The sequence below is a fragment of the Pseudomonas fluorescens genome, from assembly GCF_900636825.1.
Lineage (GTDB): Bacteria > Pseudomonadota > Gammaproteobacteria > Pseudomonadales > Pseudomonadaceae > Aquipseudomonas > Aquipseudomonas fluorescens_BG.
Map to the genome: position 1 here is coordinate 5,065,172 of NZ_LR134318.1, position 57,671 is coordinate 5,122,842.

Genomic DNA, 57,671 nt, shown 5'->3' on the forward strand with positions numbered 1-57,671 from the left:
AGCCATCCCCTGAGCGCCAACGATTACCTGCAGGCCGGCACCCTCGGCGCGTTGTGCTTTGCCGCGTCGCTGCTGGTGCAAGGGCTGATCAGGCGCCTTGAGGCCAGCGAGACGCTGGCCGAGCAACGCGCCAGTGAAGTCGTCGGGCTTGAAGCGCTCAATGCCTTGATCCTGCAACGCATGCGCACCGGTATTCTGGTGCTTGATGCGGAGCGTCGGGTGCAATTGGCCAACCACAGTGCCGAGTCCCTGCTCGCGCAAACGCATCTGCAGGGGCACGTTATCGACGACTATTTCCCGGCCCTGGTCGACCGCCTGACAATGTGGATGAACAACCCTACCCTGCGCCCGCAAAGCCTGAAAATTCCCGGTAACGGCCTGGAATTGCAGCCGAACTTCATCGCGCTCGAACAGAGCCCGAATCAGCAAACCCTGGTGTTTCTCGAGGATCTCGCGCAAATCGCCCAGCAGGCGCAACAACTCAAGCTCGCCGCGCTTGGTCGGCTGACGGCGGGGATTTCCCACGAGATCCGCAATCCGCTCGGCGCCATCAGTCATGCCGCGCAGCTGCTCGGCGAATCCGAGGAACTCGATAGCGCTGATCGGCGTCTGACGCAGATTATTCAAGACCACTCCAAGCGCATGAACCGAGTCATCGAAAACGTCCTGCAACTGTCCCGCCGCCAGCAAAGCGCTCCACAACGCCTGGACCTCAAGCCGTGGCTGGAAAACTTCGTTGCCGAAGCCCGCGAGCAGGCCAGCGAGCGCCAACGGATTCACCTGCGGATCAATTCGGGAGACTTCACGACGCTGATGGACCCCAACCAGCTCACGCAAATTCTCGACAATCTCTTACGCAACGGCTGGCGTCACAGCGCCCTGCTGCACGATCAAGCCGAAGTCTGGCTGGCCATGTTCGTCGACCCCGACAGCCAGTTGGCGGTGCTCGAAGTGCAGGACAACGGCCCCGGCGTGCCTGTCGATGAACAGCCGCATCTTTTTGAACCGTTCTTCACCACCAGCAGCCAAGGCACAGGTCTTGGGCTTTATCTGTCCCGTGAGCTGTGCGAAAGCAACCAAGCGCGCCTAGACTTCAAACCACGCCAAGGCGGCGGCTGCTTTCGCATCACCTTTGCTCACGGACGGAAACAAAGTTGAACACGAGCCCACGGCAAAAAATCCTCATCGTCGACGACGAGCCCGACATCCGCGAACTCCTGGAAATCACTTTAGGCCGGATGAAACTTGACACTCATAGCGCGCGCAATCTGGCCGAAGCCCAGGCGCTGCTGCACCGCGAACCATTCGACTTGTGCCTGACCGACATGCGTCTGCCCGACGGCACGGGACTTGAGCTGGTGCAACACATTCAGCAGCGTTATCCACAACTGCCGGTGGCGATGATCACCGCGTACGGCAGTCTGGAAACCGCGATCAATGCGCTTAAAGCCGGGGCGTTCGATTTCCTCACCAAACCGGTCGACCTTACACGCCTGCGCGAACTGGTCAGCGCGGCCCTGCGCATGCCGGCAGCCGGCGGCGTGTGCACATTAATTGATCGGCGCTTGCTCGGTGACTCGGCGCCGATGCGCAATCTGCGCAAGCAGATCGACAAACTCGCCCGCAGTCAGGCGCCGGTCTACATCAGCGGTGAATCCGGCAGCGGTAAAGAGCTGGTGGCGCGGCTGATCCACGAGCAAGGCCCGCGCGCTGGCCAGCCATTCGTACCAGTGAACTGCGGGGCGATTCCGTCGGAGCTGATGGAAAGCGAGTTCTTCGGCCACCGCAAAGGCAGTTTCACCGGCGCGGTCGAGGACAAACCGGGACTGTTTCAGGCAGCGCACGGCGGCACGTTGTTCCTCGATGAAGTGGCCGACTTGCCGCTGTCGATGCAGGTGAAATTGCTTCGCGCGATTCAGGAAAAAGCCATTCGCAGCGTTGGTGGGCAACAGGAAATCGTCGTCGATGTGCGGGTTCTTTGTGCGACACACAAGGATCTCGACGCCGAAGTGGCTGCCGAGCGCTTTCGCCAGGATCTGTATTACCGCTTGAACGTGATTGAGCTGCGCGTGCCGTCTCTGCGCGAGCGCCGCGACGACATCGAGGCTTTGGCCACGCACGTACTCAAACGTCTGGCCCGGGACAGCGGCCAACCCGAAGCGCGCCTGCATCCGCAGGCGCTGGAGGCGCTGAAGAACTACCGGTTTCCCGGCAACGTACGCGAACTGGAGAATGTCCTCGAACGTGCACACACTTTGTGTGAACAGCGCACGATCGAAGCGCAGGATCTGCGCTTGAGCGAAGGGAATTGCTCGGCGGATGGCGCATTGGCCGACCTGACGCAGATCGATAATCTCGAGGATTATCTGGAGAGCGTGGAGCGCAAACTGATTTTGCAGGCCTTGGAAGAAACCCGCTGGAACCGCACGGCAGCGGCGCAACGGTTGAGTCTTTCATTCAGGTCGATGCGTTATCGGCTGAAGAAATTGGGATTGGATTAGCTCGTTAAAAGATCGCAGCCTTCGGCAGCTCCTAAAGGAAACGCATTCCAAAGTAGGATTAAATCCTGAAAGATCGCAGCCTTCGGTAGCCCTACAGGAAACGTATTCCAATGTAGGAGCTGCCGAAGGCTGCGATCTTTTGATCTTGCTTTAAATGCGGCCCTCAGGCGCATACGGCGCCGGATCAATAATCGGCGCCCTGCCCAGCATCACATCCGCAAACAACTGACACGACGCCGGCGCCAACACCAGCCCATTGCGGTAATGCCCGCAGTTCAGCCATAAGCCATCAAACCCCGGCACCCGGCCAATGTAAGGAATGCCTTCCGGCGAACCTGGACGCAATCCGGCCCAATGCTTCACCACTTCGGCTTCTGCCAGCGCGGGCAGCAATTCCACCGCCGATGCCTTGAGGCTTTGCAGCGCCACATCGGTCGGCGTCTTGTCGTAGCCTTCATGCTCCAGCGTGCTGCCGATCAGAATATGCCCGTCGCGACGGGGAATCGCATAACGCCCCTTGGCCAACACCATGCTCGGCAGGAAATCCGCTGCGCATTTGTACAGAATCATCTGGCCTTTGACCGGCTCGACCGGCAGCGCCAGGTTCAGCGTCTTGAGCAAATCACCGCTCCAGGCACCAGCCGTCAGCACCACTTGATCACCTTCGATCACCCCCGCCGACGTCTGCACGCCGACCACGCATTCACCTTTGCGAACAAAGCCGCTGACTTCGCACTGCTCATGAATGGTCACGTTGGGCAGCGCCAACAGCGCTGCTTTCAACGACTTCACCAAACGCGGGTTACGCACATTGGCGACGTCGGCCATGTAGATGGCGCGGGTGAAACCACTACCGAGTACAGGCACAGCATCGTGCGCCGCCGAGATATCCACAGCGCGCAATGGGCGATTTTCCCGTTCAGCCCACGCCAGCGCCTCGGCTTCGTCGTCCAGATCCAGCCAGTACAGGCCGGTGGTGTGCACTTCCGGATCGACTCCGGTATCGGCAAACAGACGCGCGCCGAGCTGTGGATAAAAATCCTGCGACCAATGCGCCAGGGCCGTGACGGCCGGGCTATAACGCCACGGATACAGCGGCGAAACGATACCGCCACCCGCCCAGGATGATTCCTGGCCGAGATTCGAACGATCGAGCAGCACCACGCTGCCCACTTCGGATGCGAGATTGTAGGCGGTCAGCAGGCCAATCACCCCGCCGCCGACAATCACCACTTGCTGTTGCCTGCTCATGCTTGATCCAACCGTAATAAAGACAGTGGGCGCAAAAGGCGCCCGAAGAAACACACCTCAGCGGCCCCAGCAATCCTTGGGGGTCAAGCCGGTGGTCGCGTTGGACATGCCTCTGACACCCGTGTTGGTCAGGGTGAAATCGCCGCACTTGTCAGTGGCCATGGACGTGCCCGCTTTGCGAGTCGCGGTCAGCAAAAATGTCTGGTCCGCAAGAGTCGGCGTGATGGTGTAAAACTCATTGCCCGAGCTGAGCCCGGTGACACCGGTGTAGACATTGTTCCGGGTGTAGAAACGCTCAAGTGTTTGCGCCTGTTCGGAGAGCAACGACACCACTTCGGCACGGCGACCTTTTTTCAGGTACTCGGTATAGCTTGGCGCGGCAATGGTAATGACGATCCCGATGATCGCAATTACGATCATGATTTCGATCAGGGTGAAGCCTCGATTGAATCTGCGCATGCCTCAAACTCTCGCTTACTGTATTTGCCGCCACATGATACGACGACTGCCGCCGCCGCCCTTTTCTACTACGGTCGTGATGGTGCCGCTGGTGTCGCCCGCGACTTTTTTCGTGGCATCACCGGAAATGAAGTTAAGGGTCGGAATGCCGCCGGTGAATACCACGCCACTGGATATCGTGTCATTGCTGTCAACCAAGCGGTCAGCGTTGGTATCAATCACGGCGTAGTTGAGCATCTTACCGCTGAACGCATCGAGCTCGATCAGTTTGCCTGTGCCAAAACTCGCGCAAGGGTCGGTGGTATCGACGCTGGCGGTGGTAAAAACAATACGCCCCAGCACGATACTGGCCTGATTGATGACGCGCTCGCCGGTCAGCACATTGTTGTACACCAGCGGCAAATACCAGCCTTTTTCGCCCGGATATGTCGTGTCATTCTGGGTGGTGGTCAGGAACTGCCCGGAACTGCCAGAGAACGAGCCGGTGATCGCCTGCGGCTGCAAATTGCTGACGGTGATTTGCCCGGAACCCCCTTCTGCATCCCACACCGAATAGAACGCCTGCAAATCCTTGTTGGTCTTGTCAGCGGTTTCGTTGAACTTGCCAGTGCCGACGAAAATTTGTTTACCGCCGAGGGCATTGTCCGCCAGCAACGGTTGCGCGGTGATCGGCTGAGTCGCCCCGCCCGCGGTGGTGAACAGCGGCTTGCCGGAAAACGCCACGCCCCAGCTATCGGGCGCTATCGCGCTCAAGTCGAATTTCCATAGACGACCTTTCAAATCACCGCCATAGGCGGCCTGCACCACGTTCGAAGAGTTGACCCTGAGCTTCACCGAAGACAGGCCATTGGTGGTTTCCGTGCTGTCGATCACAATCTTTTTGATCAGCGAACCATCCAGCGCATCCAGCACATAAAGTGCGGCGACGCCCGAGTTACTGCCGTAGCCATTGGCAATGAAGGTCGCCCAGCGGCCATTGGCCAAGCGTGCCACTTCTGGCCGGGCATAGGCGTAACCCAGATCGTTGAATACGTTGGCTGTGCTGGCGGTGGCTGGCGCACTGACTTCCCACAATGCCTTGATTACGTTGCCCGCCGCCGCATCGAATAGCTGCAGCCCATAGAAGATTTTGCCACCGGCACCCGTTCCACCAATGGCGACGGTTTTCCATGCGCTGCCGGCCTGCGCATCGAACACCGCGACCTGACCATCCACCAGAAACTTGTGGCTGACGCCGTTGACGTAGTTGGTGTCGGCAATCAGGCGCAACGACGGCAGGACACTCGAGGGCATATAGGCGTAACGACGAGTGCCGTTCGCGGCATTGATCACGTTGACGAAACCGTCATTGGCATTCACCACAAGGCTGGTGTTCATGTTCGCAGCCTTGGTGGTCAGGTACGCGGTGTAGCCGCTATCGCCGGAAAGATCGGATGCGGTTTTGTCCGCAGGAGATGCAAGTACCAGCGGCGAGTTGATGATATCGCCAAGCAACACGCTGCGTACTTTGAGCCCGGCCTTGTTGGTCCCTTTGCTCCACTCCACCAGATCGTTGCCACTGATTCCGGTGGGCAATCCCTGGTTCAGCGTGGCCTGCTGAGCCGGCGAAAAGCTGCCGAACGCCAGAGGTATCGCTGCATTCCCCAGCGTATTCCACGACTGAAAAACCGCCGGGGTCGCGGACGGCACAATGGTGGTGTCGGTCGTCCATTGCGCCGTTGAAGTATTTACCGTGCCGGCCGAGGTAAACGCGAACGCCTTGATGGTGCCGCGCCAGTCCTTGGGATCATAAGTGGTCTGATAAAAACTGCTGCTACTGGTCAGGGCGGTGCTACTGGCAACCCCGGCGCCGCCGGAACCAGCCTTGGAGGTGATATCGCTCAGCGCCGAGGACAGCGCCGCGTTCAGACCGGTGCTGTTGGCCGCTTGATAGTACTTGCCCTGCCCATAAGCAGCCGCGTCGGAGAGCATGTTGTTGTCGGCAGTGAAACCCACGGTGTAGGTGTTCATGTTCTGCCGGGGAAAATCCACCGCGTTCCAGCTTTTCCCGGCCGCATCCGTGCCAGTCGAGCGCATGTCGATATCGAAGGAAAATTTGGCGATGTCATCCAGATACAAAGTGTCGCCTTCGCCATCACCGTTGAGATTGGTGCCATCGTTGTTGACACCGTCCCAGTTCGGCAAACGGCTGCCGCCCAGCGGGTCGTTGATCGGGAAGGTCCGGTCGTAGGTCGGCAAGCCATCGGTAATCACCACGCCATAGTTTTTCTGGCAGCGATACTGGATCGGGCTGGTATAGGTCACCGGCGTGCCGTTGTAGAAAGGCGCGATCCCGCGCATATAGCGAGTGACTTCGTAATAAGTCTCGGCCAACGGTGTGTTGGCCACGGCGCTCAAGCCGTTGATCGATGAGATCAGCGCGTTGTAGTTAGTGTCAGCCTGAGCCTGGGTGACACTGCCGGTGACCGGCGATAAATCAGCGATCGAGCGGGCAATGAAACCACCGTTGCCCGGGTTGCTGCCGGTGGCTGGGTTGAAGGCCGAAAGCCCCATGCGCAATGTGCGGTTGCTGCTCACCAATGCCGTGGAAACGTTACGCGCAACGTTCATTCGAAAGTCGTTGGGAATCGCGCCTGTGGTGAAATCCCGGGTACCGTTGCCGATGGCCTCGCTGACGATCCAGGCAATGTAATCGGCGGAATAGCGAGTGTTGCCGCTGCCCACCGGATCCGGCAGCTTGAGGCACAATGGCGCGAGACTGTTGTTGTAAAAAGCATACGCCCCACCGGAGCATCCTGAAGTGGGCAGGCTCGACAGAAACACCGTATCGCCGGTGATCTGCGGCGCATTCAAGGCTGAGCACAATCCGAGAAAGGCATTGCATTGCCGAGCGGGCGTACGGTTGATGGCAGGATCGAAATCGCTGTCATAGATGATGCTGTTCATGCTGCCCGAGTTGTCGATCAACAGCATGACGTTCGGCGGCACCGCCGCCGCGCTCAACAACGGCGACTCGGACGGCGTGAACGCCCAGGCTGGCGCTGCCAGATAGAAACTCAGCAACATGCCGATCAACAGCGACGCGCGGGGCTCAATATTTCGCATAGACACTCTCCACCACGCTACGCGAATTACCTGCGATGCCGACCGCAGTGACTCGATACAACGTCGCTGAAGTGTTGCTCGGCACGTTGACCGCCGTCAGGGTCGTGCCGATGTTCTGCACCCCGTAAAAGCCGTTGCCGACGGCGATCCAGGTGACCCCCGAGGTCGAATTGAAGCCTGCCGAACTGACCACCGGTGACTCCGCTGGCGGCAAACATTGCATGGTGCCGCTGCACACGGCCAGCGAATAACTGTCGAGTTGCACGGCACTTTCACCGATGCGCAACGCAGCTTCGGCGGTCTGGAACGATTGATTGCGCAGGCTCACGCTACCAGCCATTTTTTCCTGCAGGTTGGCGCTCTGCATCGAGGACAAACCGATCAAGGTCAGCAACAGCAGAAATACCAGACTGACCAGCAGGGCCATGCCGCGCTGGGCTTGGCGGGGGTGCAAGGACATCCTCATCGTCGCCTCCTCACGGCAAGCGATTGCGCAAAGCGGCAACCACATTGAAGGTTTGACTGCGAACCCGATTGTTCGGATCGGTGAGGGTGAGGCTCAGGCGCACACTGCGGACGCGCGCCGGATCACTGGGGTTGGCGCTGTAGGACGATGCCGCTACGTCGGTCGCGGAACTGGCCAGACCGAACGTCACGTTGAAGGCGCTGACGTTGTTCACCAGCACTTGCTGCGCCGGATTGCCGCTGCCGGTGCCCATGAGTATCTGGTTGTTACTGAAGCTGTACAGCAGACGCCGGATCGGAAATGCAATCTGCCCCGTCGTCGGACTGCGCGAACCGCTGTAAGCGACCGCACTGTTACGACAATCGGAAATCACCGTCCAGGTCGGAGTGCCGCCGCTGTTGCCGATATCGCCAGTCACCATTGTCAGTTTGAGGTTGGCGTTGTCCCAACTGATCGGGAGGATCTGCGCGGCATTGAAATCACCTGCGCTGCTGGCATCCGTGATCGTGCCGAGGCAACCGAACATCCCGACCATGCGAATTTCCTGGATCATTTTGCTCAACACAAAACGCGCGTCTTCCTGCATCGCAGCTGCACTGTTCTGACTGACGTAAGTGTTTTTCGCGGCGATGAAAATCTGCACGACGCCGAGCACCACGATCAGCCCAAGCGCCAAAGAGATCAGCAATTCGATCAGGCCAAAACCACGGTTATCGCGCCTCATGGCGTGGCCACCGGATCAACCGTGGCGCGGCTGGTGAGCACGAAACTGCGCGGGGCGCTGGCGGTGTTCGCTGCCCGCGCATCGCTCCAGTTGATCGTGATCGTGTAGACACGCTGGTTGCGAGTGATGCTACCGGTGGCAGTCGGGCCGCCGAAATTGATGATATTGGTGGTGAAATCGTAAAGATCCTGATCGCGCGCAACACTCAGGTTGCCCGAGGTTGGCGGCGTGACGGTATAGTCGGCGCCGGAGTTGGCACGAATACGGTCCATCATGTCGTAGGCGATGAAGCTCGCCTGGCTGGTCATCCGCGAACTGTCCGTGTACTTCAGCGCATTCAGTTGCACGGCAGCCGCGCCCAGCAGCCCGACCGTCAGAATCAGCAACGCGACCAGCACCTCGATCAGCGTCATGCCCTCCTGTGCGCGTTTACTCCCTGCACTCATCCGCAACTTCCACCCCATTGGATTCGTCCGTTCAAACACACGTTCAGCGTCCTGCTTTGCGTGCCCAGCGTGTAACTGATGACTACCGCCGTGGCCGGTGCCGCCAGGCCACCGAGATTATTGAAATCCAGCGCAGTCACTCCAGAGGTTAGCGCCAGAGTGGCGCCGCTGCTCATCGCCGGAACAACCCGCAACACATTGGCCGGATTGCCAGTACCGTCGTAGACCGCCAGCTCACCGGTCCAGACACCGCCGCCAGCGGTCGGTCGCAGTCGCGTGGTCACGCCGCGATTAATGGCTTCGAGGCGGGCGAAATTGATGGCGCGCTGCAGGTCGCCCATTTCGGTATCGGCCTTGCTGCTCTGAATCGTTCGGGTAAAAGCCGGCACCGCCAACGTGATCAAGACCAGAAACACCGCAATGGCGACCAGCAACTCAATCAGCGTGAAACCTTTTGTACGAAGATCCATCGATGCCCTCCGTTGCCGTCGGCTATACCTGCTTTCTACACGCTAGAACATTCAACCGGCCTATGTCGGTCGATTTACTCTGCGCGGCGTAAGGATCGCGCCGTTCATCACACTCCAGGGAGGGAGTTTTCATGTCGCAACAGGGTTTCAGCCTGATCGAACTGCTTATGGGACTGGCGATCGGCGCAATTGTTCTGCTGCTGGTCAGTCCAGCATTTGTCACGCTCAAGGAATCGAATGACCGAGAGCAGGCTGCACAATCGTTGCTTGAGGGCATTCGGCATGCGCGCACGTTGGCCATCATGCGCAATCAGAGCGTGGTTATACACGGCATCAACGGCGACTGGAGTCACGGCTGGCGGATCATTCTGGATATCAGCGGCAAGGGCGCCGAGGACAGCGACAATCCGCTGTTGGCGGAGCGCGCCGGCGATGCGAAGACGCCGATTGTCGGCAACTGGCTTGTCAGACGCTACGTAAGGTTCAGCAGTCTGGGACAACCACTGATGCCCGGGCGGGCGTTTCAGGCGGGGACATTACATATTTGCGCGGCACATGAGCCGGTCAGCCAACTCCAGGTGGTGCTGGCTGCGACCGGTCGCGTGCGCCTGAACAGTGAGAAAACCGAACAGGCGCTGTGTCAGAAAGACAAAAGCGTCAAATCGAACGGACGCGCAGCTCTTTCGGCATCGAGAACGTGATGTTCTCTTCGCGGCCCGCCAGCTCGTCGGCACCGGTTGCGCCCCATGCCTGCAACTGCTGAATCACGCCACGCACCAGCACTTCCGGCGCAGAGGCGCCAGCGGTGATGCCGATACGCTCGACCCCATCGAACCAGCTTTTTTGCAGATCTTCGGCGCCATCGATCAAGTACGCCGGTGTGGCCATGCGTTCGGCCAGCTCACGCAAACGATTGGAGTTGGAACTGTTCGGGCTGCCGACCACCAGCACCACGTCGCATTCGTCAGCCAGTTGCTTGACGGCGTCCTGACGGTTTTGAGTGGCGTAGCAGATGTCATCCTTGCGCGGCCCACCGATCGCCGGGAAACGTGTGCGCAAGGCATCGATCACGCGGCTGGTATCGTCCATCGACAGCGTGGTCTGCGTGACGAAGGCAAGTTTTTCCGGGTTGCGCACCTGCAATTCGGCCACGTCTTTTTCGTCTTCGACCAGATAGATCGCGCCGCCATTGCTGGCATCGTACTGGCCCATGGTGCCTTCGACTTCCGGATGGCCGGCGTGACCTATCAGGATGCACTCACGACCGTCGCGGCTGTATTTCGCCACTTCGATGTGCACCTTGGTCACCAGCGGACACGTCGCGTCGAATACTTTCAGGCCACGGCCGGCGGCTTCCGTACGTACGGCTTGAGAAACGCCGTGAGCACTGAAGATGACGATGACGTCGTCCGGCACCTGATCCAGTTCCTCGACAAAGATCGCGCCGCGACTGCGCAGGTCTTCGACGACGAACTTGTTATGCACCACTTCATGACGCACGTAGATCGGCGGCCCGAAGACTTCCAGGGCGCGGTTGACGATTTCAATCGCCCGGTCCACGCCGGCGCAGAAGCCACGGGGGTTGGCGAGTTTGATTTGCATGCTGTGCCTCGTGTCTTGCGCGCGAAAACAATGGAAAACCACTGTAGGAGTGAGCCTGCTCGCGATGAGTGCCTGACATTCAACATTGATGTTGACTGACAGTCCGCTATCGCGAGCAGGCTCACTCCTACATATTCAGATCGCTTTGACGGAAATGATCTCGACGTCAAAGGTCAGCGTCTTGCCGGCCAGCGGGTGGTTGAAGTCGATGGTCACTTGCGTGTCGTCGAATTCTTTTACCACGCCCGGCAGTTCAGTATTGGCCGCATCGTTGAAGATCACCAGCAAGCCCGGCGACAGTTCCATGTCGACAAACTGCGAACGCGGGATGATCTGCACATTTTGCGGGTTTGGCTGGCCGAAAGCGTTTTCCGGTTCAACCGTGAGCGTGCGCTTGTCGCCCGCCTTGAAGCCGAACAGTGCCGCCTCGAAACCCGGCAGCAGATTGCCGTCGCCGACCTTGAAAGTCGCCGGGGCTTTGTCGAACGTACTGTCGACGGTGTCGCCGTTCTCCAGGCGCAAGGCAAAGTGCAGCGTGACTTCCGTGTTCTGGCCGATGCGTTGCTCAGTCGGTAGCTGTTCAGTCATGAGCGACCTCTTCGGTTTTCTTCGATTTGAACATGTCCAGTGCCAGCATGATCGCGCCAACAGTGATCGCGCTGTCGGCAATATTGAACGCCGGGAAGTACCAGCGGTTCTGCCAGTGCACCAGAATGAAGTCGATCACATGCCCCAGGGCAATGCGGTCATACAGGTTGCCCAATGCGCCGCCAAGCACCAGCGCCAGCGCGACGGCCAGCCAGGTTTCGTTGCGACCCAGGCGCTTGAGCCAGACCACCAGCACCGCACTGACCACAATGGCGATAAGGGCGAACAGCCAGCGCTGCCAGCCCGAGCTGTCCGCGAGGAAGCTGAAGGCAGCGCCGGTGTTGTAGGCCAGCGTCCAGCTGAACAGATCGGGGATCACCACGATCTGCTGGAACATTTCCAGATTGCCTTCGAAGTAGAACTTGCTGGCCTGATCGACGACCAGCACCAGCAAGCTCAACCACAGCCAGCTCAGCCGTCCGAAACGGCTCACGGCGTTAGGCATAGTGACGAACCTCGCCAGCGCCGCTGATGTTATCGACGCAACGCCCGCAGATTTCCGGATGCTCCGGATTCACGCCGACGTCTTCGCGGCAATGCCAGCAACGTGCGCATTTCGGGAACGCCGATTTGACGATCTTCAGTTTCAGACCGCCGACTTCGGTGGTCACTGCATCGGCCGGAGCCTGAACGAACGGCGCGACGCTGGCAGTCGACGTGATCAAGACGAAGCGCAGTTCGTTGCTCAACTTCGCCAGATCGGCGCTCAGCGCCTCTTCGGCAAACAGCGTCACTTCGGCCTGCAGGTTGCCACCGACGGCCTTCGCCGCGCGCTGGATTTCCATTTCCTTGTTGACCGCGACTTTCACTTCCATGATGCGATCCCAGTAGGCGCGCCCCAGCTCAAAGCCTTCTGGCAGCTCGGTCAGACCTTCATACCAGGTGTTGAGCATCACCGATTCGTTGCGCTCGCCCGGCAGGTATTGCCACAGCTCATCAGCAGTGAAGGCGAGGATCGGTGCGATCCAGCGCACCAGCGCTTCAGAGATGTGGAACAGCGCGGTCTGGCACGAGCGGCGTGCCTTGCTGTCGGCGCCGGTGGTGTACTGGCGATCCTTGATGATGTCGAGGTAGAAACCGCCCAGCTCCTGCACGCAGAAGTTGTGGATCTTCGAGTACACGTTCCAGAAACGGTATTCGCCGTAGTGCTCTTGCAACTCGCGTTGCAGCAGCAGCGTGCGGTCCACCGCCCAACGATCCAGTGCCAGCATGTCTTCGGCCGGCAGCAGATCAGTGGCAGGATTGAAACCGGTCAGGTTGGAGAGCAGGAAACGCGCGGTGTTGCGGATACGACGATAGGCGTCGGCGCTGCGTTGCAGGATCTGCTCGGACACTGCCATTTCGCCGGAGTAGTCGGTCGACGCGACCCACAGACGCATGATGTCGGCGCCCAGGGTGTCGTTGACTTTTTGCGGCGCGATCACGTTGCCCAGCGATTTGGACATCTTGCGGCCGGACTCGTCGACGGTGAAGCCGTGAGTCAGCAGCTCGCGGTACGGCGCGTGGTTGTCGATGGCGCAACCGGTCAGCAGGGACGAGTGGAACCAGCCACGGTGCTGGTCGGAACCTTCCAGGTACAGATCGGCGCGCGGGCCAGTCTCGTGACCCATCGGGTGCGAACCGCGCAGGACGTGCCAATGCGTGGTGCCTGAATCGAACCAGACGTCGAGGGTGTCGCTGATCTTGTCGTACAGCGGTGCTTCGTCGCCGAGCAGTTCGGCAGCGTCCATCTTGAACCAGGCTTCGATGCCTTCGACTTCAACGCGCTTGGCCACTTCTTCCATCAGTTCGACGGTGCGTGGGTGCAGCTCGCCGCTTTCCTTATTCAGGAAGAACGGGATCGGCACGCCCCAGTTGCGCTGACGCGAGATGCACCAGTCCGGACGATTGGCGATCATCGAGTGCAGGCGCGCCTGGCCCCAGGCCGGAACGAACTGGGTATCTTCGATAGCTTTGAGCGAGCGCACACGCAGGGTGTCGCCGCTGGTGGGTTCTTTGTCCATGCCGATGAACCACTGCGCGGTGGCGCGGTAGATCAGCGGGGTCTTGTGACGCCAGCAATGCATGTAGCTGTGTTCGATGACCGTGGTGTGCATCAACGCGCCGACTTCGGTCAGTTTTTCAACGATTGCCGGGTTGGCCTTCCAGATGAACTGGCCGCCGAAGAATTCCAGCGACGGCACGTACACGCCGTTGCTCTGCACCGGGTTAAGGATGTCGTCGTTGACCATGCCGTATTTCTTGCAGGTCACGAAGTCGTCCACGCCGTACGCCGGAGCGGAGTGAACCACGCCAGTGCCAGCGCCCAGTTCGACGTAGTCAGCCAGATACACCGGCGACAGACGGTCGTAGAACGGGTGGCGGAAGTTGATCAGCTCCAGTTCTTTACCGGTAGTGGTCGCAACGACCGAGCCTTCGATGCCGTAGCGCGTCAGGCAGGCTTCGACCAGTTCTTCAGCCAGCACCAGCAGTCTGTCGCCGATGTCGACCAAGGCATAGTTGAATTCCGGGTGCACGTTCAGCGCCTGGTTGGCCGGGATGGTCCACGGGGTGGTGGTCCAGATCACGATCGCAGCAGGTTTGCTCAGCGAGGCCAGACCGAAGGCGGCAGCCAGCTTGGCTTCGTCAGCGATCGGGAACGCGACGTCGATGGTCGACGACTTCTTGTTCTCGTATTCGACTTCCGCTTCAGCCAGAGCCGAACCGCAGTCGAAGCACCAGTTCACCGGCTTGAGGCCCTTGAACACGAAACCGCCTTTGACGATTTCCGCGAGGGCGCGGATTTCACCGGCTTCGTTCTTGAAGTCCATAGTCTTGTACGGATTGGCGAAGTCGCCCAGCACGCCAAGACGGATGAATTCGGACTTCTGCCCTTCGATCTGCTCGGTGGCGTAGGCACGGCACAGCTCGCGGGTTTTATCCGCGCCGAGGTTCTTGCCGTGGGTCACTTCAACCTTGTGCTCGATCGGCAGGCCGTGGCAGTCCCAACCCGGAACGTACGGCGCGTCGAAACCCGACAGGGTCTTCGAGCGGATGATCATGTCCTTGAGAATCTTGTTCAGTGCGTGACCGATGTGGATCGTGCCGTTGGCATACGGAGGGCCGTCATGCAGAACGAACTTCGGACGATCCTTGCCAATCTCGCGCAACTTTCCGTACAGGCCAATACTGTCCCAGCGCTGCAGGATCTGCGGTTCGCGCTGTGGCAGGCCGGCCTTCATTGGGAAGGCGGTGTCCGGAAGGTTTAGCGTGGCTTTATAGTCGGTCATTTAAGGCTCTTCATTAGCGATGGGCGCTAGGTGCGGCTAGTGCACGGGCGGTGGCGACATCCGCATTGATCGCCGTTTTCAGCGCCTCCAGGGAGGCGAAACGCTGCTCTTCACGCAGCTTTTGGTGGAAAACCACCGTCAAACGCCGGTCATACAGATCGCCGGCAAAATCTAAAAGATGGACTTCGAGGTGGGCCTTGCCGTCACCTTGTACCGTGGGCCGCACGCCAATGTTGGCGACGCCGGGCCAGGTTTTGCCGTCGATGTCGACATTCACCAGATAGACACCGGTGAACGGCACGCGACGACGCTTGAGTTGTACGTTGGCCGTGGGTGTACCCAGTTGCCGGGCCAGTTTTTGCCCGTGCAGCACCCGACCGGCAATGCGGTACGGGCGGCCGAGCAAGCGTTCGGCCAGCGCGAAATCGGCAGCGGCCAAGGCATTTCGCACTTGCGTGCTGCTGACGCGAATACCGTCCAGCTCGACGGTTTGCGCCGCTTCAACGGTAAAACCGTGAACCTGCCCGGCCTGCATCAGAAAATCGAAATCGCCGAGGCGGTCGCAACCGAAGCGGAAATCGTCACCGACCTCCAGATGCTGCACGCCGAGGCCATCGACCAGAATGGTATCGACGAACTCACTGGCGCTGAGCTTGCTCAAGCGCTGGTTGAATGCCAGGCACAACACCCGGTCGACGCCTTCGGCAGCCAGCAATTGCAGCTTGTCGCGCAATCGCGCCAGACGCGCCGGAGCGGTGTCGGGCGCGAAGAACTCGCGCGGCTGTGGCTCGAAAATCACCACGCAGCTGGGTACACCCAACTCGAGCGCACGCTCACGCAGTCGGGCCAGGATCGCCTGGTGACCACGGTGAACACCGTCAAAGTTGCCAATAGTGGCGACGCAGCCCCGATGCTGGGGGCGCAAGTTGTGGAGGCCTCGAACCAGCTGCATAACGCGCTTCTTGCTCATAAAGTGGTCGATTATAACCACACCCGACGGTCGACGACAGGCAACACCGTAACGCAAAGTGAACGAGCCGACAAAACTGCCGGCCCGGGCCTGTGGATAAACTGCAAAACCTTAGCTCAAGGCCTTGCGATTGAAATCGCGCAGACGGAAACCCAGCAGTAGCAACATGCCGAAATACGCCACTACGCCGGCAACCACCAGAGCGCCAAGACGCAGAAAGCGTTCAAGCATGTGGCCCTCATCCCACGCAGGCATGAAATGCATCCCGGCCAGCAACACAACCGACATCACGGCCACGGCGACAACCAGTTTGAAGCCGAATTTGCCCCAGCCCGGCTGCGGTTGATACATCTTCTGCTTGCGCAGTTGATAGAACAACAGACCAGCATTCAGGCAGGCACCGGCGCTGATCGCCAACGCCAGACCGGCATGCGCCAACGGACCGATCAGCATCAAGTTGAACAATTGGGTGCACACCAGTGTGAAAATTGCGATTTTCACCGGCGTACGGATGTTCTGTTGCGCGTAAAAGCCCGGCGCGAGCACCTTGATCACGATGATTCCAAGAAGGCCGACGGAATAGGCGATCAACGCACGCTGGGTCATCTCGGCATCGAAGCCACTGAACTGACCGTACTGAAACAGCGAAACGGTCAGCGGCTCAGCCAGAATTCCCAGCGCCAGCGCGCATGGCAAGACCAGCACGAAACACAGACGCAGGCCCCAGTCGAGGATTCGCGAGTATTCATGGCGATCCTTGCTGGCGTAGGTTTTCGCCAGCGTCGGCAGCAGAATCGTGCCGAGCGCGACGCCGAGCACGCCCGAGGGCAATTCCATCAGACGGTCGGCGTAATACATCCACGAGACTGAACCTGCGACCAGAAACGAGGCGAAGATGGTGTTGATGATCAGCGAGATCTGGCTCACCGACACGCCGAGAATCGCCGGAAGCATTTGTTTCATCACCCGCCAGACGCCGGTATCGCGCAGATTCAGGCGCGGCAACACCAGCATGCCGATCTTTTTCAGGTGCGGCAGTTGATAGAGCAATTGCGCCAGACCACCGACCAGCACCGCCCAGCCCAGGGCCATCACCGGTGGATCGAAGTACGGCGTGAGGAACAGCGAAAACACGATCATGCTGACATTGAGCAACGTCGGCACGAACGCCGGTACCGAAAATCGGTTCCATGTGTTGAGAATCGCACCCGCCAGGGACGAGAGCGAAATCAGCAATATATAGGGGAACGTCACCCGCAACAGGTCGGAGGTGAGCTGGAATTTTTCCGGCGTGTCAGTGAAACCGGGGGCCGTGGCCCAGATGACCCAGGGCGCAGCGATCAAGCCCAGCGCTGTAACCACGGCCAGCACCAATGTCAGCAAACCAGAAACATAGGCAATGAAAGTGCGCGTCGCCTCTTCGCCCTGCTGACTTTTGTACTCTGCCAGGATCGGCACGAACGCCTGAGAAAATGCACCCTCGGCGAAGATCCGGCGCAGCAGATTGGGCAGTTTGAAGGCGATAAAGAAGGCGTCCGTCGCCATCCCGGCACCGAAAGTTCGGGCAATCAGCGTGTCACGAACAAATCCCAGAATCCGGGAAAGCATGGTAATAGAGCTGACGGCGGCCAACGATTTGAGCAGATTCATTGAGGGAATGTGTGCCTGTCGATAAACAGCAGGCGAATAACGCGCCCACTTGTGCGATACTCCGCGCCGCAACAGCACAGAGCCAAAGCTCGCGAGTTTACAGGTCAAGCGCCGGAAATAAATATCCCGCCTCTTTATACCTACCACTTAGCGGAACGATTCAAGTGCCCTTGACAAGACAAGTCTTCATCGGCATGATTCGCGGCCTATTTTGTTTGCTATTTCCTAAAAAGTCTTTCGAGGAGCTCGACGGTGGCCAACTCACCTTCCGCCAAAAAACGTGCAAAACAGGCTGAGAAGCGTCGCAGCCACAACGCCAGCCTGCGTTCCATGGTTCGTACCTACATCAAGAATGTAGTTAAAGCCATCGACGCAAAAGACGCTGAAAAAGCTCAAGCTGCATACGTTCTGGCTGTGCCAGTTATCGACCGTATGGCCGATAAAGGCATCATCCACAAGAACAAGGCTGCTCGTCATAAGAGCCGTCTGAATGGCCACGTCAAGGCACTGAAAGAAGCTGCCTGATCGACGTAGTCATTAAAAAACCGACCTTAGGGTCGGTTTTTTATTGCCTGTAATTTAATAAATGCAGCGCAAAAAAATGTAGGAGTGAGCCTGCTCGCGAATGCGATCTGCCAGTTGATAGCTCTATCGACTGACACGACCTCTTCGCGAGCAGGCTCGCTCCCACATTTGTATCTGCGGGGTTACTGCTGGACCGGCACCCACGGCAGGATCGGGATCGCAGTGACCGCATTCTGCGGACTGCCTTCGATCAAGCGGTCGCTGTAGACCAGATACACCAGCGTGTTGCGCTTCTTGTCCAGGAAGCGCACCACCTGCATCGTTTTGAATACCAGCGAGGTGCGCTCCTTGAACACCTCATCGCCATCCTTCAGGTCACCCTTGAATTTGATCGGGCCGACCTGGCGACAGGCGATCGACGCTTCCGCACGATCCTCCGCCAGACCCAGACCGCCCTTCACGCCACCGGTTTTAGCCCGCGACAGGTAGCACGTCACGCCCTCAACCTTGGGATCGTCAAAAGCCTCGACGACAATGCGGTCGTTCGGGCCAACGAACTTGAACACCGTCGACACCTGGCCGATTTCCTCGGCCGAGGCCAGCAATGGCAGCGCCATCAACAAGCCCAACAATCCTTTCGCTAAACGCATCGAGTTTTCCTTAGACCAGAATCAGATTGTCACGGTGGACCAGTTCCGGCTCCGCCATGTACCCCAGCACACCGACAATCGCGTCGGACGACTGACCGATGATTTTCTGCGCTTCCAGCGCACTGTAATTGGCCAAACCACGGGCAATCTCGCGACCATCCGGCGCCACGCAGACCACCATTTCACCGCGACGGAAACTGCCCTGAACCAGTTTGACGCCCACCGGCAGCAGGCTCTTGTTGCCTTTGGACAACGCGGACACCGCGCCATCATCCAGTACCAGCGTGCCACGCGTTTGCAGGTGCCCGGCCAACCATTGCTTGCGCGCCGCGAGCATGCCGCGCTCCGGCGACAGCAATGTACCGATGCGCTCGCCAGCCTTCAGGCGATCGAGCACACGCTCCAGACGCCCACCGACAATGATCGTGTGCGCACCGGAACGCGCGGCCAGACGCGCCGCACGCAACTTGGTCTGCATCCCGCCACGCCCCAGCGCACCCCCGGTGCCGCCAGCGACCGCATCGAGGCTCGGGTCATCGGCACGCGCTTCGTAAATCAGCTGAGCGTCGGGGTTATTGCGCGGATCAGCGTCGAACATACCGTCGCGATCCGTCAGGATGACCAGCAGATCCGCTTCGACCAGGTTGGCCACCAGCGCCGCCAGCGTATCGTTGTCGCCGAAACGGATCTCGTCAGTGACCACGGTGTCATTTTCGTTGATCACCGGAATCACTTTCAGCTCGACCAGTGCACGCAAGGTGCTGCGGGCATTGAGGTAACGCTTGCGGTCGGAGAGGTCGTCGTGCGTCAGCAGAATCTGCGCTGTGTGCCGGCCATGCTCGGCAAAGCTCGATTCCCACGCCTGCACCAACCCCATCTGACCGATAGCCGCGGCCGCCTGGAGCTCGTGCATCGCACTGGGTCGTGCGATCCAGCCCAAACGGCTCATGCCGGCCGCCACCGCCCCGGAGGACACCAGCACCAACTCGACGCCCGCCTCATGCAGCGCCACCATTTGTTCGACCCAGACGCTCATTGCCGCGCGATCTAGCCCTTTGCCATCAGCTGTCAGCAAAGCGCTGCCGATCTTCACGACCCAACGCCGCGCACCTGTCACCTTGCTCCGCATCATCTTCAACCTTAGCTTGAGGGCAGCGCGACCCAGCGCCGCCCGTGAAGTTATTCGTGGTTATTCGTGATTAACAATCGATTTCCAGATACTAAAACGCCGCTCGATTGAGCGGCGTTCAAGTTTATCGCAACGGATCAGTCGCGCACGTAAATGATTTCCGGACCGTCTTCATCATCCACATCTTCTTCGTCCCAGTCATCGTCACCGATGTCATGGACCGACTTCACGCCGCTGCGACGCAGCGCACGCTTGTCATCCAGCGCCTGCAGTTGCGCGCGGGCTTCGTCTTCGATGCGCTGATCGAGATCAGCCAGCTCTTCCTTGTAAGCCGGGTCATTGGCCAGGCGATCGGCACGATCTTCCATGTAACGCATGATGTCGTGGCACAGACGCTCGGTACCGATCTTGGCGATCGCCGAGATCACGTAGACCGGACCAGTCCACTCAAGGCGATCAACGATTTCCTTGACGCGCTCTTCGTGATCCTCTTCAAGGATCTGGTCGCATTTGTTCAGCACCAGCCAGCGATCACGCTCGGCCAGGGACGGGCTGAATTTGATCAGCTCGTTGACGATGACTTCAGCGGCATCCGGTGCACTGGAATCATCCAGCGGCGCCATGTCGACGAGGTGCAGCAGCAAACGCGTGCGCGCCAGGTGCTTGAGGAAGCGAATCCCCAGACCAGCGCCGTCGGAAGCGCCTTCGATCAGACCCGGAATGTCGGCAACGACAAAGCTTTTCCAGCGATCGACACTGACCACGCCGAGGTTTGGCACCAGCGTGGTGAATGGGTAATCGGCGACTTTCGGCTTGGCGGCCGAGACCGAACGGATAAAGGTGCTTTTACCGGCGTTCGGCAAACCCAGCAGGCCGACGTCGGCCAGCACTTTCATTTCCAGCTTGAGGTCACGCTGCTCACCCGGCTTACCCGGAGTGGTCTGGCGTGGCGCGCGGTTGGTACTGGATTTGAAACGAGTGTTGCCCAGACCGTGCCAACCGCCCTGCACCACCATCAGTTTCTGCCCGGCCTTGGTCAGGTCGCCGATGACTTCCTGGGTAGCGGAGTCGATCACCGTGGTGCCGACCGGCACGCGCAGGATCAGGTCTTCACCTTTTTTGCCGGTGCAGTCGGTGCTGCCGCCGTTGGAGCCACGCTCGGCATCGAAGTGCCGGGTGTAACGGTAGTCGACCAAGGTGTTGAGGTTTTCGTCGGCCATCATGTAGATGGAGCCGCCGTCACCGCCATCACCGCCGTTCGGGCCACCATTTTCGATGAACTTTTCCCGACGGAAACTCATGGCACCATTGCCGCCGTCACCAGCCTTTACGCGAATCGATACTTCATCAACAAACTTCATAACCAACGCCTCTCGCCGTACGGACGAGCCGAAAAACAATCAAGACATAAGACTCTTGCAAAAATGAGCGCAGCGACCCCAAAACACGACCTGCATCGCACGCCGACAGCCCATACAAACAGCTTTGCAAGAGACTCACCCCACAAACGAAAAAGCCCCGTCGCGAGACAGGGCTTCTCCAGCGATTGCGCAATTAAGCTGCGACAACGCTCACGTAACGGCGGTTGAACGCGCCTTTTACTTCAAACTTGATCACGCCTTCGATTTTAGCGAAGAGGGTGTGATCTTTACCCATGCCAACACCGTAACCGGCGTGGAATTGGGTGCCGCGCTGACGCACGATGATGTTGCCCGGAATGATTTTCTGGCCGCCATACATCTTGACGCCAAGGCGTTTGGCTTCTGAGTCGCGACCGTTACGGGTACTACCACCAGCTTTTTTGTGTGCCATGAGTTCAATTCTCCTAGTGAGGAATTAGGCTGTAATTAAGCCTGAATACCGGTGATTTTGATCTCGGTGTACCACTGGCGGTGGCCCATACGCTTCATGTGGTGCTTACGACGACGGAACTTGATGATGCGGACTTTATCGTGACGACCTTGGGAGATCACTTCAGCCACAACGGTAGCACCAGCAACAACTGGAGCGCCGATATTCACGTCGTCACCGTTGGCAACCAACAGAACGCGATCAAAGGTAACGGATTCGCCGGTAGCGACTTCCAGTTTTTCGATCTTCAGGTATTCACCTGGGGCGACTTTGTACTGCTTGCCGCCAGTAACGATTACTGCATAAGACATGGTATTTCTCCGATAATCCTGCTCACCCAGCTCTTTATAAGAAGAGGTATTGGCTGGCATGGCTGCATAAGGCTGGAAGGCCCGTTGCAATTGCGTAAGGCAGGTGCTGCCCAGGAAGTTCAGGGTGCGCGATTGTACGCAAGCCGCCGCAGGCTTGCAAGTAGCCGTCCATCGCGCCTTGACAGGTCTGGATGGGGGTCCTAGCATGCCGCGCAACCCTTCTGGAGCGACTCTCGCTGATGCAACCCCAAGCTTTCTACCGCGCGGTGGCGGACGATTTTAGCGCCGTCGACGGCATCATCAAGAAGCAGCTGACTTCCCGAGTACCGCTGGTATCGAAAATCGGCGATTACATCACCTCGGCCGGCGGCAAGCGTCTGCGTCCTTTATTAGTGTTGCTGTGTGGCAAGGCCCTGGGTCGCGAAGGCGACGACATGCGCCTGCTGGCCGCCACCATCGAATTCCTGCACACCGCGACCCTGCTGCATGACGACGTTGTCGACATGTCCGGCATGCGCCGTGGCCGCTCGACCGCCAACGCCATGTGGGGCAACGCTCCAAGCGTGCTGGTCGGCGATTTCCTGTACTCGCGCTCGTTCGAAATGATGGTCGAACTGGGCTCGATGCCGGTAATGAAGATCCTGTCCCAGGCCACGCGCATCATTGCCGAAGGCGAAGTGCTGCAATTGTCCAAGGTGCGCGACGCCAGCACCACCGAAGAAACCTACATGGAAGTCATCCGCGGCAAGACCGCGATGCTCTTCGAGGCCTCGACCCACAGCGCCGCCGCGCTGGCCGGCGCCACCGCCGAGCAGAGCGAAGCCCTGCGCATGTTTGGTGATCACTTGGGCGTGGCGTTCCAACTGGTCGACGATCTGCTCGATTACAAGGGCGACGCTGAAACGCTGGGCAAGAACGTCGGTGACGATCTGGCCGAAGGCAAACCGACTCTGCCGCTGATCTACACCATGCGCGAAGGCACGCCTGAGCAGGCGGCACTGGTGCGCCAGGCGATCCAGAAAGGCGGGATCGAAGACCTGGAAAGCATCCGCATTGCAGTGGAAGCTTCCGGTTCGCTGGAGTACACCGCGCAACTGGCCCGGGATTACGTGGCTCGTGCAATCAAGTGCCTCGAAGCACTGCCGGCCAGCGAATATCGCGATGCGCTGGTTGAATTGAGTGAGTTTGCGGTCGCCCGCACGCATTGATATCGCTGTAGCGAGATCAAAAGATCGTCCGAACGCGGCCCGAACCTTCGGCAGCTCCTACAGGGGTTGTCGGGGCTGTGATTTTTGCTTTTGACTGCCTGAAAAGTTAAAACCCTATACAATGTGCGCCCTTTTGCCCTCCTGATACCCAAGGAACCTTAGTGAGCACGTTGCCACCCTGCCCGAAATGCAATTCCGAATATACCTATGAAGACGGCACTCAACTGGTGTGCCCGGAGTGCGCCCACGAGTGGTCTGCCAGTGGCGAAGCCGAAGCAGCCTCCGATGACACCGTGAAGAAAGATTCGGTCGGCAATGTCCTGCAGGACGGCGACACCATCACCGTGATCAAGGACTTGAAGGTCAAGGGCACTTCGCTGGTGGTCAAGGTCGGCACCAAGGTCAAGAATATCCGTCTGTGCGACGGCGACCACGACATCGACTGCAAGATCGACGGTATCGGCCCGATGAAACTGAAGTCCGAGTTCGTCAGAAAAGTCTGAATCTGCTGTAATCCATCCCGCGCCCGCCGTGGGATGGAGCTTCACCCTCCGCGCTCCACCTCAATGAATCCTTGGTTTGCCCCTTCGCGAGCAGGCTCGCTCCCACAGAAAAAATCACTATCCGCCAATAGGCTCTTGCTATTTCGATAATAAGAATTATTCTCATTGAAACCTTTCAAGGAGATGAGACCCATGACTTATTTGATCGACGCCTGGCTGGACCGCCCCCACCCATACCTCAGAATCCTCCATCGGGAAACCGGTGAAGTCTGCGCGGTGCTTGAAGAAGAGGCTCTGCACGAATTGCAGGACCAAGGCGATCTGGACGTCAGCAGTCTGAACTCCAGCGAGCCGTTGGTGCTCAAGGAGCTGGTGCGCAATCTGTTCCTGTTCTGCTATGCCCGGGCGTTGCGCCCGACCAATGAGCTGCACAACAAGATCGAAATATGAGCGGTAATACAAAACCTGTGGAAGCGAGCCTGCTCGCGAAAGCGGTCGATCAGCCAACAAACCAGTCGACTGAAAGGACGCCTTCGCGAGCAGGCTCGCTCCCACAGGATTAGCCCGCCGCGAAGGCAGGCCCGGAATTACAGAACGTCCAGCAGCTCGACGTCGAATACCAGAACGCTGTGCGGCGGGATGCTGCCAACGCCTTGAGCGCCGTAAGCCAGTTCGCTCGGCACGTACAGGCGCCATTTGCTGCCGGCATTCATCAATTGCAGGGCTTCGGTCCAGCCAGCGATCACGCCGCCAACCGGGAATTCGGCCGGCTGGCCGCGCTCGTAGGAGCTGTCGAATACGGTGCCGTCGATCAGAGTGCCGTGGTAGTGGGTACGTACCTGGTCTTCACGGGTCGGCTTGGCGCCGTCGCCCTGAGTCAGCACTTCGAATTGCAGGCCGGAGGCCAGGGTGGTGATGCCGTCACGCTTGGCGTTTTCCGCGAGGAAGGCCAGGCCTTCGCCAGCAGCCGCTTCAGCTTTGGCAGCCGCTTCGGCTTGCATGATTTCGCGGATCACCTTGAAGCTGGCGGACATTTCTTCCTGGCCAACACGGCTTTCCTTACCGGCGAAAGCGTCAGTCAGACCGGCCAGGATCGCGTCCAGGCTGACACCCGGTGGCGGGTTGTCGCGCAGCTGGTCGCCGAGTTGACGGCCGATACCGTAGCTGACGCGGGTTTCGTCGGTGGACAGATTTACTTCGGACATGACACTGCTCCGCTGTGCGGACGGCCACAAGACTTGCCGTGCGTACACAGCGCGTCCCGGCGCGCCCGGAACCAAAAGGGCGAGCAGACTAGCACAGATACCCGAAGCTTGGGGTCGCGGCTAGAGGGCTGAACGCCACGCCAGCGGCACTTTCAGGCTTTCATTGATGCCACCGCCCAAGCCACACATTTCGTCGTGCACCGAGGTGTGGACCAGATTGAACGGCAGCACCGGAAAGGCGTGCAACATATCTCGCGCATGCTCGACGGAGCGAAGCGTCAGGGTTTTTCCCAGCGGATCATGGAGCGGATGAGCCGCCCCGTGCATGCGCGCCTCGAGCAGATAAATCCCGCCTTCCATGGAGATCAGATTCAGCTCGTCGACCTTGCCGGCGATGGCAAACGCGTTCAACTCTTGCAGATTCATGGAAGCACCTCACACCATGGAGAATCGCACCGTTAAGGGATAGGCCGATGCGCTTCAAAGTACAAGCCACAAACAAAACCGCCCGTCTGTTTTGCAACAGACGGGCGGTTTTTGCCATCCTGATCAGTCGATCAGTGCTTGGTGACCTTATCCAGGTAACCCATGGCAAACGCCGAGACCACAAAGGTCATGTGAATGATCACGTACCACATCAGATGCTCGGGATCGACATTCTTGGCGTCCATGAAGATACGCAGCAAGTGGATCGACGAAATCGCCACGATCGAGGCGGCGACTTTCATCTTCAGCGACGAGGAGTCCATGGTGCCCAGCCAGCTGAGCTTCTCTTTGCCCTCATCGATGTCCAGTTGCGAAACGAAATTCTCGTAACCGGAAATCATCACCATCACCAACAGACCGCCGACCAGCGCCATGTCGATCAGCGACAGCAGCACCAGAATCAAATCCGATTCAGCCATCGCAAACACGTTGGGCAGGATATGGATGATTTCCTGGAAGAACTTCAATGCCAGCGCCAGGAGACCGAGGGACAAGCCGATATAGATCGGCGCCAGCAGCCAGCGGGTGGCGTACATTGCATTTTCGATAAAGCGTTCCATTGAATCTCACACAAGGGGCTGGAAATGGCGGCGAGTATAACAGCCCGCCATGACCGCCAGAAACCGCCGGAAAATCCGCAACCTGCGTGTGTGTGACAAAGTTTTTCTGCTAGTGTCCAAGCCATTGACAGCCCCGTGACAGTGGACAGGACGCGTGAAAATGGATGTGCGATTACCGTTGACGACCGCCGCAATCTGCTTCGCCCTGCTCATCGGCGGTTGCTCGCCCGGCGACGAAAAGCGCGTCGCCAACCTCGACGAAAAAACCGCCACCTTCGAGCAGTCACTGGACGCGGTCAGCGACCCGAAACTCAAGGATGCGATCACCGAACTCGGCGGTTCGCTGCTGTTGCTGGAACGCGCCCGACTCAAGCTCGACGAGATTGCGCCGCAGACCGAATACGGCGAAGACGCCCTCGCCGTGCTCAAGCATTACCCCGCTCCGCAGGCGCTGGTCGATACTTTTATCAATGGCCTGTTCGTGCTGCACAAGGACGCCAGCTCCGATTACCTCACCGATTTGCAGCCGGTGTTTCCGTTCAACCTGAATATTCCCGGCGGCTTCCTGTTTCCCCACGGCATCGAATGGCATTCGGTGACGCTGAGCAACAAACGCGTCATCGCCTGGCAACCGGAGTGGTCGGAAACCGATCCTGGCATTCAGCTCAGCCCGTCCAGCTCCAACGTGACCAACCCTGACGACCTGACCGTGACCTACCCGTTCATCGATGGTTTGAACGTCGACAAGAAAAGCCTGCCGCAACCGGTCAGCCTGCAAGGCCAGATCGAAGTCATCGCGCCACGTCGCCTGTACAGCTTCGATCTGACGCAGAAAGACGTCGGCCAGACTCACACCAACGATAACCTCAGCGTCAAATTGCTCAGGCTGGAGAAGAACTACGCCGAGGTCGAAGTCAGCAACAGCCTGCCGCTGGCTGCAGAAGTGGCCGAAACGCGCATCAACCCGCTGATCGTTCAGGCTCGCGATGCCAGCGGCCAGTACCTGGTGCGCGCCGGTTCGATCAACGAAAGCCCGGAACAGGTCGCGTTTTATCAGCAGCAACTGGCGCAGTTACAGAAGCAGCAAAGCTGGAGCGACACGCTGGAGAAACAACTCAGCGACGATCAGCAAACATTCGAGAAAGAGCATCCGCGCCGCTACAACAAGGTCTACTTTCATGGCCCGATCGACACGCTGGAAGTCAGTGTGCTCGATTTCTCCCAGGCGACGGTGACGCGCAAGACCCTCGATCTGCCGGTTCGCACGTTCAATCAGCACACCACCGCAAAAGCCGTGCAGCCGTTGGACTTGCCGGTAGTGGTTTACGACGATCTGGCCGCCAACTGGCTAAAAGGCGCGAGCCTGACGGAGGAACAACTGAAGGCTGGCGTCCGCGTCCATCAATCAGTGGAAGAACCCAGCGCGGCACGCATCGAGTTTTCCCATCGCCGCACTTTCAACGACGAATTGCTGGGCGACGAGCTCAATCCCGGTGTCAGTCCCGTGACGTTCTTCACGGAAAAGCGCGGCGGCAAACTCGACGAACCGATTGAATTGCCACCCGAGGCGTATCAAGTCGACCCGCTGCGCGCGACGATTACTTACGATCTGAACCTGTTCCCGGAAACCCCGGCGATCGCCGTGGGCTCGATGCCGTTGTTTCTGGCGACTGTGGCCAAGCAAGCCTATGACGCCAAGTCCTTGCCCAAAGGCCTGGAAATCAAGGACAACACGCTGGTGGTGGACCTCAAAGCGTTCCCGGCCAACGAGTGGCGCTTCTTCGTCAAGGACGACAGTGGCAACTACCTCAAGCAGATTCTCTCGGTCAGTCATGATGCCGGCGCAGAAGGCCCGGCGCTGTTCGGCGTGCATTACTTTTACGGGCGACCGACCCGCGTGGAGACGTATCAGCGGACCGAGGTTGGCACTGTGCAATATGGCTTTGAGGTCAAGCTCGACAAGGCGCCGGTGGATGATGTTTCGCCTTGAGAGACAAGATCGCAGCCTGCGGCAGCTCCTACAGGGACTTGCGTCAGTTTGCCGGCGGCCTTTAGCCGGGCGCGGCATTTCCGGGATGCGTCAGTTCAGGCTGCGGCTGCGACCGCCGTTGATCTGGCGCAGTTGGGCTTGCAGGTGCAGGCTCCAGATCTGTGGATCATCGGCCAATTCGTAGCCATGCAAGGTCAGGCTCTCGACGATGGTATCGAGAATTGACTCAGCCGCCACCGGTCCGTGGAACGGGCCCTGGGCTTTGATCGCGGAAGGTTGTTCGCCAGCCATACCGGCGGCGAAGAGCAATGTCCACATGCCGTTATCGCCGGCGAGCGGCTTCACAGCGCATTCGATTCGGGTAACGAGACCCAGGCATTGACGGGTAAGGCAGAGGTTGCGCGACATGGCGGCGACCCTCGGTAAAGCCGGTATTCAGCCCCCACGGGAGGACTGGCTCGATCCAGTGATACTGTCGATATCCTTGACCTGAGAATAGAAGAAAAGTGTCCCGCGCAAAGCCAAATGGAACCAGAAGGCGCCGAATGGTCATTGTGTGAATATTGGCGCCAGACTTGTGGCGAATTTTCGCGGTCACACGAAACAAACGTGGGAGCGAGCCTGCTCGCGAATGCGGGGTCTCAGGCAACTTGTTCGTCGTCTGATACGCTGCTTTCGCGAGCAGGCTCGCTCCCATAGTTTCAACCGCGTTGAGGCTTAGGCAGGTTTGGCTTCGGCTAATGCCTCTTGGGCCAGTTCTTTCTCGGCCTCCTTGAGATCCTCTTCGCTGATCATCTCGGCGATATCGCGCAGGCGCTCGACGACTCGCGCGTTGATGCTGCCTTCGGGAAATTCACCGTCCTCATTCGGCTCGCCCGCCGGCTCGCCGACCAGCAAGCTCAACGCTTCGTCAGCCTGACGCACTGCGTAAACGTGGAACTGCCCGGCCCGCACCGCCGCCAGGACTTTCTCGTCGAGCATCAGCGTGGCAACGTTGGCCTGCGGAATGATTGCGCCCTGCTCGCCGGTCAGCCCGCGTGCTTCGCAGAGGCGGAAGAAGCCTTCGATCTTCTCGTTGACCCCGCCAACTGCCTGCACTTCGCCGAACTGATTGATCGAACCGGTAATCGCGAAGCACTGCTTGAGCGGGGTTTTCGACAGCGCCGAAATCAGCGTACACGCCTCGCCCAGCGACGCACTGTCGCCATCGACATAACCGTAGGATTGCTCCAGCGCGATACTCGCGGAAATCGCCAGCGGAAATTCCTGCGCATAGCGGCTGCCCAGATAGCCGGTGAGGATCATCACGCCTTTGGAGTGGATCGGCTGGCCGAGATTGACCTCACGCTCGATGTCGACAATGCCGCTGCCGCCCGGATAGACCGTGGCGGAAATCCGCGCTGGCACGCCAAAGGCCGAGTCGCCGACTTCCAGCACGGTCAGCCCGTTGCATTTGCCGACCGCTGCGCCATCGGTATCGATGAGGATGATCCCGGCGAGCATGTCGTCGAGAATTCGCGCGGAGACACGGCCGGTGCGCGTGGCCTTGGCTTTCAGCGCGCGCTCGATATGCCCGGCATCGGTCATTTCATCGCCGGCCAGGTGACGGATGAAATCCGCCTCGCTGACCAGTTGAAACAGATCGCCGATACGCGCCGACAAGCGCCCCTGATGCTCGGCCAGACGTGCGCTGTACGTCGCCAGGCGTGCCACCGCATCGGCGGTCAGCGGCGCCATGCCTTCTTCCGAAGTGCGGGTTTTCAACAATTGGGCAAATTGCTCCAGACTCTCGTCGACCATCGGAATGTCTTCGTCGAAGTCGACCAGAACGCGGAACATCTCCTGGAAGTCCGGATCGAGGTCTTGCAGCGTGTAGTACAACTGCCGCGCGCCGATGATGATCACTTTGACCTGCAACGGGATGTGCTGAGGGTTGAGGGTCACCGTGGCGAAACGGCCCATCTCGCCCAACGGCGATTCCATTTTCAGCTTGCGCGATTGCAGGGCGCGTTTCAGCGCATCCCACACAAACGGCTCGCTGAGCATTTTTTCCGCTTCGAGAATCAGAAAACCGCCGTTGGCGCGATGCAGCGCTCCCGGCCGCAACTGCCGATAGGTGGTGTAGAGCGCGCCCTGATCGGTGGTGTATTCGATACGGCCGAACAGATTTTCATAGGTCGGGTGAGGCTCGAAAACCACCGGCGCACCACCGCTGGCGGGATGCCCGACCACCAGACTCGGCGCGTATTGCTCTTCCAGCAACTTGCGCGCTACAGCGTCGGTCTTGCTGTCGTCGACCAACTGCTCGACCACGGTTTTCAGCAGGTACACCTGCATCGCTTGCAAGTAGCCGCAGACCGCTGCGTTTTCCGCGTACTTCTCCGACAGTGGCGCCAGCAACGGCTGCAAGGCCAACGTGATGGTTTCTTCGTTCAGTGAACGCAGTTGATTGTTCGATTCGCGCTTCCACTGCGGCAGGCTCGCGAGCTCTTCGTTCAAGCGCTCTTCGAGACCGGAAATGTCATCGTGAAAACGCTCGCGCTCGGCTTCCGGCAACTGGGCGAATTCGGCTTCATCCAGGGCCTTGCCGTCGAGCATCGGCGTGAAAGCGATGTTGCTGCTGTCGCGGTACAGGGCGACGTCTTTTTCCAGGGCCAGACGCTCGATGACGTCGAGGGCCTTGTCGTAGCGCTGGTTGAAGGCGCGGTCGATGGCACTTTTCTTTTGCTGGTAGGACGGATGTTCGAAGACCGCCGGGAAGGTCGCCAGCAGGTTGTCGATCAGGCCGTTGATGTCGCCGATGAACGCGGCCGCCGTGCCCGATGGCAGCTCCAGTGCGCGCGGTTCCCGCGGCTCATCGAAGTTGTTGACGTAGACCCAGTCCGCCGGGGTCTGCAGGCGTTTGCCTTCGGCTTTCAGGTAGCGTTTGACGAACGAGAAACGGCCGGTACCGGGCTCGCCCATGACGAATACGTTGTAACCGGGGCGCGGCATCGCCACACCGAACTGCAAGGCTTCGACCGCGCGTTCCTGGCCGAGCACACCGCGAAAGGGCTCCAGATCATTGGTGGTAGTGAAGCTGAACTGTTCAGCGGAAAACGGACGAGTCAGCGCTTCGGGCGCAAGACGCAGGCTGGCAGCAACAGGATCAGGCATCGGGCTTCCTTAACAATCAGGCGGGGCAGGTAGCGGCATTCTGGCGCTGCCCGTGCCCCACTGGCAAGGCGCGCCACATGACAAAGCATAGACAAGCGCGCGGCCGCCCGAAGCTTCCCGGTAAATCAGAGGTTTATTCCAAATATTTTGCAAAAAGACACGGAACCGCTGGAACGTGCCTAAACTCCAAACTGCGCGGCTGGAACTAATACCGGCCCACTGACACTTTCGCCTCTGTCCAGACAGAGCGCGAAGGGCCAGAACCCTGTCCATTGGTATGCACATAAAGAGAACAAAGCTATGAAACGGATTCTTCTCGGTACTCTCTTCACCGCTGTATCCATCAACGCAATGGCGCAAGCCCCGGGCGGCCCGGATTGCGGTTGGGGCAACATGCTGTTCGAAGGTCAGCGTGGCACCCCGGCGCATTTCCTTGCTTCCACCACCAACGGCACTTCCGGTAACGCCACGTTCGGTATGACTTCCGGCACCAACGGTTGCTCGACCAACGCATCGCTGACTTACGGCGGCAAATCCTGGTTCGCCATGAATGGCATGATGAACGAGCTGTCCGAAGACATGGCCAAAGGCAACGGCGAAGCGCTGACGACTTATGCCGTGGTACTGGGCGTAGCACCGGAAGATCGCGCGCACTTCGCACAAGTGACCCACGAGCACTTCCAGCAGATCTTCAGCAAAGCTGACGTGACCGCTGAAGACGTGCATACCAACACCCTGGCAGTACTGAAATCGGACCCGCGTCTGGCCAAGTACGCAACTCAGGCTTAAGCTCGACCCTGCCCGCTTCCTTCGGGAAGCGGGTTTTTATTTTTTGCAAATGACCCGTTGCACTCGTCAGCGCCGACAGTTCGATGGGATTGAATTTTTTTCTTTCGACTTAAGTTGCCACCTATGCTCAAACGCCTTGCCTGGCTGGCGCTCTGTGTCTGCGCCCCGCTGTCCGCCGCGCCTCACATCGATCCTCAACGTTTGCAGCAACTGGCCAACGACCGCTTCTGGATTTCCCTCGGTCACTACGAAACCGCGAAGCTCGGCGGCTGGCGCAGCTATGTCAGCGACAGGAAGTTCTTTCTCGCCCCCGACGGCAACGAGCATCCGGACCGCGAACTGGCTGCCACCGTGCAGGCGCTATATGCCCCGGCCAGCCTCGGCGAGCAGCACGCACAATGCGTTTATCCGGCGCGCACGCGCTGGCTGAAAGCGCAGCTCAACCTCTCCGACCTGCCAGCGCCGGAATGCGCCGAATACAGGAAGTGGTTCAAGGACGTCTCGCCGCACAGTGCGGTGATGATTTTCCCGGCGGCCTACCTCAACAGCCCCTCGTCCATGTTCGGCCACACCTTGCTGCGCATCGATCAGGCGGACGTGCAGGCCGACAAGACCTCGCTCCTCAGCTACGCGATCAACTTCGGCGCCTACATCGAAGGCTCGGACAACAGCATTCTCTACGCTTGGAAGGGCTTGATGGGCGGCTATCCGGGGCTGTTCGCGCTGGTGCCGTACCAGGAAAAACTGTCGGAATACCGCAGCCTGGAAAACCGCGACCTGTGGGAATACCGGCTCAATCTGACCCAGGAAGAAACCGCACGCATGGTCGAACATGTGTGGGAGCTCAAGCAGATTCAGTTCGACTATTTCTTCTTCGACGAAAACTGCTCGTATCGATTGCTCGAGCTGCTGCAAGTGGCGCGCCCGAGCCTGCGCCTGACCGAACAGTTCCCGCTGACAGCTATTCCGACCGACACCGTCAAAGCCGTGAAGGAAGCGGGGTTGGTCGAACACATTGAATATCGCCCGTCCCGCGAACGTGAACTGCTCAGCCGCGCCGAGCCGTTGAGCGATGATGAACAGCAATGGGTGTTGAAAGTCAGCGCCGATCAAAAAGTCCTGCAAGAGCCAACATTCAAAGCCCTGCCCCGCGAGCGTCAGGCATTGATCGTCGACGCGGCTTATCGTCTCGAGCGTTACCGCGCCAATGGCCAGGAACGTGATCCGCAACGCGCGCAACGCAGTTTCGAACTGCTGCGCGCAATCAACAAGAACCCTGCGCCGGAGCTGGACATTCCGCAACCCGGTCTGCCCGAAGATGGCCACGAGTCTCGCACCTGGCAGGCCGGCCTTGGTACTCGCGGTGATCGCGCGTTCGGCGAATATGGTCTGCGCATGGCCTATCACGACCTCAATGACAACGCCGAAAGTTTCCCCCTCGGCGCGCAGATCGAAATCCTGCAACTGAAATTGCGCCAGTACGAAGGCAACGACTGGCAGTTGCAGCAACTGGATCTGGCGACCATTCGCTCGCTGACGCCACGTAACGAGTTGCTGCAACCGTTGTCGTGGCAAGTCACTGGTGGTCTCGAACGCGTGCCGGGCAAGCATGACGACGAAACGCTGGTAAGCCACGTCAACGGTGGCGGCGGCGGTACCTGGGCGCTGGGCGACGATGTGCTGGGCTTTGCCCTCGGCACGGTGCGCGTGGAACACAACAATGATTTTGCCGAATTTGTCTCCCCGGCCGGCGGCTTCAACACTGGCGTGCTGTGGAAAAACCCGCTGGGCAATCTAAGCCTTGAGGCCAAGGGCGATTATTTCTTCAACGGCGAAGTGCGCCGCAGCCTGAGCCTGAATCAGCAGTGGGAATTAACGCGCAACCTTGGTTTGCGCCTGAGTGCGCAGCGCGAGTTCAGCCAGCTCGCCAGCCCGGAAACGGAAGTCATGCTTGAGGTGAAGTGGTATCACTATTGATCCCGAGCCGGTGTAAATCTCATTGTGGGGGCGAGCCTGCTCGCGAAGACGGTGGGTCAGTCAATAATGGTGCTGCCTGACACGATGCCTTCGCGAGCAGGCTCGCTCCCACAGGGGATTGTGGCGTCCAATGGATTTTTCACAGGCCTTCGACAGCCGCCTCATGAATCCCCTTCTAGACTTTCCTTATGAGCCGAGTATCGGCGCGGGAGAGTGCGATGTGGCAGTGCGTTGGGTTGTTGGGCGTTGTATTGGCGCTGGGCGGTTGCCAGACCACCCATGAAGACTTGATCGCCAAAGGTTATCCGCCAGCCTTCGCCGACGGTTTCGATGACGGTTGCGTCAGCGGCCGGCAAGCGGCGGGTTCGATCAGCGGCGAGTTTCGCAAGAACGTGCCGCGCTATCTGAAGGATCAGCAATACGCCGAAGGCTGGGTCGACGGTTTTCGCCAATGCCAGGCGATGCTGGAAAACAAGGACCGCGAACAATACCGCAACGAGCATTGGGACGAACGCGAGCGGGCCTGGCAGCAGCAAAAAGAGCAGGACGCCGGACGGGCTTATCGCTCGCAATAGGTCGTTTGCAGACATCCATTGAAACCAAATGCCGGCAACCATGGCCCAAATCTTTTGAGAGGAGGACTCCATGAGTCGCGCATTCGTCAACGAAGACAACGCCGCCGCGCAGGCCGATCAGCCGGTCGAACGTCAGGTCAGCACGCAGCCCAATTACGTCACGCCGCAAGGTCTGGCGCAGTTGCAGGCGAAAGTCGCCGAATTGCAGAGCCTGCACGCCGAGCAAACCGCCAAGGGCGAGCAGGCCGACAAGCAACGGCTGGCAGACCTGCAACGGGATTTGCGCTATTTCACCCATCGTCTGAGCAGCGCCCAAGTCGCAGTCGCTGCGACCTCCACCGACAAGGTGCAGATCGGTAGCTGGGTGACTTTTGCCGACGAGCACGACACTGAACACCGTGTGCAACTGGTCGGCGAGGATCAGGCCGACGCCAATCAGGGCCTCATCAACTGGGCCTCACCGCTGGGCCGGGCCTTGCTCGGCGCCCGGCTCAACGATGAAGTGCTGTGGCAGCGACCTGCCGGCGATCAACTGATCGAAGTGATCCGCATCGAACCGGCTTAAACCACGCCTTGCGCCAGCATCGCATCGGCGACTTTGACGAAGCCGGCGATGTTCGCGCCCTTGACGTAATTGACCTGACCGTTCTCTTCGCCGTAATGCACGCAGGCGTGGTGGATCGATTGCATGATCGCGTGCAGCTTGCTGTCCACCTCACCCGCCGTCCACAGCAGGCGCATGGCGTTTTGCGACATCTCCAGACCGCTCACTGCGACGCCGCCGGCGTTGGACGCTTTGCCCGGCGCGAAGAGGATGCCTGCCTCGATAAAGATATCCACAGCCTCGAGCGTGGTCGGCATGTTCGCGCCTTCAGCGACACAGACACAGCCGTTACGGAGCAAGGTGCGCGCAGCTTCGGCGTCGAGCTCATTCTGCGTGGCGCAGGGCAGCGCGATGTCACACGGCAACGACCACGGATGCTGGCCCGCACGGAATTCCAGACCGAACGCGCCGGCCAGTTCGCTGATGCGTCCACGCTTGACGTTTTTCAGTTCCAGCAGCGCCAGCCACTGATCCTCGGTCAGTCCTGATTCGCAAAACAGCGTGCCTTCGGAATCGGACAGGGAAATCACTTTGCCGCCCAGATCCATCACTTTGCGCGCCGCGTATTGCGCAACGTTGCCGGAGCCGGAAATTGCCACGCGCTTGCCTTCCACGGTCTGCCCGCGACGCTTGAGCATTTCTTCGGCGAAGTAAACGCAGCCGAAACCGGTGGCTTCCGGGCGAATCAAGCTGCCACCGTAGGTCATGCCCTTGCCGGTGAGGACGCTGGTGAACTGGTTGCTCAGGCGCTTGTACTGGCCGAACAGGAATCCGATCTCCCGCGCACCGACGCCAATGTCACCGGCCGGCACGTCAACGTCGGCGCCGATGTGGCGATACAACTCGCTCATGAACGCCTGGCAGAAACGCATGACTTCAGCGTCACTCTTGCCCTTCGGATCGAAGTCCGAGCCACCCTTGCCGCCGCCCATCGGCAACGAGGTCAGCGAGTTCTTGAACGTCTGCTCGAAGGCGAGGAATTTCAGCACGCCGAGGTTCACCGACGGATGGAAACGCAAGCCACCTTTGTATGGGCCGATGGCGCTGTTCATCTGGATGCGGAAACCGCGATTGACCTGGACTTTGCCTTGATCGTCGACCCACGACACGCGAAACACCACCGCCCGCTCCGGCTCGCAAATGCGTTCCAGAATCCCCGATGTCAGATAGCGCGGATTGGCTTCAAGAAATGGCCACAGACTGCGCAGTACTTCTTCGACAGCCTGGTGAAATTCGGGCTGATCCGGGTCGCGTTTTTTCAAGCGTGCAAGGAAGGATTCGACGGATTCGATCATGGGAAAAGTCTCGGCAAATTTATTGTCGTTGGAGGAGATTGGGCCGGACTGTAACAAACGAAATGCGCACAGGAACAGAGCAAAATGTCGCAGTTATGAAATTAAATGGTGCACAGGATATAAATGGAGCTGGTTTTTGGCTCTGATCTGCACCTGAATGGGGAGAACAAGCTTGATTGATGCACCAACAGTTATACCGCCATCGCTGGCAGCCAGCTCCCACAGTTTTAGCGGCGTTCACATATCCCGGGCATGACAAAAATCCTGTGGGAGCTGGCTTGCCAGCGATGAATCCACCTCGGTATTTCTGAACAACCGGGCAAAAAAAAACGGAGCCCGAAGGCTCCGCTTTTTCTGCAACCAACCTGAATCAGGCCAGTTTCTTGTGGCGTACCCGATGTGGCTGGGCCGCTGCTTCGCCGAGGCGCTTTTTGCGGTCGGCTTCGTACTCGGTGTAGTTGCCTTCGAAGAACACCGCTTGCGAGTCGTCTTCGTACGCCAGGATGTGCGTGGCCACGCGGTCAAGGAACCACCGATCGTGAGAGATCACAATGGCGGCGCCCGGGAAGTCCAGCAGCGCTTCTTCCAGCGAACGCAGGGTTTCCACGTCGAGGTCGTTGGACGGTTCGTCGAGCAGCAGGACGTTGCCGCCCTCCTTCAGGGTCAGCGCCAGATGCAGGCGACCGCGCTCACCACCGGACAGATCCTTGACGAACTTCTGCTGGTCGCCGCCCTTGAAGTTGAAGCGGCCGACATAAGTACGCGACGGGATCTCGTAGTTGCCGATGCGGATCTGGTCGGAGCCGTCGGAGATCTGCTGGAACACGGTCTTGCTGCCGTCGAGGTCTTCGCGGCTCTGATCGACGCAGGCCAGTTGCACGGTTTCACCGACTTCGATGGTGCCCGAATCCGGTGTTTCCTTGCCCATCAGCATGCGAAACAGAGTCGACTTACCGGCACCGTTACCGCCGATCACGCCAACGATGGCGCCTTTTGGCATCGAGAACGACAGGTTGTCGATCAACACGCGATCGCCGTAACCTTTGCTGACGTTCTTGAATTCGATGACTTTGTCGCCCAGACGCGGGCCGGCCGGGATGTAGATTTCGTTGGTTTCGCTGCGCTTCTGGAATTCCTGCGATTGCATTTCTTCGAAGCGCTGCAGACGTGCCTTGGATTTCGACTGGCGGGCCTTGGCGCCTTTGCGCACCCACTCCAGTTCTTCTTTCATGGCTTTTTCGTGGGCCGACTGCTGCTTGGATTCCTGGGCCAGACGATCGGACTTGGCTTCGAGCCAGCCCGAATAGTTGCCCTCGTAAGGAATGCCCGCGCCGCGGTCGAGTTCGAGAATCCAGCCAGCAACATTGTCGAGGAAGTAACGGTCGTGCGTAATCGCGACCACGGTGCCCGGGAAGTCGTGGAGGAAATGCTCCAGCCACGCCACGGAGTCGGCATCCAGGTGGTTGGTCGGTTCATCGAGCAGCAGCATGTCTGGCGCAGACAGCAGCAAGCGGCACAGCGCCACACGACGCTTTTCACCACCAGAGAGGAATTCGACCTTGGCGTCCCAGGCCGGCAGACGCAGCGCGTCGGCAGCGACTTCCAGTTGACGCTCGAGGTTGTGACCGTCGCTGGCCTGCAGGATCGCTTCGAGCTTGGCCTGTTCGGCAGCAAGCTTGTCGAAGTCGGCATCCGGGTCGGCGTAGGCGGCGTAGACTTCGTCCAGACGCGCCTGTGCGTCCTTGATCACGCTGACCGCTTCCTCGACCACTTCACGCACGGTTTTGCTCGGATCAAGTTGTGGCTCTTGCGGCAGATAACCGATATTGAGGTCCGGCATCGGACGGGCTTCGCCTTCGAACTCGGTGTCGACGCCAGCCATGATTTTCAGCAGCGTGGACTTACCCGAACCGTTGAGGCCGAGCACGCCGATCTTGGCGCCGGGGAAGAAGGACAACGAAATGTTTTTGAGGATTTCCCGCTTCGGCGGAACAACTTTGCCCAGCCGATGCATGGTGAAGACGTATTGAGCCATGGAGAACCTAGGGTCAGTGACAGATGAATGATTGGAGCGCAGGCGATGCCTGGCCAGACCGGTGCGCGTCGTTCACTTGAGAGTCATCAATGCGTGCGCGCAGAAAAAGTCTGATTGTAGGAGCTGGAACGCCCCCGTCTAACCGGCAAAGCTACCTTAATGATGAAAGGCAGTCCAGCCGAGCGGGGCTGGCACTTCGCCACAACTCAAGGCATGCTAGCCGCCCTTTGGGCGTCCGGCTTATAGTGCACGTCGCGCCAGTCCAGCCAAACCGCAGGATTACAGCTTGTCCAACGTTACTCCGCCAGCTTCTGTGAGCGCGTCCAATCCGGCGACCGGCTCGCCCCTGCGCGGAACATTAAAGGGTGCGTTGGCAACTTTGGTCCTGCTGTTGCTCGCCTTGCTGTTCTGGCAACTGCTGGATCAATTGCGCGAAACCCAGAAAAACCAGCGCCAGTACACCATCGACTACACCGCCGACCTCGCCTCGCAGGTCAGTCTGAACATGGCGCTGAACGCGCAAATTGCCCTGAATCTGTTACCGATCGTCGAGCAACCGCAGTCAGCCGACGAACAGCAGGCGTTGCTGCGCAAGCTTCAGCAGTCGTTGCCCGATCTGCGCAGCATGGCTTTGCTCACCCCTTCCGGGCGGATTCTCAGCGACAGCGCCGCCGACAGCGATGACGCCGATTACCTCACCGAACTGGTGCGACGCAGCCGCGCCCAGGCGCATTACTTCAGTAATGCCGATGACGGCTCGGTGGTTCATCTGCTGCTGCATCAGGCCAGTGGCAGCACACGCGGCTACTGGGCGCTGCGCCTGACTCCGACGTTTTTTGATTCGCTGACCAAACAAGGCGAAACCGGTCTGCGGCCGCTGTGGCTGGTGGAGAACCGCCTCAACCATCAGATCATCAGTCGCGACGCCGCGCTGCCCTCGGCCAAGCCCGGCGTGCTTACCCCGGACGATCTGGCCAATACCGTGCTGACCGTGCCGCTGAGCAGCAGCGACTGGCAGTTGCGCGGCCTGTTCGACCGCCAGCGGGTACTCGAAGAATTGCTGCCGGCGTTTATCGGCAAATGCCTGCTTGGCCTCGCCTTCTCGATGCTGCCGGTGATTGCCTTGCTGAACATGCGTCGGCGTCAGCGCCAATTGCATGAAGGCCGCCGACGTTATCAGGACATTTTCGAGGGCACTGGCGTCGCGCTTTGCGTGCTCGACTTGTCCGGTCTCAAGCAGCAATTCGACAAAGCCATGATCCAGACCAGCGACCAGCTCAAGGCCTGGCTCGATCAACCTCAGCAGCGCCAACAGTTGCTGCAAGAGTTGCGCGTGACCGAAGTCAATCAGGTCGCATTGCAACTGCTTGATGTGCACTCCTGCGACGACGCCTGGCAATTGCTGATCGACGGTCAACGCCATGCTCAGCGCGCCATCGGCCAGCAAATCCTCGATGCCGTACTGCAGCAGCAGAAACAGCTCGAACTGGAAATCAAACTGCCGGGCCTCAATGGTCGCGACCAGCACCTGTGGATGGTTCTGCGTTTGCCGCAGGAGCAGCACGATTACAAAGCCGTGATCCTCAGCATCAACGACATCACCAGTCGCAAGTTGATCGAACTGTCTTTGCTGGAGCGCGAAGGTTTCTGGTCCGACGTGGTGCGCACTGTGCCGGATCACCTGTACGTGCAGGATGTGATCAGCCAGCGGATGATTTTCAGCAACCATCACCTCGGCCAGACTCTCGGTTACAACCGCAGCGAACTGCATCAGATGGGTGAATATTTCTGGGAAATCCTCCTGCACCCGGAAGACTCCGAACACTATCACCGCTCGCGCCAGCAACAGCGCCACGCCGGTTACAGCCAGTTGCTGCAATGCCAATTGCGCTTTCGTCATCGCGATGGCAAGTGGCGGCGCTTCGATATTCGTGAACAGGCACTGGCGCGGGACAAGCACGATCAGGTCACGCGGATTATCGGTGTGGCCAAGGACATCACCGAACAGATCGAGGCTAGCGAATCACTGCGTGACAGCGAACAACGTTACCGCATGCTTGCCGAAAGCATCAGCGACGTGATTTTTTCGACCGACAGCAAGCTCTCGCTGAACTACGTCAGCCCGTCGGTGCAGGCGGTGCTCGGATACAACGCCGAGTGGATTTTCGAGAATGGCTGGCAATCGACGATCGCCAACCCGGGGCAACTGAACGGCATCTACACGTTGATGGATCGGGTCAGCAAGGCCCTCGACAAACCCGAACAACTGGCGCTGTTGCGCAGTCAGGTGCAAACGCAATTGTTCCTGTTCGACTGCCTGCGCGCCGATGGTCGCAAGATTCCGATTGAGTTGCGTCTGGTGCTGGTGTGGGACGAGCATGGCGCGTTTGAAGGCGTGCTCGGTGTCGGTCGCGACATCAGCCAGCAGCGCCGCGCCGAGAAAGACCTGCGCATGGCGGCCACGGTTTTCGAACACTCGACCTCGGCGATTCTGATCACTGACCCGGCCGGCTATATCGTCCAGGCCAACGAAGCGTTCAGCCGGGTCAGCGGTTACACCGTCAGCGAAGTGCTCGATCAGTTGCCGAACATGCTCACCGTCGATGAGCAGCAGGACGCGCACTTGCGCTATGTGCTCAAGCAGTTGCACGAGCACAGCACCTGGGAAGGTGAAGTCTGGATGAAGCGCCGCAACGGCGAGCACTACCCGGCGTGGGTCGGTATCACCGCGGTGCTCGACGACGAGGGCGATCTGGCCAGTTACGTGTGCTTCTTCAGCGACATCAGCGAGCGCAAGGCCAGCGAACAGCGCATCCATCGCCTCGCCTATTACGATGCCCTCACCCATCTGCCCAACCGCACGTTGTTCCAGGATCGCCTGCACACCGCGCTGCAAGCGGCCGAGCGGCAGAAGTCGTGGGTGGTGCTGATGTTCCTCGACCTCGACCGTTTCAAACCGATCAACGACTCCCTCGGCCACGCCGCCGGCGACCGTATGTTGAAGGACATGGCCACGCGCCTGTTGGCCTGCGTCGACGATGACGACACCGTGGCGCGCATGGGCGGCGACGAGTTCACCCTGCTGCTGCAACATCGTTCCAGCCGCGAACTGGCGCTGAATCGGGCGATCCATGTTGCCGAGCAGATTCTCGCCAGCCTGGTGCGACCGTTCGTCCTCGAGGGCCGCGAATTCTTCGTCACCGCCAGTATCGGCATCGCCCTGAGTCCGCAGGACGGCAACGAACTCAGCCAGTTGATGAAGAACGCCGACACCGCGATGTACCACGCCAAGGAGCGCGGCAAAAACAACTTCCAGTTCTATCAGGCCGACATGAACGCCAGTGCGCTGGAACGTCTGGAGCTGGAAAGCGACCTGCGCCATGCCTTGGAGCAGAACGAATTCGTTCTGTATTACCAACCGCAGTTCAGCGGCGACGGCAAACGTTTGACCGGCGCCGAAGCGCTGCTGCGCTGGCGCCATCCGCGTCGCGGGCTGGTGCCGCCGGGGGATTTCATTCCGGTGCTGGAAGAGCTCGGGCTGGTGGTGGACGTCGGCGACTGGGTGATCAGCGAAGCCTGTCGGCAGCTGAAAACCTGGCACCAGCAACGCGTGCGGGTGCCGAAGGTTTCGGTAAACATCTCGGCGCGGCAGTTTTCCGATGGTCAGTTGGGCACGCGAATCGCCACGATCCTGCGCGAAACCGGCCTGCCGCCGGCGTGTCTGGAACTGGAGCTGACTGAGAGCATCCTGATGCGCGAAGTCAGCGAGGCGATGCAGATTCTCGCCGGCCTGAAAAACCTGGGTCTGAGCATCGCGGTCGATGACTTCGGCACCGGTTATTCATCGCTGAACTACCTCAAGCAGTTCCCGATCGATGTACTGAAGATCGACCGCACTTTCGTTGACGGTTTGCCGTCTGGCGAGCAGGACGCGCAGATCGCCCGCGCCATCATCGCCATGGCGCACAGCCTGAATCTTGCGGTGATCGCCGAGGGTGTGGAAACCCACGAGCAACTGGACTTCCTGCGCGAGCATGGCTGCGATGAGGTGCAAGGTTATCTGTTTGGCCGGCCGATGCCAGCGGGACGGTTCGAGGCGCAGTTCAGTAATGACGCGCTCTTCATGTTCGACTGAAGATTTTCGGTGTGCCCGAAAAGATCGCAGCCTTCGGCAGCTCCTACAGGTTTGATGCCAGTCACAAGAACCAGGTTGAGTTGTGGTTACTGTAGGAGCTGCCGCAGGCTGCGATCTTTTGAGGTCGGCACAAACGCCACCGGTCTGCGCATGAACGCCACTTGTCTGCGACATGATGTCGTTTCATATGTCATCCAAAAGCGGTTGGGTTAGAATGCCCCCCTTTTCTGCCCCCGATCCTTGAGGACCGCCATGTTCAGCCGTGATTTGACTATTGCCAAGTACGACGCCGACCTTTTTGCCGCCATGGAGCAAGAAGCTCAGCGTCAGGAAGAACACATTGAGCTGATCGCTTCGGAAAACTACACCAGCCCAGCGGTGATGGAAGCTCAAGGCTCGGTCCTGACCAACAAGTACGCCGAAGGCTACCCGGGCAAGCGCTACTACGGCGGTTGCGAGTTCGTCGACGTGGTTGAGCAACTGGCCATTGATCGCGCCAAGGAACTGTTCGGCGCCGATTACGCCAACGTTCAGCCGCACGCCGGTTCGCAAGCCAACGCTGCGGTTTACCTGGCTTTGCTGTCGGCTGGCGACACCATTCTGGGCATGAGCCTGGCCCACGGCGGTCACTTGACCCACGGCGCCAGCGTTTCCTCTTCGGGCAAACTGTACAACGCTATCCAATACGGCATCGATGCCAACGGCCTGATCGACTACGACGAAGTCGAGCGCCTGGCGGTCGAGCACAAGCCGAAAATGATCGTCGCCGGCTTCTCTGCCTACTCGCAGATCCTCGATTTCCCACGCTTCCGCGAAATCGCTGACAAGGTCGGCGCCTACCTGTTCGTCGACATGGCCCACGTGGCCGGTCTGGTCGCCGCTGGCGTCTACCCGAACCCGGTGCCGTTCGCTGACGTCGTGACCACCACCACGCACAAAACCCTGCGCGGTCCACGTGGCGGTCTGATCCTGGCCAAGGCCAACGCAGAAATCGAGAAGAAGCTCAATTCCGCAGTATTCCCGGGCGCCCAGGGTGGCCCGCTGGAGCACGTGATCGCCGCTAAAGCGATCTGCTTCAAGGAAGCGCTGCAGCCTGAGTTCAAGGCCTACCAGCAACAAGTGGTGAAAAACGCCCAGGCCATGGCTGAAGTGTTCATCGAGCGCGGTTTCGACGTGGTGTCCGGCGGTACCAAGAACCACCTGTTCCTGCTGTCCCTGATCAAGCAGGACATCTCCGGTAAAGACGCCGACGCTGCTCTGGGCAAAGCGTTCATCACCGTGAACAAGAACTCCGTGCCTAACGATCCACGCTCGCCATTCGTCACCTCCGGCCTGCGCTTCGGTACCCCGGCCGTGACTACTCGCGGCTTCAAGGAAACCGAGTGCAAAGAGCTGGCCGGCTGGATCTGCGACATCCTGGCTGACCTGAACAACGAAGCGGTGATCGACGCCGTTCGTGAAAAAGTCAAAGCCATCTGCAAGAAACTGCCGGTATACGGCGCTTAATTGCGACGATAACCCGAAGCATGAAAAACCGGCCAAGTGATTGGCCGGTTTTTTTTCGCCCATGATTTCCCTGTAGGAGCTGCCGCAGGCTGCGATCTTTTTGACCTTCATAAACGGAATCGAAAGATCGCAGCCTTCGGCAGCTCCTACACCTTGCGATGGCCGCCGGTCAGACCGGTCATGCCAATTCCGTTCTTGCCTCTTGTAATCCCGAAAAAACCGAGCGTAGACTGCGCCTGCACTGGACATACCGGTAAGACCACAATAATTAAGTCCTGAATCCGATGCGCCAAGCGTACGGCAGCCAGGACACCGACCCAGGATTCCTCCCATGCTCAGATGGTGCTCGCGTTCAATCTTCCTTCAAGTGGTTCTCGGACTGATGCTCGGCATCGTCTGCGGGCTGACCCTTCCTGAATACTCTGCCCAGCTCAAACCGCTTGGCGATGGCTTCATCAAACTGATCAAGATGCTCATCGGCCTTATCGTGTTCTGCGTGGTCGTCAGCGGCATCAGCGGTGCCGGCGATCTGAAGAAGGTCGGGCGCATCGGCCTCAAATCGGTCATCTATTTTGAAGTGCTGACCACCATCGCCCTGGTGATCGGTCTGGTGTTTGCCTTCAGTACCGGCATCGGCAGCGGCGCGAACATTCACCTCGAGCAGCTTTCCACCGCTGACATGGGCGATCTCGCTGAACGCAGTCAGCACATGCACACCACCACGCAGTTTCTGATGGACCTGATCCCTACTTCGGTGATCGGCGCGTTTGCCGACAACAACATCCTGCAAGTGCTGCTGTTTTCCGTGCTGTTCGGCAGCGCCCTGAATCTGGTCGGCGAAGCAGCGTCGGGGATCTCGCGACTGATCAACGAACTCAGCCATGTGATCTTCCGCATCATGGGCATGATCGTGCGCCTGGCGCCCATCGGCGTGTTCGGAGCCATCGCATTTACCACCAGCAAATATGGCATCGACTCGCTGCAGCACTTGGGCAGTCTGGTCGGTTTGTTCTACCTGACGTGCATCGCTTTCGTCAGCGTGATTCTCGGTCTGGTCATGCGCGCCTCCGGCCTGCGGATGTGGCCGCTGCTCAAGTACCTGCGTGAAGAACTGTTGATCGTCATGGGCACCGCTTCGTCCGACGCTGTGTTGCCGCAGATCATGCGCAAACTTGAACATCTGGGCATCGGCAGCTCCACGGTCGGCCTGGTAATTCCGACCGGCTATTCGTTCAACCTCGACGGGTTTTCGATCTACCTGACGCTGGCCATCGTGTTCATCGCCAACGCCACCGGTACGCCATTGGCCATGACCGACTTGCTGACGATTCTGCTGGTGTCGCTGATCACTTCAAAAGGCGCCCACGGCATTCCCGGCTCGGCGCTGGTGATTCTCGCGGCAACACTGACGGCGATCCCGGCGATTCCCGTGGTTGGTCTGGTGCTGGTATTGGCCGTCGACTGGTTCATGGGCATCGGCCGGGCATTGACCAACCTGATCGGCAATTGCGTGGCCACTGTGGCCATCGCCCGTTGGGAAAAAGACATCGACGTTCAACGCGCCAACAAAGTACTCAGCGGTCAGCAGGGCTACACCTTTCAACCGCGTAAACCAGCAACTCCGGCGCACCAGCAGGAGTTCTGATTTAACCCTGCAGGAGCTGCCGCAGGCTGCGATCTTTTGATCTTGGGTTTGCGGCAATCCCTCACAGGTAAATGGAGCAAGACAAGTGATTACCACATCAACCGTCGTCAACTCAGTCGTAGAAAAACTGCGCGCCGCATTGGCCCGTGGACAGTGGCGCTCCGGCGAAATGCTGCCGGGCCAGCGGGAGCTGGCCGAGCAACTGGGCATCAGCCGACCGAGCCTGCGCGAAGCGGTGATCGTTCTCGAGACCCTCGGTCTGGTGCGCTCGATGCCAGGCAAAGGCGTGGTCGTGCTCGACGCGCAGTTGAACGACAGCCAGCATCACGACAGCGCGGTAGCCGGCGCCAGCCTCGAAGACGTGCTGCAACTGCGCTACACCCTGGAGCCGTTCATTGTCGGACTGGTCGCGCAGTCGATCAGCAGCAAGGAAGTCGGCCAGTTGCGCCTGACCCTGATGGACATGCGCGAAGCGCTGGAAGCCGGAGACAGTGAAGCCGGGGTCAGCGCCTACATCGCCTTCCACGAAGAACTGTTCACGCTGACCTCCAATCCGATCTTTCAGAGCGTGGTGCAACAGACCAGCAATGCCCTCAAACAAAGCGCCGAGGTGTTGCGCAATTCACCGGAACACCTGGCCGAACGCCTGGAAGAAAACGAAGCCGTGGTGCGCGCGATTCGCAGCAAGAACAGCGCCCAGGCCAGCGCCGAAATGCGCCGGCACATTTTGCGCGAAGGTCAGCGCATGGGTGTCGAGCTAAATATTCCGGATGACAACCTGCCCAACTGATTCGCTTTGGAGAACGGCCATGAACAGTTTTGCTTCAGCGTTGCAGACGCACCCGACCACCCTGCCCTTTCCTGGCCAGCGGGATCCGGGAGAAGAGCTGTATGCGCGACTGTTCGACGCGATTCTCGAACAACGCATCGATCCGGAAAGCCGCTTCACCGAAGATAGCCTGCGCGAGATGTTCGGCGTCAGTCGTGCGGATGTGCGGCGGGTGCTCACGCAGCTGTCGCTTGAGCAGGTCGTGGTGCTGCGAACCAATCACCGGCCGCGTGTGGCGGCGCCCGATCGGGAGCAGACGCGGCAGGCTCTGCATGCACGGCGCCTGACCGAAAGCACGCTGGTGCGCCTGGCGTGTCAGCGACCCGAGGCCGAAGGTTTGAAACGCCTGCGCGGGTTGATCGAGCGTGAGCGTCAGGCTGTAGAGCAGGATCGGCGCGGCGCGGCGATTCGCTTGTCAGGGCAGTTTCATCTGCAACTGGCGCAGATGGCGGGGAATACACCATTGGCGCATTTTCTTGGCAATCTGGTGCCGCTGACATCATTGGCGATTGCGCGAAGTGCGGTATCTACGCACAGCTGTTGCGCATGGCAGGAGCATCTGAAATTGATCGAGGCGATGGAATCCGGGAGAGTCGCTGAAGCCATGATGCTTATGAATCAATATCTGGATCAGCTTGAGCAGACACTGCTGGGGTCAGACCTTGAACAATACAGTGTGGGCTGAATCGCCATCGCGAGCAGGCTCGCTCCCACAGTGGACCGCATTCTGTCTGGAGGAATGCAGTCCACTGTGGGAGCGAGCCTGCTCGCGAAGAGGCCCTTTGAGCTAATGAAATATCAGGCTTGTTGCGCCGCCACCCTGGCAAACCCCAACCGAATCTTCTCTTCCGGCAAATCATCGGCAATAAACACAATCACACTTTCCCGCGCCTCGCCTTCGGCCCATTCGGTGTCCCAGTCGAAACCATAGAGCTTCAGCACCCCCTGAAACACCAGCCGCCGATCTTCACCGGCAATGCTCAGCACGCCTTTGTAACGCAGCAATTGCTTGCCGTGCTCTTCCAGCAGTTCATTCATGAACTCACTGAGCTGATCGATATCCAGCGCCTGATCGGTGCGCAGCACCAAACTGGAAATGCGGTCAATGGAAGGCGCCTTGGTCACCGGGCGCAGGCTCAAGCCGCCGCCAAGATCGGCATTCAGATTGAAACCGCGCACATCCAGCAATTCAGCCAGATCGATATTGCCATGCTCGACCACCCGGATCGGCGCGCGGCGGTTGATCCGCGTCAGGCGCTCGCTTAGCGCGGTGAAGGTCGGTTCGTCGATCAGATCAGTCTTGCTCACCAGCAAGCGGTCGGCAAAACCGATCTGCGCCTGGGCGATGGTCTGGGTCAGGTGTACATCCGCGTGCGCGGCATCGACCAAGGTGATAATGCCGTCGAGCAGATAGCGCTCGCGCAGTTCTTCATCGATGAAAAAAGTCTGCGCGACCGGTGCCGGATCAGCCAGGCCAGTGCATTCGATCACCAGACGATCAAAGGCAATCTCGCCGCCGTCCAGCCGCTCCAGCAGCAGATACAACGCCTTGGTCAGGTCGGTGTGAATGGTGCAGCAGACGCAGCCATTCGCCAGGGTCATGACTTGCACCGGCTCGTCGCCGAGCAACTGCGTGTCGATGCCGGCGTCGCTGAATTCGTTCTCGATCACGGCGATCTTCAAACCGTGTTCGGCTTTCAATAAATGGCGTAGCAAGGTGGTCTTGCCGGCGCCGAGGAAACCGCTGAGTACCGTTACCGGAATGGGAGAAGACAAAACCAGATCTCCTGAAAAGAACACAAAAACAAATGTGGGAGCGAGCCTGCTCGCGAAAGCGGTGTGTCAGTCAAATCATTCATCAACTGACACTCCGTATTCGCGAGCGGGCTCGCTCCCACAGGGGATTACCTCAACCTTGCGCTGTCAGCTCAACAGCACTTCGGCCCACCCTTGCCACCGTAACGCGCTTCCTGACGTTCGCGAAAGAACATCTCGTAGCTCATCACCGGTTTGTCCGGGTGCTTGGATTGCATATGCTCGACGTAGGTGTCGTAGTCGGGCATGCCGACCATCAGACGCGCGGCCTGACCGAGGTATTTACCGAGGCGACTCAGGTCATTGAACATGGTGCAATCCTCTGGTTACGCATCCGGCAGAGCCTGGAATGGCGATTCTTTATCCGTACGCTCTTTTTTGCCCCAGGCGGCGATGCCGACCTTGAGCGCATAGAACAGGATGCTGAACACCACGAACAGGAACAGCGCGGTGAGTGTGGCGTTGGTGTAAGCGTTGAAGATCACATGCTGCATCTGCTCGACGCTTTTTGCCGGTGCCAGCACCTGACCATTGGCCAGCGCATCGCTGTATTTCTTCGCCAGCGACAGGAAGCCGATCGCCGGGTTGGCGTCGAACAACTTGATGAAGCCAGCCGTCGTGGTGCAGATCAACAGCCAAGTGGCCGGCAACAGCGTGACCCAAATGTAGCGCTGACGCTTCATCTTGATCAGAACCACCGTGCCGAGCATCAGCGCGATACCGGCGAGCATCTGGTTGGAAATACCGAACAGAGGCCACAGGGTGTTGATACCGCCCAACGGGTCGATCACGCCTTGATACAGCAACCAGCCCCACATCGCCACACAACCGGCAGTGGCAATCAGGTTGGCGCCCCACGATTCGGTGCGTTTGAGCGCCGGTACGAAGGAGCCAAGCAAGTCCTGGAGCATGAAACGCCCGGCGCGGGTGCCGGCGTCCACAGCGGTGAGGATGAACAGCGCTTCGAACAGAATCGCGAAGTGGTACCAGAATGCCATGGTGTTTTCACCCGGCAGGACACTGTGCAGGATCTGCGCGATACCGACCGCCAGGGTTGGCGCGCCACCGGCACGGGCCAGAATGGTGGTTTCGCCGATGTCATGGGCAACCGCTTGCAGCGCCTCCGGCGTAATCGCGAAGCCCCAGCTGGTGACCACTTGCGCCACCGAAGCGACGTCGCTGCCGACAACTGCGGCCGGGCTGTTCATGGCGAAGTACACGCCCGGCTCGATCACCGAAGCGGCAACCATGGCCATGATCGCCACGAACGATTCCATCAACATGCCGCCGTAACCGATGTAGCGGGCGTTGGTTTCGTTATCCAGCAGCTTCGGCGTGGTGCCCGACGAGATCAGCGCGTGGAAACCCGATACCGCACCGCAGGCGATGGTGATGAACAGGAAAGGGAACAGACCGCCCTTCCACACCGGCCCGGTGCCGTCGACAAACTGGGTCAGCGCGGGCATTTTCAGCTCGGGCATGGTGATCAGAATGCCGATCGCCAGGGCAACGATGGTGCCGATCTTGAGGAACGTCGAGAGATAGTCACGCGGCGCCAGAATCAGCCAGACCGGCAGCGAGGCCGCCACGAAGCCGTAACCGACCAGCATCCAGGTGATCTGCACGCCAGTGAAAGTGAACGCCTTGGCCCACACCGGATCAGCAGCGATCTGCCCGCCCAGCCAGATCGAACCGAGCAGCAGCAACACGCCGACCACGGAGATTTCGCCGATGCGGCCCGGGCGGATGTAGCGCATGTAGATGCCCATGAACATGGCGATCGGGATGGTCGCCATCACGGTGAAGATGCCCCACGGGCTTTCGGCCAAGGCCTTGACCACGATCAGCGCCAGCACCGCGAGGATGATGATCATGATCAGGAAGCAGCCGAACAGCGCGATGGTCCCGGGGATCCGGCCCATTTCTTCACGCACCATGTCGCCCAGGGACCGGCCATTGCGTCGGGTCGACATGAACAGGACCATGAAGTCCTGCACCGCGCCCGCCAGCACCACACCGGCAATCAGCCAGAGCGTGCCGGGCAGATACCCCATCTGCGCCGCCAGCACCGGACCGACCAGTGGCCCCGCGCCAGCGATGGCCGCGAAGTGGTGACCGAAAAGGATGTGTTTGTTGGTCGGCACGTAGTCCAGACCATCATTGTTGAGCACGGCGGGGGTGGCCCGACGCGGATCCAGTTGCATCACGTTGTTGGCGATGAACAGACTGTAGTAACGATACGCAACCAGATAAATGGCCACGGCAGCGACCACAATCCACAAGGCGTTGATCGCCTCGCCGCGGCGCAATGCCACTACGCCGAGGGCGCACGCTCCTACGATTGCCAGCACAAGCCAGGGTAAGTGGCGCAGCAGGCTATTATTATTTTTCATTTTATTATTCCAGCCAGGGTGGACAAGAAAGACAGCCACCCCGAGTTTAGCGCTTACGGCGCCAAAGGCCATACCCCGACATTGGTCTAGACGCTTTAGCGATTGGCCGGCGCCCGCATTCGCGGTCTATAGTCAGCGAACCTTCATGAGGAATGCGCCATGAGCGAACACTCCGCCAATCGACGTCGCTTCAAACGTATTGCGTTCGATGCCAGAACCGAGCTGAAACAAGGCGAGTACATCTGGCCGGTCAAGCTGATCGATCTGTCGCTCAAAGGGCTGCTGATCGAACGACCGGAGCCATGGCTTGGGGATCGCGAACAGGATTTTTTCGTCGACATTCATTTAAGCGACGACGTCGATATCGAGATGGACGTGCAGCTGGCCCATGAGGAAAACGGCCAGTTGGGGTTTGTTTGCCGGCATATCAGTCTGGAGTCGATCCAGCGGTTGCGGCGCTTGATCGAGCTGAACCTGGCGGATGAGGCCGAGCTTGAGCGCGAATTGGGGGCGTTGATCGAAATCTAGAGCCGCTCTCTGTAGGAGCTGCCGAAGGCTGCGATCTTTTGATCTTGAAATCCAAAATCAAAAGATCGCAGCCTGCGGCAGCTCCTACAAAGGCAAATTGTGGTTATTCGAAGAGGGCGTCGAGGGCCTGTTCAAGGCGGGTGACCGCGATGATCTGCAGCCCCGGCGGCGATTCCTTCGGTGCATTTCCCTTCGGCACGATTGCGCGCTTGAAGCCGTGTTTGGCCGCTTCCTTCAAACGTTCCTGCCCACTCGGCACCGGTCGCACTTCGCCCGACAGACCGACCTCGCCAAACACCAGCAAATCATGCGGCAACGGCCGGTTGCGCAGGCTCGACATGACTGCCGCCATCAGTGCCAGGTCCGATGCCGTCTCCAGCACCTTCACGCCGCCGACCACGTTGAGAAACACGTCCTGATCGTGGGTCGGAATACCGCCGTGACGATGCAAAACCGCAAGCAACATCGCCAGACGATTCTGATCCAGGCCCAGTGTTACGCGGCGCGGGTTGGCCAGATGGCTGTCATCGACCAGCGCCTGCACTTCCACCAGCATCGGCCGCGTGCCTTCCCACGTTGCCATCACCACACTGCCCGGGACTTCTTCCTGCGCACGCGTCAGAAAAATTGCCGAGGGGTTGGAGACTTCTTTCAAGCCTTTGTCAGTCATGCCGAACACGCCCAGCTCGTTGACCGCACCGAAACGGTTTTTCACCGCACGCAGCAAACGCAAGCGGCCATCGGATTCGCCCTCGAAATACAACACGGTGTCGACCATGTGTTCCAGCACACGAGGCCCCGCCAGTGCGCCCTCCTTGGTGACGTGGCCGACGAGGAAAATCGCCGTGCCGCTCTGTTTGGCGTAACGCACCAGCAACGCGGCGCTCTCACGCACTTGGGAGACGCCGCCCGGTGCCGATTGCAACTGCTCGGTGAAAATCGTCTGGATCGAGTCGATCACCATCACCTTGGGCTTTTCCTGACGGGCAGTGGCGATGATGGTTTCGATGCAGGTTTCGGTCATCACCCGCAGTTGATCCTGTGGCAAGCCCAGGCGACGCGCGCGCATCGCCACTTGCTGTTGGGACTCTTCACCGGTGACGTACAGCGCCGGCATGCTCTTGGCCAGGTTGCACAGGGTCTGGAGAAGAATGGTCGACTTGCCGATGCCCGGATCGCCGCCAATCAACACCACCGAACCGTCCACCAGCCCACCGCCGAGTACTCGATCCAGTTCGCCGGACGCCGTGGAAAATCGCGGGATTTCTTCAATGCTGACTTCCGCCAGCGTCTTGATCTGCGCTTGCTGCCCAGCCCAGCCGGTGCGCCCGGCCGGTGCGGCGGCGCCACCGCTTTCAATCATCGTTTCGGTCAGGGTGTTCCAGGCACCGCACTCCCCGCACTGCCCGGCCCATTTGGGAAAGGTTGCGCCGCACTCGGTGCAGCCGTACATGCGTTTGGCCTTGGCCATATGAACCCCACGGGAAAAAACCGTGATGATAACGCACAGATGACAGCGAGGCGGAAACTCCGCCGCCCCGATAAGAGCGGGAAATTAACCCTTTGAACTATGTGAGTACTTCCTGAAACACTGTTAGCGCATTTACTCTATTACGGGTTTAAAAAGTTGGACAAACGCGACACCACTTCTGAGTGTTTGTATAACCCATGGAAAAAAACAATTTTTATCAACTTTATCAGCCGAGGCTAATTATTACATTTTGTAAACGCACAGCATGTATGACCTATTGAGTTAATTCTTTGTGATAACCCGTACACAACTGTTTCAGGGTTGAGACTCGAGCAACATCCCATTACTTGAGGTGACTGATACCTGTCATTTCCATCACTTCAAAATACGACCTTTCATTGTCGCGAGCTCCCGAAACCGTCACGACAATCCAGAGACCACAGCACGTGCGGTGCGGGCATTTTTGTAAACTTCTCAATCATCTGCCGGTCGATAACTGGCAAGCGTGTAAGCAGTTATGTCAGCGAAACGCGGTTGGCTGACTTACACTCCTTCCCCAACCTCATCTGTGACAAGGAATAACGTATGGGCGTGCTAAGTGAGTTCAAGGCCTTCGCGGTCAAAGGCAATGTGGTCGACATGGCCGTCGGTATCATCATCGGTGCAGCCTTCGGCAAGATCGTTTCATCCTTTGTCGGCGACGTGATCATGCCTCCGCTCGGTCTGCTGATTGGCGGGGTGGATTTCAGTGATCTGGCAATCACCCTAAAGGCGGCCGAAGGTACCGCGCCCCCAGTCGTGCTGGCTTATGGCAAATTCATTCAGACCGTTCTCGACTTCATCATCGTTGCCTTTGCGATTTTCATGGGCGTCAAAGCCATCAATCGCCTCAAGCGCGAAGAAGCCGTGGCCCCTAAGCTGCCGCCGGTTCCGACCAAAGAAGAAGAACTGCTGGGCGAGATCCGCGACTTGCTCAAGGCTCAGAACAATCAGCCCTGAAGCCCTCGCGCAGTGAAACGGCACCGACTCAGGTGCCGTTTTTTTACCAGTAGTTTTCCACCGCCACCTGCCCGGGGCGGCGTGTCAGGCTCAGGCTCATGTGCCGCTGCTTGAGCAGCGCGCGAGTGTCGTCGATCATTTGAGGATTACCACAGAGCATCACCCGCGAGTGTTCCGCCGTCAGTTGCAGCCCCGCCGTTCGCTCCAATTCGCCATTTTCAATCAGGTCGGTAATCCGCCCATTCAACGCGCCAGGATGCGTTTCTCGGGTCACGGACGGGATGAACTGCAGTTTATGCGCGTACTCGGCCAGATAATCACGTTGCGACAGTTCGGCAATCAGCGGCAGATAAGCCAGCTCCCGCGCTTCGCGCACGCTGTACACCAGAATGATCCGCTCGAATTTCTCCCACACTTCGAAATCCTGCAGGATCGACAGAAATGGCGCTACGCCGGTGCCTGTGGATAACAGCCAAAGATCACGCCCATCGACGAACCGATCAAGCGTCAGATAGCCGAACGCCTGGCGCTCCACCAGTAATGTATCGCCGGGTTGCAAACGGCTCAGCTCGCTGGTGAATTCCCCTCCCGGCACGACGATGGAAAAGAATTCGAGAAACTCGTCAAATGGCGAGGACACCATGGAATAGGCACGCCAGACAATGCTGCCATCAGCCTTGCTCACCCCCAGACGTGCGAACTGGCCGGCGCGAAACCTGAAGCCGGGATCACGCGTGGTGCGTAGCGTAAACAGATGGGGGGTCAATGGATGCACCTCCAGCAGCGTCTGGCGGGTGAACTTTTCGGTAGTGTCGGTCATGAGCGTCTCCAAATCAGCCGCGTCCAGTGTGGCGCAAACGTGTCGTTTTAAACACCGGCAATAAATGGTGTTATTAATCGGCTCGCGCGCTCTTTGAAAACACTATGTATTAATATCGCTTAGAGCAAATACACCAAACCTCCGTATGATCAGATGAATATCAGCGAGCAGTCCGACTCATAACTTTTTTAGCCGTTTAAGTTCCATCGAAAGAGCGAAAAAATTCAGGCCAAGAGTAGGAAACGTCCTACACTCGGATTCGTGCCGTCTTGGATCCAATGCGCACAGCTGAAAAAATATGGAGGTTGCAATGGAAAAGTGGAAGGAATCGCAGTTGAAACAATTGACCTTTGCCCGGGAAATCGACACCGCTTTCCCCATACTGCTGAGGTTTGCCGAAAACATCGGCTTCAACTTCTGCTCAGTCACCCTCACTGCGTCACACCCGCAGACACGCTTCAACGCTTTGCACATCAATAACTACCCCAAAGCCTGGAATATGCAATATCAGAACGAGCACTACGAGCACACAGACCCAGTGATCGCCCACTGTAATCACACGACGCTGCCGATTGTCTGGAGCGAAGCGGCATACGCAAAATCCCCCGACCTCTGGCAAGGTTTGCAGCAAAATGAAATACGGCACGGCTGGTCTCAGTCGTTTCACCATGCGGAAAGTGGTTTGTGCAGTATCGTCAGCCTTGCCAGAAAGCACGCTCCGATCAGCCCGTTCGAACTCTACGAGCATTATGGCTACATGTTTTATGCGACCAGCCACATGAGTGAACTGTTCGCCCGCACTCTGCCGAACCGGTCTGCCAAGCCCCGAGCACCGCATCTGTCGCCTCGGGAACTTGAAGTGTTGCAGCTGTCCGCCGGCGGTAAAACTGCCCATGAAATTTCTCGCATCCTAAGCCTGAGCGAGCGGACCGTGAATTACCACGTACAAAACGTGATCGAAAAACTTAACGTCTGCAACAAGATCTCCGCCGTCATTGCCGCGGCCAGAGCCGGAATAATCTAAACCGGATGATCTTTGCGAAACAAAACTTGCGGGTATTGAAGACAGAAAAAACGTACCATTCAGGGCCGCCTGAGTGATGACGCAATAGACGCGTCGCATTGCACTCGGTGGGTTCCGCCGCATGACACCAAGGCCGCGGAACACCCGTTGACCACCTGAGTTCCCGCCCCATGCCTTTGCTCGATACGCCCTTCGCCCAACTCGACCTGATTCGCCAGCCAGAACAGCAGAACGAACCGCTGCAAGCCTTCGACGCAGCCGACGAATATTTGCTCAATCACCTCGCCGCACAGCAACCGGCGGTGGGTACGCGGGTGTTGGTGCTCAATGACAGCTTTGGTGCACTGGCCGCCAGCCTGTTCGGCAAGGTTGAAGTGACCACGAGCGGGGATTCTTTCCTCGGCTTTCTGGGCCTCGAAAAGAACTTGCTGCGCAATGGCCTGGCGTTCGATGCCGTCCGCCCTGTTCCTGCCAGTGAACCATTGGTCGGCCCCTTCGACCGCGTGTTGATCCGCATACCGAAAACCCTGGCATTACTGGAAGAACAACTGATTCGCCTGCAAGGCCAACTTGCCCCCGGTGCCGAAGTGATCGCCGCCGCCATGGTCAAACACCTGCCGCGCGCCGCCGGCGACTTGCTCGAACGCTACATTGGTCCGGTGCAGGCGTCGCTGGCCGTGAAGAAGGCGCGCCTGTTGATCGCCACGCCAGAGCCGAAAGCCCCCGCTGTCTCGCCCTATCCGAGCCGCTATCGTCTCGACGAACCGGCCATCGAATTGCTTAACCACGCCAACGTATTCTGCCGCGAAGGGTTGGACATCGGCACCCGCGCATTCCTTCCGCATCTGCCGACAAATCTGGGTGGCGCACGCGTTGCCGATCTGGGCTGCGGTAATGGCGTACTGGCGATCGCCAGCGCCCTGCGCAACCCCGATGCCCATTACACACTGGTGGACGAATCGTTCATGGCGGTGCAATCGGCCGAGGAAAACTGGCGCGCCGCGCTGGGCGACCGTGAAGTGGTCGTGCGTGCTGGCGACGGTCTGGCCGGGCAAGCGCCGCAGTCGCTGGACGTGGTGCTCTGCAATCCACCGTTTCATCAACAGCAAGTGGTCGGCGATTTTCTCGCCTGGCGCATGTTTCAACAGGCGCGCGAAGCGCTGGTCGTCGGCGGTGCGCTTTACATCGTCGGCAACCGCCATCTGGGCTATCACAGCAAACTGGCGCGGCTGTTCCGCGGGGTAGAGCAAGTGGCGGCGACGCCAAAATTCGTCATTCTCAAGGCTCGCAAATAAATCCCGGGCATAAAAAACCCTCCAGTCGGAGGGTTTAAATCCGTGCCCGAAGGCGCCGGGGCGGAAGGTTTCAGTGGGTGGTCAAGCCTGCGGCGTTCATGAACAGGCGCATCAGGCTGGCGGCGATGAACAACACGCCGACACTGCCGACCCAGATCAAGGCCAACCAGCCGAGCCGCTGCCACAGCGGTTTTTTTTCGGCTTCTTCAATGTCGTGCAGCGAATGTTTGCCGGTCATTACATCAATCTCCGTTAAGCCAAGGCGTCATTGCGGACGCCTTCGCGAGCAGGCTCGCTTCCCCAGGGGAAGCCCAGCAGCAGACTAGTGATAACCGTCTTCATGGGTAACCTTGCCGCGGAACACGTAGTAGCTCCAGAAGGTGTAGCCCAGGATGAACGGGATGATGAACAACGTGCCCACCAGCATGAAGCCCTGACTTTGCGGCGGTGCAGCGGCGTCCCAGATGGAAATCGACGGCGGCACGATGTTCGGCCACAGGCTGATACCCAGACCGCTGTAACCGAGGAAGATCAACACCAGCGTCAGCAGGAACGGCGTGTAGTTGGCATTGCGTGCCACCGCGCGGATCAGGCCGTACAACGTCACCAGCACCAGAATCGGCACCGGCATGAACCAGAACAGGTTAGGCATGCTGAACCAGCGCGAAGCGATTTCCGGGTGGGACAGTGGCGTCCACAGACTGACCACACCGATCACCGCCAACAGAACGAAGGCCAGTGGCCGCGCCAGATCGTGCATCTGCTCTTGCAGCTTGCCTTCGGTTTTCATGATCAGCCAGG

General features: G+C 59.0%; 53 protein-coding genes (2 of these 53 running past the window's edge). 21 read left to right on the plus strand and 32 right to left on the minus strand.

Translation table 11 applies throughout. From position 1 onward, the window contains the following. Both EL257_RS23065 and EL257_RS23070 read left to right on the plus strand, forming a co-directional pair. Positions 1–1,158: the 3' portion of a sensor histidine kinase gene (locus EL257_RS23065; RefSeq protein WP_126368242.1), read on the plus strand. It extends 432 nt beyond the left edge of the window; the window shows 1,158 of its 1,590 coding nt (coding positions 433–1,590); its start codon lies off the left edge, out of view; the stop codon is at positions 1,156–1,158. After that, on the plus strand, positions 1,155–2,501 hold the full coding sequence (locus tag EL257_RS23070) for a sigma-54-dependent transcriptional regulator (RefSeq protein WP_126366495.1): 1,347 nt from the start codon (positions 1,155–1,157) through the stop codon (positions 2,499–2,501). The genes EL257_RS23065 and EL257_RS23070 overlap by 4 nt, the downstream gene beginning before the upstream one ends. Before the next feature lie 150 nt (positions 2,502–2,651). Here the strand turns inward: EL257_RS23070 and thiO are convergent, their stop codons facing one another. Genes thiO through EL257_RS23105 form a run of 7 tightly spaced genes read right to left on the minus strand, consistent with a single transcriptional unit; the run spans position 2,652 to position 9,422 of the window. Then, on the minus strand, positions 2,652–3,752 hold the full coding sequence (gene thiO / locus EL257_RS23075) for a glycine oxidase ThiO (RefSeq protein WP_126366497.1): 1,101 nt from the start codon (positions 3,750–3,752) through the stop codon (positions 2,652–2,654). A gap of 57 nt (positions 3,753–3,809) precedes the next feature. Next, complete coding sequence (locus tag EL257_RS23080) at positions 3,810–4,211, minus strand: type IV pilin protein (protein WP_126366499.1); 402 nt, start codon at positions 4,209–4,211, stop codon at positions 3,810–3,812. A gap of 15 nt (positions 4,212–4,226) precedes the next feature. After that, positions 4,227–7,316: a pilus assembly protein gene (locus EL257_RS23085; protein ID WP_126366501.1), complete on the minus strand. Its 3,090-nt coding sequence runs from the start codon at positions 7,314–7,316 to the stop codon at positions 4,227–4,229. Further along, positions 7,303–7,782 carry a pilus assembly PilX family protein gene (locus EL257_RS23090; RefSeq protein WP_126366503.1) on the minus strand — a complete coding sequence of 160 codons (480 nt, stop codon included), beginning with the start codon at positions 7,780–7,782 and terminating at the stop codon, positions 7,303–7,305. Before EL257_RS23090 ends, EL257_RS23085 begins: the two co-directional genes overlap by 14 nt. A 10-nt stretch (positions 7,783–7,792) precedes the next feature. After that, positions 7,793–8,506 (minus strand): PilW family protein, encoded by a 714-nt coding sequence (locus EL257_RS23095; RefSeq protein WP_126366505.1) that lies wholly within the window; start codon positions 8,504–8,506, stop codon positions 7,793–7,795. Next, positions 8,503–8,952 carry a type IV pilus modification protein PilV gene (pilV, locus tag EL257_RS23100; protein ID WP_126366507.1) on the minus strand — a complete coding sequence of 150 codons (450 nt, stop codon included), beginning with the start codon at positions 8,950–8,952 and terminating at the stop codon, positions 8,503–8,505. Before pilV ends, EL257_RS23095 begins: the two co-directional genes overlap by 4 nt. Further along, positions 8,949–9,422, minus strand: a complete 474-nt coding sequence (locus EL257_RS23105) for a GspH/FimT family pseudopilin (RefSeq protein ID WP_126366509.1) — start codon at positions 9,420–9,422, stop codon at positions 8,949–8,951. Before EL257_RS23105 ends, pilV begins: the two co-directional genes overlap by 4 nt. Positions 9,423–9,553: 131 nt before the next feature. On the opposite strand from EL257_RS23105, the gene EL257_RS23110 reads away from it, so the two are divergent. After that, positions 9,554–10,123, plus strand: coding sequence for a GspH/FimT family pseudopilin (locus tag EL257_RS23110; protein WP_126366511.1), 570 nt, complete (start codon positions 9,554–9,556; stop codon positions 10,121–10,123). On the opposite strand, the gene ispH is transcribed toward EL257_RS23110, so the two are convergent. The 6 genes from ispH to murJ form a co-directional block, all read right to left on the minus strand. Then, positions 10,080–11,024 (minus strand): 4-hydroxy-3-methylbut-2-enyl diphosphate reductase, encoded by a 945-nt coding sequence (gene ispH / locus EL257_RS23115; protein ID WP_039771704.1) that lies wholly within the window; start codon positions 11,022–11,024, stop codon positions 10,080–10,082. The genes EL257_RS23110 and ispH overlap by 44 nt on opposite strands. A gap of 135 nt (positions 11,025–11,159) precedes the next feature. Next, complete coding sequence (fkpB, locus tag EL257_RS23120; RefSeq protein ID WP_126366513.1) at positions 11,160–11,612, minus strand: FKBP-type peptidyl-prolyl cis-trans isomerase; 453 nt, start codon at positions 11,610–11,612, stop codon at positions 11,160–11,162. Then, entirely contained in the window at positions 11,605–12,117 is a 513-nt protein-coding gene (lspA, locus tag EL257_RS23125; protein WP_126366515.1) for a signal peptidase II, read from the minus strand. The genes fkpB and lspA overlap by 8 nt, the downstream gene beginning before the upstream one ends. Next, complete coding sequence (gene ileS, locus EL257_RS23130) at positions 12,110–14,941, minus strand: isoleucine--tRNA ligase (RefSeq protein ID WP_126366517.1); 2,832 nt, start codon at positions 14,939–14,941, stop codon at positions 12,110–12,112. The genes lspA and ileS overlap by 8 nt, the downstream gene beginning before the upstream one ends. Positions 14,942–14,954: 13 nt before the next feature. Next, on the minus strand, positions 14,955–15,893 hold the full coding sequence (ribF, locus tag EL257_RS23135; RefSeq protein WP_172604518.1) for a bifunctional riboflavin kinase/FAD synthetase: 939 nt from the start codon (positions 15,891–15,893) through the stop codon (positions 14,955–14,957). A 129-nt stretch (positions 15,894–16,022) separates the two neighbouring features. Then, positions 16,023–17,561 (minus strand): murein biosynthesis integral membrane protein MurJ, encoded by a 1,539-nt coding sequence (murJ, locus tag EL257_RS23140; protein WP_126366521.1) that lies wholly within the window; start codon positions 17,559–17,561, stop codon positions 16,023–16,025. Positions 17,562–17,813: 252 nt separating this feature from the next. On the opposite strand from murJ, the gene rpsT reads away from it, so the two are divergent. Next, the gene (rpsT, locus tag EL257_RS23150) at positions 17,814–18,086 is read left to right on the plus strand and encodes a 30S ribosomal protein S20 (protein WP_003228351.1); all 273 of its coding nucleotides are present in this window, start codon (positions 17,814–17,816) and stop codon (positions 18,084–18,086) included. A gap of 182 nt (positions 18,087–18,268) precedes the next feature. Here the strand turns inward: rpsT and EL257_RS23155 are convergent, their stop codons facing one another. The 5 genes from EL257_RS23155 to rplU all read right to left on the minus strand — a co-directional run bounded on the left by EL257_RS23155 (position 18,269) and on the right by rplU (position 22,027). Further along, positions 18,269–18,736, minus strand: a complete 468-nt coding sequence (locus EL257_RS23155) for a CreA family protein (protein WP_102900531.1) — start codon at positions 18,734–18,736, stop codon at positions 18,269–18,271. A 10-nt stretch (positions 18,737–18,746) separates the two neighbouring features. Next, positions 18,747–19,865, minus strand: coding sequence for a glutamate 5-kinase (proB, locus tag EL257_RS23160; protein WP_126368244.1), 1,119 nt, complete (start codon positions 19,863–19,865; stop codon positions 18,747–18,749). A gap of 137 nt (positions 19,866–20,002) precedes the next feature. Next, the gene (gene cgtA, locus EL257_RS23165) at positions 20,003–21,226 is read right to left on the minus strand and encodes an Obg family GTPase CgtA (protein WP_126366523.1); all 1,224 of its coding nucleotides are present in this window, start codon (positions 21,224–21,226) and stop codon (positions 20,003–20,005) included. A gap of 193 nt (positions 21,227–21,419) precedes the next feature. Continuing rightward, positions 21,420–21,677, minus strand: coding sequence for a 50S ribosomal protein L27 (gene rpmA / locus EL257_RS23170; RefSeq protein WP_003176049.1), 258 nt, complete (start codon positions 21,675–21,677; stop codon positions 21,420–21,422). A 35-nt stretch (positions 21,678–21,712) separates the two neighbouring features. Beyond that, on the minus strand, positions 21,713–22,027 hold the full coding sequence (rplU, locus tag EL257_RS23175; RefSeq protein ID WP_007950961.1) for a 50S ribosomal protein L21: 315 nt from the start codon (positions 22,025–22,027) through the stop codon (positions 21,713–21,715). Positions 22,028–22,266: 239 nt separating this feature from the next. On the opposite strand from rplU, the gene EL257_RS23180 reads away from it, so the two are divergent. From EL257_RS23180 to EL257_RS23190, 3 genes are all read left to right on the plus strand, one after another. Then, entirely contained in the window at positions 22,267–23,235 is a 969-nt protein-coding gene (locus EL257_RS23180; RefSeq protein WP_126366525.1) for a polyprenyl synthetase family protein, read from the plus strand. A gap of 161 nt (positions 23,236–23,396) precedes the next feature. Continuing rightward, positions 23,397–23,738 carry a zinc ribbon domain-containing protein YjdM gene (locus EL257_RS23185; RefSeq protein ID WP_053123983.1) on the plus strand — a complete coding sequence of 114 codons (342 nt, stop codon included), beginning with the start codon at positions 23,397–23,399 and terminating at the stop codon, positions 23,736–23,738. A 192-nt stretch (positions 23,739–23,930) separates the two neighbouring features. Next, complete coding sequence (locus EL257_RS23190; protein ID WP_016773118.1) at positions 23,931–24,188, plus strand: hypothetical protein; 258 nt, start codon at positions 23,931–23,933, stop codon at positions 24,186–24,188. A 137-nt stretch (positions 24,189–24,325) separates the two neighbouring features. Here EL257_RS23190 and EL257_RS23200 read toward each other — a convergent pair whose 3' ends face one another. The 3 genes from EL257_RS23200 to EL257_RS23210 form a co-directional block, all read right to left on the minus strand. Further along, positions 24,326–24,943: an FKBP-type peptidyl-prolyl cis-trans isomerase gene (locus EL257_RS23200; protein WP_093098187.1), complete on the minus strand. Its 618-nt coding sequence runs from the start codon at positions 24,941–24,943 to the stop codon at positions 24,326–24,328. Positions 24,944–25,063: 120 nt separating this feature from the next. After that, positions 25,064–25,369: a DUF6482 family protein gene (locus tag EL257_RS23205; protein WP_090286453.1), complete on the minus strand. Its 306-nt coding sequence runs from the start codon at positions 25,367–25,369 to the stop codon at positions 25,064–25,066. Between the two features lie 131 nt (positions 25,370–25,500). Further along, positions 25,501–25,989, minus strand: a complete 489-nt coding sequence (locus EL257_RS23210; RefSeq protein ID WP_016773116.1) for a TIGR00645 family protein — start codon at positions 25,987–25,989, stop codon at positions 25,501–25,503. Positions 25,990–26,149: 160 nt separating this feature from the next. On the opposite strand from EL257_RS23210, the gene EL257_RS23215 reads away from it, so the two are divergent. Next, a complete protein-coding gene (locus EL257_RS23215; RefSeq protein ID WP_126366527.1) occupies positions 26,150–27,979 on the plus strand; it encodes a hypothetical protein in 1,830 nt (609 codons plus the stop codon). Between the two features lie 90 nt (positions 27,980–28,069). Here EL257_RS23215 and EL257_RS23220 read toward each other — a convergent pair whose 3' ends face one another. After that, a complete protein-coding gene (locus EL257_RS23220) occupies positions 28,070–28,387 on the minus strand; it encodes a hypothetical protein (RefSeq protein ID WP_126366529.1) in 318 nt (105 codons plus the stop codon). A gap of 309 nt (positions 28,388–28,696) precedes the next feature. Beyond that, positions 28,697–31,135, minus strand: a complete 2,439-nt coding sequence (locus EL257_RS23225) for a Lon protease family protein (protein WP_126366531.1) — start codon at positions 31,133–31,135, stop codon at positions 28,697–28,699. A 300-nt stretch (positions 31,136–31,435) separates the two neighbouring features. On the opposite strand from EL257_RS23225, the gene EL257_RS23230 reads away from it, so the two are divergent. The 4 genes from EL257_RS23230 (at position 31,436) to EL257_RS23250 (ending at position 35,041) form a co-directional block, all read left to right on the plus strand. Beyond that, the gene (locus EL257_RS23230) at positions 31,436–31,924 is read left to right on the plus strand and encodes a DUF3015 domain-containing protein (RefSeq protein ID WP_016773112.1); all 489 of its coding nucleotides are present in this window, start codon (positions 31,436–31,438) and stop codon (positions 31,922–31,924) included. A gap of 123 nt (positions 31,925–32,047) precedes the next feature. Beyond that, positions 32,048–33,901, plus strand: coding sequence for a DUF4105 domain-containing protein (locus EL257_RS23235; protein WP_126366533.1), 1,854 nt, complete (start codon positions 32,048–32,050; stop codon positions 33,899–33,901). Between the two features lie 218 nt (positions 33,902–34,119). Beyond that, entirely contained in the window at positions 34,120–34,476 is a 357-nt protein-coding gene (locus tag EL257_RS23245) for a hypothetical protein (protein WP_126366535.1), read from the plus strand. Positions 34,477–34,546: 70 nt separating this feature from the next. Beyond that, positions 34,547–35,041, plus strand: coding sequence for a GreA/GreB family elongation factor (locus EL257_RS23250; RefSeq protein ID WP_126366537.1), 495 nt, complete (start codon positions 34,547–34,549; stop codon positions 35,039–35,041). Here EL257_RS23250 and gdhA read toward each other — a convergent pair. Further along, the gene (gdhA, locus tag EL257_RS23255; RefSeq protein WP_126366539.1) at positions 35,038–36,375 is read right to left on the minus strand and encodes an NADP-specific glutamate dehydrogenase; all 1,338 of its coding nucleotides are present in this window, start codon (positions 36,373–36,375) and stop codon (positions 35,038–35,040) included. The genes EL257_RS23250 and gdhA overlap by 4 nt on opposite strands. A 370-nt stretch (positions 36,376–36,745) precedes the next feature. Beyond that, on the minus strand, positions 36,746–38,410 hold the full coding sequence (gene ettA, locus EL257_RS23260; protein WP_126366541.1) for an energy-dependent translational throttle protein EttA: 1,665 nt from the start codon (positions 38,408–38,410) through the stop codon (positions 36,746–36,748). 286 nt (positions 38,411–38,696) lie between these two features. Here ettA and morA point away from each other — a divergent pair, with 286 nt between their 5' ends. The 5 genes from morA to EL257_RS23290 all read left to right on the plus strand — a co-directional run bounded on the left by morA (position 38,697) and on the right by EL257_RS23290 (position 47,210). Continuing rightward, positions 38,697–42,545 carry a cyclic di-GMP receptor MorA gene (gene morA / locus EL257_RS23265; protein ID WP_126366543.1) on the plus strand — a complete coding sequence of 1,283 codons (3,849 nt, stop codon included), beginning with the start codon at positions 38,697–38,699 and terminating at the stop codon, positions 42,543–42,545. A gap of 252 nt (positions 42,546–42,797) precedes the next feature. Further along, positions 42,798–44,051, plus strand: coding sequence for a serine hydroxymethyltransferase (gene glyA, locus EL257_RS23270; protein WP_126366545.1), 1,254 nt, complete (start codon positions 42,798–42,800; stop codon positions 44,049–44,051). Between the two features lie 331 nt (positions 44,052–44,382). Beyond that, entirely contained in the window at positions 44,383–45,696 is a 1,314-nt protein-coding gene (locus EL257_RS23280; protein ID WP_126366547.1) for a C4-dicarboxylate transporter DctA, read from the plus strand. A gap of 85 nt (positions 45,697–45,781) precedes the next feature. After that, positions 45,782–46,486, plus strand: coding sequence for a FadR/GntR family transcriptional regulator (locus EL257_RS23285; RefSeq protein WP_126366549.1), 705 nt, complete (start codon positions 45,782–45,784; stop codon positions 46,484–46,486). Positions 46,487–46,505: 19 nt separating this feature from the next. After that, positions 46,506–47,210: a GntR family transcriptional regulator gene (locus tag EL257_RS23290; protein ID WP_126366551.1), complete on the plus strand. Its 705-nt coding sequence runs from the start codon at positions 46,506–46,508 to the stop codon at positions 47,208–47,210. A gap of 113 nt (positions 47,211–47,323) precedes the next feature. On the opposite strand, the gene yjiA is transcribed toward EL257_RS23290, so the two are convergent. The 3 genes from yjiA to EL257_RS23305 form a co-directional block, all read right to left on the minus strand. Continuing rightward, positions 47,324–48,301, minus strand: coding sequence for a GTPase (gene yjiA, locus EL257_RS23295; RefSeq protein WP_126366553.1), 978 nt, complete (start codon positions 48,299–48,301; stop codon positions 47,324–47,326). Between the two features lie 152 nt (positions 48,302–48,453). Next, positions 48,454–48,651, minus strand: coding sequence for a YbdD/YjiX family protein (locus EL257_RS23300; protein WP_126366556.1), 198 nt, complete (start codon positions 48,649–48,651; stop codon positions 48,454–48,456). A gap of 15 nt (positions 48,652–48,666) precedes the next feature. Beyond that, on the minus strand, positions 48,667–50,733 hold the full coding sequence (locus EL257_RS23305; protein WP_016773099.1) for a carbon starvation CstA family protein: 2,067 nt from the start codon (positions 50,731–50,733) through the stop codon (positions 48,667–48,669). Positions 50,734–50,892: 159 nt separating this feature from the next. Between EL257_RS23305 and EL257_RS23310 the strand changes: the two genes are divergently transcribed. Continuing rightward, positions 50,893–51,261: a PilZ domain-containing protein gene (locus EL257_RS23310; protein ID WP_126366558.1), complete on the plus strand. Its 369-nt coding sequence runs from the start codon at positions 50,893–50,895 to the stop codon at positions 51,259–51,261. A 103-nt stretch (positions 51,262–51,364) separates the two neighbouring features. Here EL257_RS23310 and radA read toward each other — a convergent pair whose 3' ends face one another. Continuing rightward, positions 51,365–52,732, minus strand: a complete 1,368-nt coding sequence (radA, locus tag EL257_RS23315) for a DNA repair protein RadA (RefSeq protein ID WP_126366560.1) — start codon at positions 52,730–52,732, stop codon at positions 51,365–51,367. Positions 52,733–53,317: 585 nt separating this feature from the next. Here radA and mscL point away from each other — a divergent pair. Continuing rightward, positions 53,318–53,731, plus strand: a complete 414-nt coding sequence (gene mscL / locus EL257_RS23320) for a large-conductance mechanosensitive channel protein MscL (protein WP_126366562.1) — start codon at positions 53,318–53,320, stop codon at positions 53,729–53,731. Positions 53,732–53,774: 43 nt separating this feature from the next. Here mscL and EL257_RS23325 read toward each other — a convergent pair whose 3' ends face one another. Beyond that, complete coding sequence (locus EL257_RS23325) at positions 53,775–54,551, minus strand: ferredoxin--NADP reductase (protein ID WP_126366564.1); 777 nt, start codon at positions 54,549–54,551, stop codon at positions 53,775–53,777. Between the two features lie 310 nt (positions 54,552–54,861). Here EL257_RS23325 and EL257_RS23330 point away from each other — a divergent pair, with 310 nt between their 5' ends. Then, positions 54,862–55,575, plus strand: a complete 714-nt coding sequence (locus tag EL257_RS23330) for an autoinducer binding domain-containing protein (RefSeq protein ID WP_126366566.1) — start codon at positions 54,862–54,864, stop codon at positions 55,573–55,575. A gap of 170 nt (positions 55,576–55,745) precedes the next feature. Beyond that, positions 55,746–56,870, plus strand: a complete 1,125-nt coding sequence (locus EL257_RS23335) for a methyltransferase (protein ID WP_126366568.1) — start codon at positions 55,746–55,748, stop codon at positions 56,868–56,870. Positions 56,871–56,940: 70 nt separating this feature from the next. Here the strand turns inward: EL257_RS23335 and EL257_RS23340 are convergent, their stop codons facing one another. Further along, positions 56,941–57,108 carry a DUF2474 domain-containing protein gene (locus tag EL257_RS23340; RefSeq protein WP_095048725.1) on the minus strand — a complete coding sequence of 56 codons (168 nt, stop codon included), beginning with the start codon at positions 57,106–57,108 and terminating at the stop codon, positions 56,941–56,943. Positions 57,109–57,192: 84 nt separating this feature from the next. Next, positions 57,193–57,671: the 3' portion of a cytochrome d ubiquinol oxidase subunit II gene (cydB, locus tag EL257_RS23345; protein WP_126366570.1), read on the minus strand. It continues 529 nt past the right edge of the window; the window shows 479 of its 1,008 coding nt (coding positions 530–1,008); its start codon lies off the right edge, out of view — the gene reads right to left on this strand; the stop codon is at positions 57,193–57,195.

Excerpts from the sequence above, each read along its gene's own strand:
- EL257_RS23245 (WP_126366535.1), top strand. The coding sequence starts at position 34,120 with ATGTGGCAGTGCGTTGGGTTGTTGGGCGTTGTATTGGCGCTGGGCGGT.
- EL257_RS23190 (WP_016773118.1), top strand. The coding sequence starts at position 23,931 with ATGACTTATTTGATCGACGCCTGGCTGGACCGCCCCCACCCATACCTC.
- ribF (WP_172604518.1), bottom strand. The coding sequence starts at position 15,893 with ATGCAGCTGGTTCGAGGCCTCCACAACTTGCGCCCCCAGCATCGGGGC.
- ispH (WP_039771704.1), bottom strand. The coding sequence starts at position 11,024 with ATGCAAATCAAACTCGCCAACCCCCGTGGCTTCTGCGCCGGCGTGGAC.
- EL257_RS23105 (WP_126366509.1), bottom strand. The coding sequence starts at position 9,422 with ATGGATCTTCGTACAAAAGGTTTCACGCTGATTGAGTTGCTGGTCGCC.
- mscL (WP_126366562.1), top strand. The coding sequence starts at position 53,318 with ATGGGCGTGCTAAGTGAGTTCAAGGCCTTCGCGGTCAAAGGCAATGTG.
- EL257_RS23085 (WP_126366501.1), bottom strand. The coding sequence starts at position 7,316 with ATGCGAAATATTGAGCCCCGCGCGTCGCTGTTGATCGGCATGTTGCTG.
- EL257_RS23230 (WP_016773112.1), top strand. The coding sequence starts at position 31,436 with ATGAAACGGATTCTTCTCGGTACTCTCTTCACCGCTGTATCCATCAAC.
- pilV (WP_126366507.1), bottom strand. The coding sequence starts at position 8,952 with ATGAGTGCAGGGAGTAAACGCGCACAGGAGGGCATGACGCTGATCGAG.
- EL257_RS23310 (WP_126366558.1), top strand. The coding sequence starts at position 50,893 with ATGAGCGAACACTCCGCCAATCGACGTCGCTTCAAACGTATTGCGTTC.
- murJ (WP_126366521.1), bottom strand. The coding sequence starts at position 17,561 with ATGAATCTGCTCAAATCGTTGGCCGCCGTCAGCTCTATTACCATGCTT.
- EL257_RS23205 (WP_090286453.1), bottom strand. The coding sequence starts at position 25,369 with ATGAATCTGCAAGAGTTGAACGCGTTTGCCATCGCCGGCAAGGTCGAC.
- EL257_RS23250 (WP_126366537.1), top strand. The coding sequence starts at position 34,547 with ATGAGTCGCGCATTCGTCAACGAAGACAACGCCGCCGCGCAGGCCGAT.
- proB (WP_126368244.1), bottom strand. The coding sequence starts at position 19,865 with ATGCGGAGCAAGGTGACAGGTGCGCGGCGTTGGGTCGTGAAGATCGGC.
- EL257_RS23210 (WP_016773116.1), bottom strand. The coding sequence starts at position 25,989 with ATGGAACGCTTTATCGAAAATGCAATGTACGCCACCCGCTGGCTGCTG.
- EL257_RS23080 (WP_126366499.1), bottom strand. The coding sequence starts at position 4,211 with ATGCGCAGATTCAATCGAGGCTTCACCCTGATCGAAATCATGATCGTA.
- EL257_RS23155 (WP_102900531.1), bottom strand. The coding sequence starts at position 18,736 with ATGCGTTTAGCGAAAGGATTGTTGGGCTTGTTGATGGCGCTGCCATTG.
- EL257_RS23215 (WP_126366527.1), top strand. The coding sequence starts at position 26,150 with ATGGATGTGCGATTACCGTTGACGACCGCCGCAATCTGCTTCGCCCTG.
- EL257_RS23090 (WP_126366503.1), bottom strand. The coding sequence starts at position 7,782 with ATGAGGATGTCCTTGCACCCCCGCCAAGCCCAGCGCGGCATGGCCCTG.
- EL257_RS23225 (WP_126366531.1), bottom strand. The coding sequence starts at position 31,135 with ATGCCTGATCCTGTTGCTGCCAGCCTGCGTCTTGCGCCCGAAGCGCTG.
- EL257_RS23095 (WP_126366505.1), bottom strand. The coding sequence starts at position 8,506 with ATGAGGCGCGATAACCGTGGTTTTGGCCTGATCGAATTGCTGATCTCT.
- EL257_RS23340 (WP_095048725.1), bottom strand. The coding sequence starts at position 57,108 with ATGACCGGCAAACATTCGCTGCACGACATTGAAGAAGCCGAAAAAAAA.
- EL257_RS23290 (WP_126366551.1), top strand. The coding sequence starts at position 46,506 with ATGAACAGTTTTGCTTCAGCGTTGCAGACGCACCCGACCACCCTGCCC.
- EL257_RS23235 (WP_126366533.1), top strand. The coding sequence starts at position 32,048 with ATGCTCAAACGCCTTGCCTGGCTGGCGCTCTGTGTCTGCGCCCCGCTG.
- EL257_RS23280 (WP_126366547.1), top strand. The coding sequence starts at position 44,383 with ATGCTCAGATGGTGCTCGCGTTCAATCTTCCTTCAAGTGGTTCTCGGA.
- lspA (WP_126366515.1), bottom strand. The coding sequence starts at position 12,117 with ATGCCTAACGCCGTGAGCCGTTTCGGACGGCTGAGCTGGCTGTGGTTG.
- EL257_RS23200 (WP_093098187.1), bottom strand. The coding sequence starts at position 24,943 with ATGTCCGAAGTAAATCTGTCCACCGACGAAACCCGCGTCAGCTACGGT.
- rplU (WP_007950961.1), bottom strand. The coding sequence starts at position 22,027 with ATGTCTTATGCAGTAATCGTTACTGGCGGCAAGCAGTACAAAGTCGCC.
- thiO (WP_126366497.1), bottom strand. The coding sequence starts at position 3,752 with ATGAGCAGGCAACAGCAAGTGGTGATTGTCGGCGGCGGGGTGATTGGC.
- rpmA (WP_003176049.1), bottom strand. The coding sequence starts at position 21,677 with ATGGCACACAAAAAAGCTGGTGGTAGTACCCGTAACGGTCGCGACTCA.
- radA (WP_126366560.1), bottom strand. The coding sequence starts at position 52,732 with ATGGCCAAGGCCAAACGCATGTACGGCTGCACCGAGTGCGGCGCAACC.
- EL257_RS23330 (WP_126366566.1), top strand. The coding sequence starts at position 54,862 with ATGGAAAAGTGGAAGGAATCGCAGTTGAAACAATTGACCTTTGCCCGG.
- EL257_RS23180 (WP_126366525.1), top strand. The coding sequence starts at position 22,267 with ATGCAACCCCAAGCTTTCTACCGCGCGGTGGCGGACGATTTTAGCGCC.
- ettA (WP_126366541.1), bottom strand. The coding sequence starts at position 38,410 with ATGGCTCAATACGTCTTCACCATGCATCGGCTGGGCAAAGTTGTTCCG.
- EL257_RS23110 (WP_126366511.1), top strand. The coding sequence starts at position 9,554 with ATGTCGCAACAGGGTTTCAGCCTGATCGAACTGCTTATGGGACTGGCG.
- EL257_RS23305 (WP_016773099.1), bottom strand. The coding sequence starts at position 50,733 with ATGAAAAATAATAATAGCCTGCTGCGCCACTTACCCTGGCTTGTGCTG.
- gdhA (WP_126366539.1), bottom strand. The coding sequence starts at position 36,375 with ATGATCGAATCCGTCGAATCCTTCCTTGCACGCTTGAAAAAACGCGAC.
- glyA (WP_126366545.1), top strand. The coding sequence starts at position 42,798 with ATGTTCAGCCGTGATTTGACTATTGCCAAGTACGACGCCGACCTTTTT.
- cgtA (WP_126366523.1), bottom strand. The coding sequence starts at position 21,226 with ATGAAGTTTGTTGATGAAGTATCGATTCGCGTAAAGGCTGGTGACGGC.
- ileS (WP_126366517.1), bottom strand. The coding sequence starts at position 14,941 with ATGACCGACTATAAAGCCACGCTAAACCTTCCGGACACCGCCTTCCCA.
- EL257_RS23335 (WP_126366568.1), top strand. The coding sequence starts at position 55,746 with ATGCCTTTGCTCGATACGCCCTTCGCCCAACTCGACCTGATTCGCCAG.
- EL257_RS23300 (WP_126366556.1), bottom strand. The coding sequence starts at position 48,651 with ATGTTCAATGACCTGAGTCGCCTCGGTAAATACCTCGGTCAGGCCGCG.
- EL257_RS23325 (WP_126366564.1), bottom strand. The coding sequence starts at position 54,551 with ATGACCGACACTACCGAAAAGTTCACCCGCCAGACGCTGCTGGAGGTG.
- fkpB (WP_126366513.1), bottom strand. The coding sequence starts at position 11,612 with ATGACTGAACAGCTACCGACTGAGCAACGCATCGGCCAGAACACGGAA.
- EL257_RS23220 (WP_126366529.1), bottom strand. The coding sequence starts at position 28,387 with ATGTCGCGCAACCTCTGCCTTACCCGTCAATGCCTGGGTCTCGTTACC.